Source organism: Geminisphaera colitermitum TAV2 (assembly GCF_000171235.2).
In the GTDB taxonomy this organism is placed as follows: domain Bacteria; phylum Verrucomicrobiota; class Verrucomicrobiia; order Opitutales; family Opitutaceae; genus Geminisphaera; species Geminisphaera colitermitum.
Window position 1 is genome coordinate 1 of sequence record NZ_ABEA03000218.1, and the last position, 57,173, is coordinate 57,173.

Consider the following 57,173-nt stretch of genomic DNA (forward strand, 5'->3'; position numbering starts at 1 on the left):
GACCTCGCCGCCATCGGCGGATTCCCGGAGCAAATCACCCTCGCCTACAACAAAGCCCAGTCCCTCCGCTACGGCGAAAACCCCCACCAGCAAGCCGCCCTCTACGGCACTTTTCATAACCACTTCCAGCAACTCCAGGGCAAGGAACTCTCCTACAACAACATTCTCGACATCACCTCCGCCACCTACCTCATCGGCGAATTCGAGAAACCCACCGTTGCCATCCTCAAGCACACCAACCCCTGCGGAGTGGCCAGCGCGGATACACTCCTCGACGCCTGGCACGCCGCCTTCGAGACCGACAAGCAAGCCCCCTTTGGCGGCATCATCGTGGTCAACCGCACGCTCGACACCGACGTCGCCGAACAGATCAAGGACATCTTCACCGAAGTCATCATCGCCCCCCGCTTCACCGACGCCGCGCTGGCCCTCTTTGCCAAAAAGAAAAACCTCCGCCTCATGATCGCCAAGGAAGGACTCGGCGCCGACTCGCTCCAAGACGTGCGCTCCGTGGTCGGCGGCGTGCTCGTGCAGGACCGCAACATCAAGCTCGGCAACCAGGCTGACTTCAAGGTGGTCACCCAACGCCAGCCCACCGCCGAGGAATGGGCGACGATGCTCTTTGGCTGGCGCGTGTGCAAACACGTCAAGTCCAACGCCATCGTTTACTGTCGCGGCGAACGCACGCTCGGCGTTGGCGCGGGCCAGATGGCGCGCGTGGACAGTTCCCGCATCGCCGTCTGGAAAGCCGGCGAAGCCAAGCTCGACCTCCACGGCTCCGTCGTGGTGAGCGAAGCGTTGTTCCCCTTTGCCGACGGCCTGATTGCCGCCGCCGATGCCGGCGCGACCGCCGCGATTCAACCGGGCGGTTCCGTGCGCGACGAAGAGGTCATCAAGGCCGCCGACGAACGCGGCATGGCGATGGTCTTCACCGGCATCCGCCATTTCAAACACTGACGCCCAAGGAGCGAACCCAAGGAGCGGCGGTCTCCAGGCCGCCGGACGACGCGTAGCGTCGCCCAAGTGTCCGGCGGCCTGGAGACCGCCGCTCCTTGGGTTTCCTCATTTCCACATGCCCGACGAACCCCATTTCTTTCGCCCGGTTGAAGACATCAAGGTGACACGAAACCGGCTCCCTCACTGGCAGCAAAACGGAAACGTCTTTTTCGTGACTTACCGTCTCTCGGATTCCCTCCCGGCACACCTGCTTCGCGGCTGGTCGCAAGAGCGGGAATCTTGGTTGCGACAAAACCCGCCGCCGCACTCCACCGAAAAAGAACTGGAGTATCACCAACACTTCTCGACCCGGATTGAACAATGGCTTGATGCAGGACACGGATGCTGTGCCCTTCGCCATCACGACATGAGGGAACAGGTGGTGCAGACCCTTTTATTTTTCGAAGGCAACCGCTGCCAGCAGACCGCGTTTATCGTCATGCCGAACCATGTTCACGCACTCTTCTCGCTGCTCGACGGCGTTGACCTCGGGAAATTGCTCATGTCCTGGAAAAGCTATGCCGGACGGGAAATCGGCAAACTACAGGGATCCAGAACATGGCCGGGATGGCAAAAGGACTACTTCGACCGCTTGATTCGCAACGAGCAGCACCTTGCGAATTGCGTAAGGTATATTCGTCGGAATCCTGCGAAGGCCTCATTAAGTGAAGGCGAATTTCATCTATGGGAGAGCCCTCAAGCCAAAGCCATCGTATAGTGAAAGGAGCGGCGGTCTCCAGGCCGCCGGACACTTTGGGCGACGCTACGCGTCGTCCGGCGGCCTGGAGACCGCCGCTCCTTGATCGCTCCTCCTCTTTCCAGCGTCCATGTCCGCCCATCCTGCAACCACCTCCGCCTTTACCGGCATCCTGATCGAAAAAAACGCCGCCGGGACCACCGCCCGCCTGACCACGCTCGACGAGGCAAATCTGCCTCCGGGCGAAGTCATGGTGCGCGTGACGTATTCGTCACTCAACTACAAGGATGCCCTGGCGATTCACAACCGCGCGCCCATCGTCCGCGCCTTCCCCATGGTGCCCGGCGTAGATCTGGCCGGCACGGTCGAGCACAGCACGTCGCCCGACTTCGCGCCCGGCGAACAGGTGTTTCTCAACGGACAGGGTGTGGGCGAAAACCATTGGGGCGGGCTCGCGCAAAAAGCCCGCGTTCCTGCCGCGTATCTTCTCAAAATCCCCGCGCCGCTCACGCCCGCCAGCGTCATGGCGGTGGGCACTGCGGGCTACACGGCGATGCTCTGCGTGGCCGCGCTCGAACGCGCCGGTGTCACACCCGCGGCGGGCGACGTGCTCGTCACAGGGGCCTCGGGCGGCGTCGGCGGCTTTGCTGTCGCGCTGCTGGCGGCGCGAGGCTTTCGCGTCATTGCCTCGACCGGACGTGTGGAGGAAAGCGATTACCTTAAACAACTCGGCGCAGCTGAGGTCATTGACCGCGCCACGCTGTCATCGCCCGGCAAACCGTTGCAAAAAGAACGCTGGGCCGCCGCGGTGGACACCGTGGGCAGCCACACGCTGGCCAATGTGTGCGCGGGCACGAAGTATCGCGGTGTGGTGACGGCTTGCGGCATGGCGCAAGGGCTGGATTTCCCGGCCTCGGTTGCGCCCTTTATTCTGCGTCATGTTTCGCTGCTCGGCATCGACGCCGTGCGCACGCCCCGCGCCGAGCAGGAGACGGTCTGGGCGCGGATTGCCCGCGAACTTGATCCCGCCAAACTCGCGTTGCTCACGAATGAAGTTCCGTTGAGCGACGCCATCCCCGCCGCCGCGCGCCTGCTCGAAGGCAAAGTCCGCGGCCGCGTGGTGGTGGCGATTCCGTAGCCATGCGGCCCGACGGGGCTTGCCACGGGACGGGTCCGCAGGGATAACGAGCCACGCCTTCGTGGGAAACGAACATCCCGAAGACGAGGAAACTCAAACAAAGGAAACCCGTCATGGGCGACAGATCTCCGAAATCCACGCAGAAACAGGCATCGCAAAAACAGTCGAAACTGGATGCCTCGAATCAAAAAAAACAGGCCGTTATCACGGCGCAGCAGGCGACCAAGGCCAAGGCCGCGGCGCTCAAAAAAAAGTAGGCTCCTTGTGGTCCTCCCCCCCCCCCCCGCCATCGAGAAGAGGCGGAGGGGGGGATTTTTTATGCCGTCTCGATGACTAGAATAGTTGCAGTTGAATTGTATCCGTTGTCTTGACGGTAGGGAGGCCTCTCCGAGGCCTCCGAAACCACGCTCCATCTACCTATGAATTTCGCATCCTCACACTACGCACGGCGGAGGCCTCGGACGGAGCGCAGCAGCGCGGAGATGGCATCGCCGACGGCGATGGCCCGAAGGGCTGCCCTCGGCAGAGGGCACAAAGGCCTCCCTACCGTCAATACAACGGCTACCGTTTTGAATAAAATGCTATTCGGGAAGGCGCACCTGCCAGTTGCCGGCTTTTTCATCGAGTTTGAGCAGGCCGCGTTTTTGCCCTTCGCGGAGCAGGTCGGTGAAGGCACTGAAACCGTAGGCGCGTTCGTTGAAGCCGGGATTCTGGCGCTTGATGGCCTGTTTTACCATCGAGGCCCAGATGCTTTCGTCGGCGCCGCGTTCGTCGATGAGGGCGTTGATCGTGGCCATGACGAGTTCGAGAGCCTTGGCGGGATCGGGACGCTTGGCGACGGGCTCGACGGTCTTGGGCGCGGCGGCGGACGCCGTGCCACGAGAGCGCACCCTGGGCGGATTGGTGCGCACGAGGTCGTCGTAGTAGATGAACTCGTCGCAGTTGGCTATGAAGAGGTCGGAGGTGGAGTTTTTCACGCCGACGCCAATGACGGTCTTGCCGTTTTCACGGAGCTTGCTGACGAGCGGGGAAAAATCGGAGTCGCCGCTGATGATGGCGAAAGCGTCCACGTGGTCGTTGGTGTAGCAGAGATCGAGGGCATCGACGACCATGCGGATGTCGGCGGAGTTTTTGCCGGACTGTCGGACGTGGGGAATCTCAATGAGTTCGAAGGCGGCTTCATGCAGGGGTCGCTTGAAGTCCTTGTAACGTTCAAAATCGCAGTAGGCTTTTTTGACGACGATGTTGCCCTTGATGAGGAGGCGTTCGAAGACCTTGCCGATGTCGAATTGGGGGAAGCGGGCGTCCTGCGCCCCACGGGCAATGTTTTCCAGATCAAGAAAAACTGCCAGAGTGTGAGGCGAGTCGGGTGTGTTCATGGGTGGCGCGCGTGACGGGCGAGCACGGTCATGATGGCTTTTTGCGTGTGCAGACGGTTTTCCGCCTGATCGAAAATGATGGAGCGGGGGTTGTCCAACACCTCCTGCGTCACTTCCTTGCCGACGTAGGCGGGCAGGCAGTGCATGAAAAGGGCGTCAGACTTGGCGGCGGCAAAGAGCTTGGCGGTCACGCTGTAAGGGCTCATCTGCGCGATGCGTTCTTTGGCTTCGTCCTCCTTGCCCATGCTCACCCACACGTCGGTGTAGACGACATCGGCGTTTTTTACGGCTTCGCAGGGGTCGTGCGTGAATTGGTAGCGTCCGGCGAGGCCGAGGCGCTTGCTCTCGGCGGCAAGCAGGGTGTTGAACTCGGCGGAGGGCTCGAAGCCCTTGGGTCCGGCGAGCGAGATGTCCATGCCGAAGAGGTTGGCGCCGAGTATCCACGAGTTGGCCATGTTGCACGCGGTGTCGCCAAGGAAGGCGATCTTGCGGCCCTTGAGCGAGGCGAAGAGGTCACCGTTGGCGGACGCCCAACGCTCGGCCATGGTGAAGGCGTCGGTGTAAATCTGGCAGGGATGCAGGAAGTCGGTCAGGGCGTTGATGACGGGAATCGTGCCGCTGGCGGCGAGACGCTCGACTTCGCTGTGCGCGTAGGTGCGCACGATCAGGCCGTGCACGAAGCGCGAGAGGACGCGGGCGGTGTCTTCCACGGATTCGCCGCGCCCGAGCTGGATGTCACCTTTGTTGAGAAAAAGCGGGTTGCCGCCGAGTTCGTGCACGCCGACTTCAAAGGAAACGCGGGTGCGCGTGGAGGATTTGGAGAAAATCAGGGCCCAGGTTTGATACTGGAGGACAGCCGGGGTGGCGGACGTGCCACGCTTCTGTTTGAGGTCGCGGGCCAAGGCAAACACTTCGGCCGCTTCTTGCGGCGTGAAGTCCGTCTCTTTGAGGAAGTGCTTCATAAAAGGAAGCGACCATGCGTAAGGGGCCGCGCGGGGCGCTACGAGAGCAAAATTCGCCTTTGGCAACCGGCCTTTGGGATTCACTCGCCGGGCAAACGGGGTTATTGTCCCGCGCATGAGCAAGACGGAGAAAACGAAAAAGATCATCATCACCGGCGTGACGCGCGGACTGGGCAAGGCATTGGCGGAAGAGTTCATCCGGCTCGGGCACATTGTTGTCGGCTGCGGGCGTTCGGCGGAGGGCGTGCTCGACCTGCGTTTCGCGCATGGCGCGCCGCATCGCTTCGACGTGCTTGACGTGTCGGAGCCCAACAAGGTGGACGTGTGGGCCGAAACGCTCCTCGCCACGCTCGGCGCGCCCGATCTGTTGCTCAACAATGCCGGCGTGTTCAACGCCATGGTTCCGCTCTGGGATGTGCAGGCCGCCGACTTCGCACGCGTGATGGACGTCAACATCAAGGGTCCCGCCAACCTGATCCGCGCCTTCGTCCCGGCGATGATCGAGCGCGGTTCCGGGGTGATTGTGAATTTCAGTTCGGGCTGGGGGCGCTCCGTTGATGCCCATGCCGCGCCCTACTGCGCGTCCAAGTGGGCCATCGAAGGCATGACCAAGGCGCTTGCCGAGGAGTTGCCGCCCGGTCTCGCCGCCGTGCCGCTCAACCCCGGCATTATCGACACCGGCCTGCTGCGGCATTGTTTCGGCGAAGAGGCAGCCTCCGCCTATCCCAAGCCCGAGGCGTGGGCGAAGAAGGCCGCGCCCTTCCTCCTCAAGCTCGGTCCCAAGGACAACGGACGCAGCCTCACGGTCGGGGAATAACGTAGCGCGGAGGGCGGGTTTTTATTGCCAATCCCCGCCAGACGCGGCGCAGCCGCGCCCATCCGATTCTGGAAGTGCGAGGCATGCGTTAACGCGCAGTCCTCATCCAACGGGGATTGCCCCCTCCCCCCCCCTCCCCCCCTGCGCCCGCCAGTTTCAGCTTTCAGCTTTTCTGCGTTTCGGCTTTTCTCGTCCCTCCATGTCCGCTCCCGCATCCGCGCCCGCATCCGGGCTCGTCAACAAAATCCCGTTCCTCGATCTCTCGTTGCAGCACCGTGCGCTGCGCGAGCAAGCCCTGGCCGCCCTCGCCGCCACCTACGACGCCACGCGTTTCTGCCTCGGCAAAGATGTGGAGGACTTTGAAAAAAACTTCGCCGCCACGCTCGGTTATCCGAGCGCCCTCGGCGTCAACAGCGGCACCTCGCCGCTCCACCTTGCCGCCGCCCTCGCGGGCTGGGGTCCGGGCGACGAAGTCATCGTGCCGCCGTTTACCTTCATCGCCTCGGCCTGGGGCCCCACCTACGTCGGCGCCACGCCGCGCTTCGTCGATATCGACCCGTTTACGTTTAACCTCGACCCGGCCGCGGTTGCCGCCGCCATCACGCCGCGCACCAAGGGCATCGTCATCGTGCATCTTTTCGGCCAGCCCGCGCCGATGGATGAACTCATGGCCATCGCCCGCCAGCACAACCTCTTCGTCGTCGAAGACTGCGCGCAGGCCGTGGGCGCGCGCTACAAGGGCACACCCGTCGGACTCATCGGCGACGCGGGCACGTTTAGTTTTTACCCGACCAAAAATCTCGGCGGCTGCGGTGAAGGCGGCGCGTTCGTCTCGCGGCACGAGGACATTTTTGAAAAAGCCCGGCTGCTGCGCGTTCACGGCATGGGGCGGCGCTATTATCACGATCATGTGGGTTTCAACTTCCGCATGGACGGCTTCCAGGGCGCGCTCCTCAACGTCAAGCTGCCACACCTCGCGGCATGGACGGCGCGGCGTCAGGAAATCGCGCGACGTTACCTCGCCGGCATCACGCTCGCCGGGGCGATCCTGCCGACCACGGTCGATTACGGCGCGTGCGTTTACCACCAGTTCACGATCCGCCATCCGCGACGCGATGCGTTGCGCGAGTATCTGACAAAGCACGATATCGGCACCGATTTGATTTATCCTGTGCCGCTGCACCGTCAGGCATGTTTTGCGTCGCTCGGTTACGCCGAGGGTTCGCTGCCCGTGGCCGAAAAAGCCTGCGCGACTTGCGTGAGCCTGCCGATCTTTCCCGAACTGACCGACGCCCAAGTCGCCCGTGTGATCGAGGTCGTCAATGGTTTTGGCGGGTAATGGGGAAATCAGATTAAAGATTAACGCTGGTTAATTTGTTTTCCATTCGAGGTCGGCGCCGAGGCTGCGGAGATTTTCCACAAAACGCGGGTGGGCGCGCTTGATGATCTCGGCGTTGCGAACCACGGAGCGTCCGGGGATCGACGCCGCCACCATGGTCAGCGCCACCGCCGCACGGATGATGTAAGGAGAATCCACTACGGCGGGACGCAGGGGCTTGTTGCCAAACACCACGATGCGGTGCGGATCGCTGACGAGCGCGTGCGCGCCGAATTTCGCCAGTTCGGGAATCCACGAAAATCCGTTCTCATACACCTTGTTCCAGAAATGAATGACGCCCTCGGCCCGCGTGCTCAGGGCGATCATCAGGGGCAGCAGGTCCACGGAAAAATACGGCCAGGGCGCGGCTTCGATCTTGGGCAGCAGGTTGGTGGTGTAGGGAGTTTCTATGATGAGGCGCTGGTTGCGGCGAACAATGGCAACAGATGCAGCGGCGGGGGGGGAGGGGGGGCAGTTTGTAGTTTCATGTTCGATACAAACGCCGAGTTTTTGGAAGGCGCGGGTGATGAGGTCGAAGTGCTGCGGAAGGGCGTGGGTGACGCGCACTTCGCCGCCGGTGATCGCACCGAGGGCGAGGAAGGTGACAATCTCGTGGTAATCAGAGCTGATGGTGAGCGTGGCGCCGTGGAGTTTTTGCACGCCGGTGATGCGGAGCCGCGATGTACCCAATCCTTCAATACGCGCACCCATGGCGACAAGCGCGGCGCAGAGGTCCTGCACGTGGGGTTCGCTGGCGGCGTTGATGAGCGTGGATTCGCCGTCGGCGAGGGCGGCGGCCATGGCAAAATTTTCCGTGACTGTGACCGACATGTAATCGCACCAGTGGCGCGCGCCTTGAAAGCCGTGCGGGAGGGCAATGACGAGCGCGTCGGAACCGGAATCGCCGCGGGGGGGGGGGGGGGGGGGGCTGTTCACCACGGCACCGAGAGCGGAAAGGATTTCGAGGTGCGGGTCGATCTCGCGCACGCCGAGCGAGCAGCCCTTGGTGTTGCTCTGGATGGTGATCTTGCGCAGGCGGTGGAGGAGCGCGGGGTAGAGGAGGACGGTGGAGCGCATGTCCTGCGGGAGTTCGTCGTTGGCGAGGGTGGAGCGGAAGCCGGAGTGGTCGATGCGCATCTCGCCGCGGGCGCGGTCCCAGTCGATGCGCGAGCCTTGCGATTCGAAAAAGGCGGCGAGCTTGTTGAGGTCGGTGATGTCGGGCACGTTTTTGATCGTCACCGGCTCGTCAGTGAGGAGCGTGGCGCAAAAGACGGGGAGGATGGAGTTTTTGTTGCCCGAGGGAGTGACGGTGCCGGAGAGCGGCCTGCCGCCGTTGACGATGAGATCGGCCATGGGTGGTTTGTCGGTTTGTCGTTTGTCGGTTGTCCTTAAAAGTTGGGAGGCTGAGGGACTGAGGGGCTGAAGGTCGAGCCCGCGTGATGCAAAAAAGCCTCCCGGATGCCGGGAGGCTTCGTGTGCATGTGTGTGGCGCGGGCGTCTCGCCCGCAGTAGCAACTATCTTGGAGAGTGATTTTTTATGAGCTTGAGAAGTATGAGGGAGAGGCAAAGCAGTGGCATCGGAGGAAGGGGAGTCCACCGAGAGAGAAGAGCCTTGAACCGTCAATCAGGACGGGAGGGCAGCGGCGTAGGCCGGACGCAGCAGAGAGTTAAGGAAGATGAGGAGTTTTCTGGCGATGGCGACATAGGCTACGGTGGGAGGTTTGCCGCGAGCGCGCAGTTGTTGGTAGTGGAGACGGGAAGGCTCATGCCAGCGAGCGGCGACCATGGCGCACTGGTAGAGGACGCGGCGAGCGGGAGCGCGGCCACCTTGGATGATGCGAAGACCCTTGAGTTTGCCGGAGTCCCAGGGAAGGGGGGCAAGGCCGGCGAGCTTGGCGATCTGTCTGCGGTTCAGGGAGCCGAGTTCGGGCAGGTAGGCGATAAGGGAAAGGGCGCTGAGGATGCCCACACCCGGAGCGAAGCACAGGGTGTGGATACGCTCGAGCCAAGGCGCCGCCTGTTCGCTGTAGAGCCAAGCCTGCAGATCAAGTTCGAGAGCGAGGCGGTGGGAGCGCAGGGCGCGCACAACGCGCTTGAGTTGAAGAGCGCTCCGAGCACTGAGCAGGTTGTTGCGCATGTCGAAGGCGCTGATCTGTTCGACGATGGCATGGCGAGCCATGAGCAGGTCGCCCAGACGCCGCAGGGCGTCCGAGGGCACGGGCGAGGGCGCGGGGTGACCTTCGATGCCCAAACGCAAGAGAACACGAGCATCGATCGGATCGGTTTTTTCGAGTGTGCCGAGCGACTTGGCGAAGGCGCGGACTTGTGCCGGGTTCAGGCAGGTCAGGGCAATGGCGTTGAGGGCGCAGCGTTGTTGCAACAAACGGTGATGACGTCCGGTGGCCTCGCAGAGCAAATGGACGCCGGCTGGCAGGCCGGCCAGCCAGGAGTCCATCGCTTGCGGGCAATTGGGGACGTTGACGACTTTGGCAGCAAGAGTGCTGCAGACCGCGAGCGAGTCTTTGGCGACATCGACACCGACGTAATCAGTTGCGGGCAGAGGATACATGCTCATCCTTGTTTTGTCGGACTCGCCGGAGCAATTGCTTCGGTGGTCCATTCAACGGTTCGAGCGATTAACCAAAAGGTCGCCTGCGGTTCATGCTACCAGCGCTCTGATCCGAACGGATCAAGCAGGGGCGTCGACGAACTCGCAGGCGGCCGAGCCGTGAGGGCCTGCAGGCCCTCACGGCTCATCCGCCCGAGGCCTCCCCCCGTCGAACCAACTTGCGGGGGCAGTCCTCGACTGAACTCCCTCATCTTACCACATCTCCAAACAACAAGGGGCGTCGCTTGCGACGCCCGCGCACGCCATTCGAGGCCACGTCCTGCATACGCGGGCTTCGCAAGCGAAGCCCCTACGCGGGGCGCGGGCGTCTCGCCCGCTTCTGTGTTTGGCGTAGGGGGGATATCAGGAGGAGGGCGAAGTGTCGCCACCGTCGTTGCGGTAGCCGCCACCGCCATCGTTGCGATAACCTCCGCCTCCGCCGTTGCGACCACGTCCGCCACGGCGACGACGGCGGCGGTCTGCATCGCCACGGTTGCCGCCAGCCTGGTCGCCTTCGGGGCGGGAGCCGCGGGGCTGGTAGCCGCCGGAGCGGTTTTCGTAGTTGCCGCGTCCCTGGCCGCCGCGTCCACCGCGTCCGCCGCGACGTCCGCGATTGCCCTCGCGGTCGCCATCGGACTTGCGCCCGGACTGCTGGGAGGCAGGCGTCTCCGCCGGGCCGCCAAAGAGGCTCTTGATCCAGTCAATGAATCCACCGGATTTCTGCTTGTCGTTTTCCTTGCCCGGCCTGCCTTGGCGGGCGGCGGGCTGGGAGGAAGCAACGGGGGCTGAGGCGTCCGACGCAGGAACGCCGGGAGTCTTGTCGGCGCGATCCGGGCGATCAGTGCGGTCACCACGGTCGTTGCGATAACCACGACGGCTGCCGTCGCGGCTGTCGCGACCTTCGCGGCGTTCGGGACGGAAAACGGGTCGATCCCCCTGACGGCGGTTGTCGCCATCACGCGTGGTGGCGTGGCTGCCGGTTTCCCAATTGACGGCGGGCTGGCGCTCGGCAGGCGGGAGGATGCGGAGTTCCGCCGGGGTCTGCGGCTCAGCGGCAGTCACTGCGACGGGAGTCGCGGGTGTCGCTGGAGTGACGGTGGCGGCTGGCTCGGAGGGCGCAGCAGCGACCGGAGCGGCAGATGCGACCGGGGCATCGGAGGCGGGTTGGCTGACGGGTTCCGGTTCGGCGACGGGTTCCGGCGCGAACGGGTTTTTGTAGCTTGTCTCAGCCACCACGAGTTGGACGGCGGTGGGACGATAGTCGGCGGAGGCCGACGCGGCGGGGCTGGGGGCGGGCTTGCTGTTGCGCTTGCCACGGGCAAGGCCAGCGCCACGGCTGGTGCCAAACGTTGCGGGCACTTCGGCGGGCGGCGCGGCGGGAACGGGCGCGCTGGGGGTCGCGGCGGGGGCCTCGGAGGGCGTGGCGCCGGACTGATTTTCTTCGGACATGTTACTCTATGTGTTGGTGTTTGTTACGCGCTCACCGCAAGAGCGCGGGAGCTGCGTGATTTGATGCCGGGCGGCGCACCGGGGTGGCGCGATGGCCGGGCAACAAGTGGAAGACATTCGCTGACACTGCCCGGCGGGGCAACTTCCAATTTTCGCCCCGTGCTGCGATGCCGGAGGGAACCTGCCTTCACAAATGCGCAAACCGCCTCAGCCTTCACGCTTTCGGGGGCGGACGACGGACGGGATGCTGTCGGTCCTGCCATCCCGCCATGTTCCGCATCGCCACCAGTCCCACCCTCGATCCGAGCCACGCCGTCGGCACCACCCGCCGCGATGATTCGGATTATTCTCCCGAAGAGGCCCGGGCCTGTGCGCCCCGTGTTCCCCTTGCGCCCAAGGCGCAACTCTCACGTCATACGCTTCATTTTCCCCAAAATTTCGTCTGGGGCACCGCCACTGCCGCCGTGCAAATCGAGGGTGGCGCAACCGCGGGCGGCAAGGGTGAGTCCGTGTGGGACCGCTTTGCCGCCACACCCGGCAAGACTCACAACGGCGACACCCCCGCCGTCGCCTGCGACCATTACCACCGTTATCGCGAGGATTTTTCGCTCATGCGCGAACTCGGCATTCGCCACTACCGTTTCTCGCTCGCCTGGCCGCGCATCATCCCTGATGGCGACGGAGCGGTCAACCAGGCTGGCATCGACTTCTACAACCGCCTCTTCGACGCCATGACGGAGAACGGCATCACTCCTTGGGTGACGATGTTTCATTGGGACCTGCCCCAGTCGCTCGAAGACCGCTTCGGCGGCTGGCGTTCCCGCCGCACCATCGACGCCTTCGCCCGTTACGCCGACACCGTCGTCAAGGTATTTGGCGACCGGGTACGGCACTGGTTTACTCTCAACGAAATCATCGCCTTCACGCGCAACGGCTACGGCATCGGGCGCAACGCCCCCGGTCTCCGCGAACCCGACGCCGTCGTCAACCAGACCTGGCACCACGCCCTTGTCTGCCACGGACACGGCGTGCGCGCCGTCCGCGAACACGGCGCGCCCGGCAGCACCGTCGGCCTCGTCAACAATCCCCGTATCCCAATTCCCCTTACACCCGGCAACCCCGCCGACCTCGCCGCCGCGAGACAGTCCTTCATCAACGAAAACGTCCGCATCTACGAACCCCTTTGTCGCGGCGCTTACACCGACGCCTACCTGCGTGTCGTTGGCGAGGCCAACCAGCCCCACGTCGCCCCCGGCGACTTCGACCTCATCACGCTCCCGACCGATTTTCACGGACTCAACATCTACGCCGGCTTCTACGTTCGCGCCGGCGTTTCCTCCTCCCCCCCTCCCCCCCCCCCTGCGCCCACCGCTCGCAACACCCGTGACAACCGTTCCGAAATCCGCCCCGAGATTCTTCCATTCCCGTCTTCGTTCCCGATGACGGACAGCGATTGGTATCAGATCACGCCGCAAGCCATCTACTGGTGCCCGCGCCTGCTCACGGAAATCTACGGCGCGCAACCCCTCTACATTGCGGAGAACGGCTGCGGTTACAGCGACGAACCCGTCACCCCCAACCCCGCCACCGGAGCCGGAGAAGTCATCGACCTCCACCGTCAGGAACTCCTGCGCAACTACCTGCGCGAGACGCACCGCGCCATTACCGACGGCGTCCCGATCCGTGGATATTTTCTCTGGTCGTTCATGGACAATTTCGAATGGGGAGCCGGCTACAGCGTGCGATTCGGCATTGTGCACACCGACTACGCCACCCAGCGCCGCACCCCCAAACTCAGCGCACGCTGGTATGCCGACCTCATCCGCACCAACCACCTCGAATAACCTCATTACTCATTTTTGCCTCAGGTGTATGCGCAAAACGCCTCAGCATTTTCTCAAAAACCGTCACTCTCCTGCCTTTTCACTGGCCGCTGTCCCGAGTGTAGTTTTGAGCACCACTTCGATTACCACGCAAAATTCCCCATTTCATTTTCCATGAGCCAACGTCCCCATCGCCGCCCCGACGCCTTTACCTTGATCGAACTGCTCACGGTCATCGCCATCATTGGCATCCTCGCTGCGATCATCATCCCGACGCTCGGCAAAGTTCGCGAATCCGCCTTCCGCGCACAAACCATCAGCAAGCTCCGGCAAATCATCATCGCCACGATGAGCTACGGGAACGAAAACAAGGGACGACCGCCTTATCCCTTGGGCGATAGCAACAACCCCACCTTTGGCAACACACCTCACGCCTACTCTGTGACAGCCTACAACGGCACCCTCAAACCCTACCTCGGAGATCGCTATACCGCCCTTTACTCATCCAAGGCGCTCGCCCAAATCCCGAACTACAACCCCGACGAAGAACGCCAAAAAGAGGCAAACAGCCAGACTCCCAGCCTCACCACTCACTTCACCTATTTTCAACGAGAAGGAGGCACCTCAAGAAATGGACGTCCGAAAGATGCCTACGTTGATCTTTTCAAAAACTTGAACAATCCATCCATGGATTACGCCATTTGGGGCACGCTCGCCTTCACCTCTGCCGCTAAAACCCTCGCTTACGCCGAGGCGGACAACAACAGGCAAATCCCCCTGTCGGGTATGTTCGCTGGCTATGCGGACTGCTCGGTCAAATGGTTCAAACGAAAGCAACTGTCCACCTACGACACCAGCGCTGAGGGCATGGGTTATCTGTGGCCTAAACCGAAAAACGAATAAGGCCGTCCCTCATCTTTTGGGAAAGCCAAGAACCCCAACACGCGCACGCCGCGCACGCACGCCCCCAAGGCTGCCAGTCCCCCACTTTGTCAGTAAACTTCAACTACACCATCAAGTATCTTACCATATCATGACCAAACGCATTGCCATCCTCGCCTCGGCCAGCCTCCTGCTCTCCGGCGCACTTTCCCTGAGCGCTGCCGAACTTGTCCGCTACGATTTTTCCGGCGGACTTGCCCCGACCACCTCCGCCTCATCCATCACCGCCTCGCCAATCGGTTTCGGCGCGTTCAACGAAAACAGAAACCCGAGTGACCGCGGACATTCCAAAGCATCGCAAGGCAACCTCTTCGCCCGTGTGAAATCCACTGGTGAAGGTCTTCCTCTGCTACTGGTCCCCACGGCGGAAGACGCGCTTGCTGCGGAAACCTTCTTCACAATCACACTCAAGGCCAACGGCACTGACGCCGTTCCGCTCGGCCAATTTTCCGCCAAAGTAGGTGCCCAAAAAATCGGCACACCCACGCTGGCTGACTACACGATTCACTGTTTCCTCCGCTCCAGTGCCGACAATTTTCAAGCCGACCTCGGAAAATTCTCTTATCTCAAGCAAAGCACTTCTGGCGGCACCACCTATGCCGAAAACCCGTGGACGGTTGACCTGACCAAACTCTCGGTCCCAGCGGGTTCTCCGATCACCTTTCGCCTCTACGTGTATGTCGAAACGGACACCCCCAACTTCGGCCAATCAATCCGCCTCGACGACATCTCGATCACCAGCAAATAGCGAGACCAACACTTCCTAAGTGGCGCGGGCGTCTCGCCCGCAATCTTTGTGTGTGAACGCCATTTGCCATCATGCCATACCCCCACGCGCAGACCGGGCTCCGTATCACCTGCGCATCCATCTCTCGTTACCCCTCCCCCCCCCTATTCCTTCCATTCCTGTTTTATTCCCTTCCTCGCACATGCACATGCAAGTCATCAAAACCCTGCTCTTATTCCCAGCTCTGGCCTCTCTACTGATCGCCTCTACCCCCGCGCCCATTGCATCTCCCTCCCCCCCCCCCCCCCAGCCCAAGATATCTCGGTCACAAAAAACAGACGACTGGCCCCAACTCAACCCGGCCCCCGAAGAATGGATTGTCACAGACAAATTTCAAAAATTTGCCACATGGTGGCCCGGACGCCCCGAAGACGAAGCCGCCCGCCAAGCCCTGCGTCAGGCCATGCATCGCGAGACAATCGGCCTGAGCAACGAATTCACCTCCGCCCTGCGCCTCGTGCCACAACTCGCCAATTCCATCCGTTGGGAAGCCCCCCTCCAAGGAGCGCAACAATCGCACCTGTACCGCTCGAACCCCGGCAAATGGACATCATGGGATCGCCCCTCCAACGCCCGCCTCATGGAATGCCTTACCCTGCTGGCCAATTTTTACACGATCGAGCAAGCTTGGAACCCCTACTACCACGACCCCGCGCTAGGCCGCAGATTGGACGCCGCACTCGAATACTGGCTCACCCTGCAAAGCTCCGAAGGCGCTTTCCCCGAATACGGAGGCTTCGGTTCCAACGAACTGCCCTCCACCTCCTTCAACCTCATGTCGATGGCCGAGATTTACGGCACATTAAAAGACGACGCGCTGTTTGCCGGACTGGCCCCGCGCTGGATCGACGCCATGCGACGCGCCGTCCTGTGGGGCGCGACTCCCGACTCGTCCCAACGCAAACAAGGCTCCAGCCATGCCAACCAATACCTCGGCATCATCGCTGGCGCATGGCATCTGCACGCGTTCACCGGTGAAGCCCGCTGGAAGTCTCTCTACGACGAACTCGCCGATTGGTGGATCGACCAAGCCCAGTCAAAAGCAGGCTGGTATCGCGAACACGGCGGACGCGAGGACTTCGCCTACTCGGGCGTCACCGACCTTTACCTTGACCGCCTCGCCCTTGAATCCAGCGACCCGCGCTGGCTCGAATCCCTCCGCCGCTCCTACCTCGCCTCGCAACTGATTGTTGTTTTCGAAATGGACCTGAAAACCACGGTCATGGATATCACCGGACACGCCCGCACCACACCATCCGGCTCGCTCAATTTGAAAAGCAGCAGCAGGAATCCGCAACTGCTGGAACGCCCTTATCAACGCTATGTCGGCTGGTTCAACCACGTCGCCTCACGCCTTCCCGAAGCGCGTGCATTCGCGCTCGCGTTCCCCTCGCCGGAAGAAGCGTCGGCCTTGGAACAAGCATGGTTCGATGCCTGGCCGTCCAGCCTCTCGTGGTCCCACTCATTCCCGCAAATCCGAGGCGCCAACGGAGGCGCGTTCGGCTGGGATGGCAACGGCACTTGCTGGCCCCTCCCCGCCGGAGCGCAAATTGAAGCCGCCGCCCAAACCCGCCCGTGGAAAGAAACCCGTTTCACCGATGTTTCCAACGACGCCAAGGATCGTCAGGAACTCACCTGCGTGCGCCGTCCGGGCTATTATGCGACCTTCCGGACAGGCTCTGCACAAGGAAAACAAACGCTGGGCCTGGGAATGCTTTGGGTGCCTGGTTTCGGCACTGTGTTTGCCTCGGCCAACGCGTCTCCACGACCCGCATACGGCTGGAAGCCAAACGGCACTGAACTTGCCAAAACAGTTCGCAGCCTGCGCTTGGATTGGAACAGCGAAGGGGGGGGGGGGAGGCGGAGCCCGACACAGCCTCGCATCTCACGCTGAAAGGTCGCTACGACTTGCCGCCGCTGCGATTCGGACTTGGTGAGGAAGTGCTCTCTCTGCATTTCAATGCCTCCCCGCTTTACCTGCCGCTGGTCAACCGCGACGGAGAAACTTGGACACTGGCAGACGCTTCCTCTTGGAACGGCAAAACGACAAACACCACCTCACTCCGTTTGCGACGTAGTGGATCACTGGTTACACACGATGTGCTGATCGACTTCGGCCAACCAGTCGCACTCGTCGCCAGTTCCCCGTCCTCGATGGGCGCTGATTTGAAAGTGAGAAGCGTGACCGTGACGCCTGCCAAAAAAGGCGAGCTGACCATCACCCTGCGTCGCGTCGCGCGTTAACAATCGAAGCCTTTCCCTTCCCCGTGACAGTCCCGCCTCAGTTTTCTCCGAGAAACAGTCACTGTTTGCGCTTCGTCGCCAAATGGTGACGCGCAAAATGGCACTCCATTCACCAACCACAATTCCCATCCCGCTCTGAACAAACCCGAAAACAAAAGTCCTATGAAAACCATCACCTCATTCCTCGCCGCGTGCGCCTTCTTCGCCTGCGCCTCACTCTCTGCCCAGATCACTCTGGTCAAATATGATTTCCACATCGCGTCCGACCTTTCGCCCTCCGCGTGGTCCAGCGACCTGCTGAGTGCCAAGCCGGGAAATCTTACCTCCCCCGTCGGTTCCGGTGCCCAATCCGGGGCGGTCAACTACTATTTCAGAAGAAGCAATGTCGGGGACACACAGGCGACCGCCGGAGTTGCCACCTTCACACTCAGCCCCTCGCAGGCGATTGATCTTGGAGAACTCACCTTCTCCATGGGGCACCAAAACATCTCCGCTACCGTTTTTGACGGCTACACAATCAACTACGCGGTGGGCGTAAAAATCGGCTCGGACGCAGAAACCCTCCTGCCGACGGTTGTGACGCACACGGCTCTTCCCAGCAACGCTGTGGGCTATGCCGGCGTCGTGCTGAACGATTCAGCCGCCTTCGACCTCAGTTCCTTCTCCGGTATTTCCTCAAGCATTACCTTAAAAATTTACGTGTATGTGACGGATGTCATTCCCGTCAGCGGTGCCGCCACTGCCGCGAACCATACATTACGCATCGACGACATTATGGTAACAGGCACCGCCGCAGTCCCTGAACCCGCCACAAGCGCCCTTCTTTTGGGCGCTGCCGTAATCCTTGCCATGCTCGTCCGCAATCGTCTCCGCCGCTGACACGAGAATGCGAACCGCGCATTGCCTGATTGTAATCGGCATTCTGGCCGCGCTCCCCCTGCTCCGCGCCGACCGACCGCAAATCCACGCTACGCCGAAGGACAAGCCCGCCATCCTTGCCAAAATCAAGGACGAGCCTTGGGCCGCCGAAGCGTGGACACGCCTGCTCGCCGACATTGATCCCATCGTCGAACGTGTGCAAAAGCAGCCCGACTGGCTCCTCTCGCGCATGTCCATGTATTGGAAACCCGGCGAACGCTACACCCAGTGTTACATCAAGGACCAGAACTGGGACCGCGGCGAAGGCAACGCCCCTGTCCCCACCGTGCGACTCCCCGGAATGCGCATCTGGAACGACTACAAAAACGTCCCCCTCGAACAACGCATCCCCTACAACGAAACCGGCGACATGCTCGCCTTCAGTCGCAAGACCCCGTCCGCGCCGACCACACTCGTGCCCTACAAACAATCCGGGCACCTCATCCGCGACAACAACCGCGAAATCCTCGACCTCGCGGCCAAATCCGCCTTCGCCCACTGGCTCACCGGCGAGCCAAAATACGCCGACCTCGCCACCGACGTTTATTGGACATGGTTGCTTGGCACCTACCACATGCAACCCCCGCTCGACCCTAAACAATCCACCGGTGGCCCCGGCGCTTACGCCCCCGGCGGCATGATGGGTTACTACGACTACGAACAAATCCACGACGACCTGCTCATGCACGGCGCCGTCATCTACGACTTCCTCCGCGATCACCTCGCCGCCCATCCCCCCCCCCCCCTCCCTCCCGGTAAGGATCTGGACGCCATCAGTGCCGAAGTTTTCAAGCGCTTCATCGAAATCGGTTTCGTCCGCGGCCAAAAAACCGGCAACTGGAACATCAACGGCTGGGCCATCATGATGCCCGGCATCCTCGCTCTCGGCCCCGACTCCGCTTACGCCGACGGCAAAGGACGCGCGTATTACCTAAAACACTACACCACCATTTCCACATCCTGGCACGACGCCCTCCCCGACATCCTCAAAACCTACGATCCCATCACCGGTCTCTGGCCCGAATCCCCCGGCTACGCCCTCGGCACCATCAACACCCTCCTTGACCTCTCGCATCCCCTTTCCCTCACGGGCGCCGACACCATCGGCGGCAACCCCATGATGCAAAAAGCCGCCCTCGCCATTTTCCCTTGGCTTGATGCCCGCGGCAACCTCGTCGTCTTCGGCGACACCCGTGGCGGCCCCGGCAGCTTCCTCGCTTTCGAACGCCTGCTCACCCATTATCGCAAAACCGGCGACACCGCCAACACCGCCCGCATCTCTGCCGCCATCCGCCAAGGCATCGACTCCGGCCAATACGACCGTGCCGCCGCCTCCGGCTGGAAAGGTCTTTGTGCCAACGTCCCCCTTTCTCCGCCGACGACTGAATCCGTTCCCTACGCCCGCGCTGCATGGTCCGCCACGCACCGCCATCTCATCCTCAAAAACGGCAACGACCCCGACACCGCGCTCATGCTCACCCTCTATGGTGGCGGCAAAGCCAACCACCACCTGCGTCCCAACGGACTCGCGCTCCAACTCTATGGCCGCGGCTATGCTCTCGCCCCCGACGCCTCCGCTTTCGAATCCTACTGGAACGACGACGTCCACTACCATCAAGGAGCCACTGGCTCCAACACGATCCTTCCCGGTTACACTCAAGGCCCGGTCACCATTAACGCCTTGGACCCCGCGCCTGCCCCTGACGCATTCACAGCCGACTACGGTGTTTCCCCCTCCATTTCCTTCGCCGACATCTCCGCCACCGAAAAACGCCGTGTCGCTGCCATCATCCGCACCTCGCCGACCACCGGCTACTACGTTGACATTTTCCGTTCCCGCCAGCCGGACAACGATTACCTGTATCACAATCTTGGTGACAAACTCGCTATCTTCGACGCTACCGGACATCCCTTGACCACCACCGCGCTCGACGCCATCCCCGCCGCTCCCGACAAAGCCTATTCCTATTTCAAAAACGTCCGTCGTTCCGCGCTTGTTGGAGGTGATTGGTCCGCTCGCTGGACGCTCGCCAACGCCAAACCCGCGCTTGAAATGACGTTCTGGATGCAGAGCGAAGGCGAGGACGATTCCGTCCGTGAACTTTATCAAGTTGATGCCCCCCCCACCACGCTCCTCCCCGCGCTCACACCCGGCGGAGCCAGCCTTGCACCAAACCCCACGCCCACGATCATCGTGCGTCAAAACGGGCGTGACGGCTGGGCAACACCCTTTGTTGCCGTCGCCGAACCGCATGACGCGGGCCAACGTTCCATCACTGCCATTCGCGGTCTGCCCGCGACGGAAACCCTTGCCGGTGTCATCGTCGAAAGCGTCGGACTGAACGCCCGTCGCGACCTCATTATCGTGACCACCGACGATGCCGAGCACATCCCCGCGCCCGATCTTTCCGTGCGAATGCGAGGAGCCTTTGCGGTCGTCACCACCGATGCGTCCGGCCTGCGCGAACTCTATTTGGGAGTCGGACGTTTGCTGGTTCACGGCGGATGGAAAATCGAGGCGGACACTCCAGTCAGCATCAGTTTGCGCGCGACTGACGCCGGTTTTGTCTGCTCCGCCACCGGACCAGTTTCTATCACCCGCCCTGATGGTCGCACCATGAGCATTCCCGCCGGCCAAGATCAAAAATAGAATAATAGAACCAAGAAACTCACGCGGAGTCGCGGAGAACGCGGAGAAAACAACAAAAATCCGCACCTCCAAGTTTCCGCGTGAAATGTTTCTGATCGGAAAATGAAATCGATGTCACCGACGTTGCCTACCACTCGTTTTGCTATTCGAGTAAGCACGTCCGATGAAAACGCCATCCCTCGCAACACTCCCCTCCCCCCCCCTCCCCCCCGCTCCCAATCTCGTTGCTCACTATCAAGACTGGGCGGCCCTCCGCCTCAACCTCCTCTGGATCTACGAAGGCCCCGTCCCGGACAACGGACAGGGCAAGCTTGCCGAGACCAAAACCGAGGCCGACCGCATCGCGATAATGACCTCCCCCATAATCGCGCTCGATTACTGCGCCGCCTGGCTCGTCACCCGCGGCGAGGCGCGCGTCATCTGTAATGGAAAAGCCGTTACGGCTCCCGCCGGCCACTGGCTTATCCCGTGGCCCGGCCTGCGTGAACAACGCTTCACTCCGGGCACCGAACTCCTGTCCGCCCGCTTCCAAGCCCACTGGCCCGACGGACGCGCCCTCTTCGACGAAGGCCTCAGCCTCGCCATGCCCTCGCGCGACGTTCCACAACTCGAAACCGCCGCCCGCCGCCTCCTCGCGTGCGTGCGCCCGCACCGCCCCGATGCCAACGCCCGCATGCTCGGTGCCGTGGATGTCCCCCTGCCAGACTTCATCGACATCAAAATTGCCACCCTTCAATTCATCCGCTGCTACACCGACGCCCTCGTCAGCCGCGGGCTCAAACCCACCCGCCTCGGCACCTGCGACGAACGCGTCCTCCAGGCTCTCTCGCAACTCGACCGCCTCCCCCTCCACTACAAATTCCGCGAAGCCGACTTCGCCCGCGAGATCGGCCTCGGTCCCAGCCAGTTTGCCCGGCTCTTCTCCGCTCAGATGGGCATGACGCCCAAGCAATACATTGAACGCCGCCGCCGTGATTCCTGCCGCCGCATGTTACTGCACAGTTCACTGCCCGTAAAACAACTCGCCGCCGAGTTCGGCTTCTCGCACCACACCGATTTTTCGGCGTGGTTCAAAAAATTCAACGGCCTCTCCCCGACCGAATTTCGCAACGCGTATCCACAAGGCCACCACGTATGAGCCTGCAAAAACAATCCAATCTCTCCAGTCTTGCTCCATTGCCTGTTTCAGGTTTTTAGCACTTCAGTTTTTACATGCGGCTCCTCCATTTTTTTCTCAGTCTATTAACCATTTCCCTCCTGCTGACACTGGCTCAATCCAATCCGCGTTACGCTCCCGCTCCGTCCGCGACCGCAACATCGAAGCCCCCCTCCCCCCCCCCCTCGTCCACGCGCCCCGTGGACGTATGGCTTATCCCCCTCGAAGGCTTTCCAACTTCCACGGCGGATGAACTGCGACAGACGTTTGCCCGCGAACTCAACCTGAACATCCGCATGACCCTGCCCGCCCGGTGCACGCCCGACATGTATTTCAGTTCCGACAAACTTCTGGCCGACCGCGTGCGCGATCAACTCCAGGCCCCAATGCGCACCCTCCCCGGTATCACACCACGCACGACTTATGTCGTGCTCGCCCCCGCCGACCTCAATCAAATCGGTTCTGAAAAAGGCTATGTTTACACTGCGCATTTCCCCGAGCAACGCCTTGCCATCATCTCGCTCTCCCGCCTGCGCGACGCATTTTACGGCACGCGCGATACCCCTGACGTCACCCGCGCCCGCCTCTACAAAATGACCAAGATGGCCATCGGCGCTCACTATTACCACCTCGGCCCTACGAACAACCTCGACAGCGTCATGTATTCCCCGGTCGAGACCCGCTACGACCTCGACCGCCTCGGCACCGGCTTTTAGCCCGGGCCGGCAGCCCTCGTCCGAGCACGTCTATTCCATTACCCGAGGAATCATTGGCGTATCCTCTTTTGGATACAACCGAGCCTGACGATACTTCAGCAGCTTCGCCCGCACGCGTGGCGTGCCGTCGGCGTAGTCGTCTTCAAAACGAAACTTACTTGGGCAAAATAAGGTTGGACGCTGTCCAACGAATCCATTCGCGGATCACCTCGCGTCCCGTATCCGTCAATCCATGACCGGCGTCGGGAATGGATTTATAAGTCGCCTTCGGACGGGCGGAGCGGAGCTTGCGGTTAAACCCCGTTTGCCACTCCAGCGCAGTGGACTTCTCTCCCCATACCACGAGCAATAGTCTGTCCGTTGCCCCACGATACGTCTCCAACGGCGAAGAGCCGCCCTCATGCAACACGAAGGCGTCGAATCCGTTCACAAAATCCGGCCACACGCGATCCAGTCCGCAACCGATCATGTGCGCGCCGTTGCTCGAACCCGCCACGATGCGCGGTCCGCGCACGGTGCCGGGCAACACTTCGCGAACCCGCGCCAGCATTTGGCGCGCGTAGTTCCAATGGCCGTCAATCTCCACACCCTTTGCCAGCGAGCGTGGCGACACGCCACCCGGATACGGCAACGCGACCACCACCCATTTGTCGAAGTCCACCAGACCACGCGCCCCCCCCACTCGATGCGAACCCTTGCCGCCACCAAACCAGACGAGCAACGGCAGCGGCTTTGCGGGATTGGCGGGATCATAGCTGGCGGGCACATGCACTTCGCACGCCGCCGGGAGATTATCGTGCATCGGCGGCAATCCGGGAAACTCCAACGTCAATGTCTTACCGGGCACAGGTGCCGGGAGCGGAACAGGGCGCGGATGCGATGGAGCTGCAGCCTCAAGCGCGATTGCAGATGTGTTGGTCACGGAGGGGGGGGGGAGGATGAAGCCACGGACGGGCGTCGCAAGCGACGCCCCTACAGCGGGCGAGACGCCCGCGCCACTTTCATTACCACTTCCGATCCGGTTCAACTGCCGCGCCAGAAAGGCCCTCGTAGCATCCTCCATTTCACGCGTTGGACGGTGTCCTGAATCTGGATACGAACGCCATTCGACCTCCACGCCCGCGCCGCGCAGGCGCGTTGCGAAAACAACAGCACTGTCATAACGGGAGGGAAAACCTCCGCTCGTAAAATTGTCGGCCTCCGACGCTCCCACAAAAAACCTCACGCTCCGCCAGTCTCGCATGGGCGGCAATCCAGGCATCGGATACACGGGCATGTGGTGGTTCCCATTGTTGACCGACACCGCCGCCACCAAGTCAGGACGCCAGGCGGCAAAGCTCACCGCAAACCCGCCGCCACTCGTCACGCCATGCAGGAGCAGGTTGCCGCGCTCAATCGGCACGCTGCGCCCGATCTCATCCAGCGCACTTAAAAACGCCTTGCCCGACCAGACCTGCGCATAATGCGCACTGGAAAAACGGCTCGCCATGCGCCACTGCACATCGCCTCTGTAAAACTCGGGTACCACCAGCACGAGTCCGTGCTCATCGGCAAAGCGCGTCCACTCGCTGCCGTGGCGCAGGAGTTCGAGCGCGTCGGTTCCAAGCGTGGGCACGAGCACCAGCACGCGGCGGGGGGTGCGCGTTTCGCCTTCCGGCGGCGTGCGGTAAAATACGTGCAGGCGCGGATTGTCACCGTTGGGCGTCGGCACCGTAACCACGCCGGTGCGTTCTGGAAGAACGGCTCGGGCAGGGTCAAAGCACATGTCGCGCAGCAAGCGCAGTAGCGGGCCGGCAAGGCTGTCACGCGAGTATTTCCAATCGTAACGGGTGCTTATCAGCCATGCATCGGTTTCCCGGCATATCTCCAGTCCGCGATGCGCCTCGGCAATCGCCTCGGGTATCCGGTTTTGAATACGCATTAACTGGGCGCGGCGAAAGTGAATGTTGGCCTTGATGCTCTCAATCGCTTTCCCATAGGGCATCCGGCGGTCGATGCGTTCGAGCCGTTGAAAAACGCTTTCCGCCGCCTCGTATTCTTCGCCCATGAAGAGGCCGAGCGCGTGCTCGTAGAGCCGGGTTGCGGTGGTGTTGTCGGGGTCTTTATCCGCAAAGCTGCGCAGCACGTCGGGCGTGTGTTCGCGGAGGATGCGGGCTCTTTCGGCGGCGGTGAAAAAACGATAGACATTCCACTTGCGCATGAAGTCCCACCAAGGTTTGGGATCAAAAATGCCATCCGCTCCGAGCGAGGCGCGCGCAAGCCGCGCTTGCTCGTGGTAAAGGGCGGCGGGGGAAAAGAGCACCCAGTCGTGTGCTCCCTTGGTCAGGTCATAGAGCAATGCGTCAGACTCGTCGCGGGTCATGGTTTGCCACGGGACGATGAGCGGTCTGGGCTTGGGCGTTGTCCCGGTGCGCGCGCAGGCGGCGGCAATGGCCGAGGCGAAACGGTCGCGCATGGCAATGAATTCGTCCGTGGTGATGACTTCGGAAAGGGCGCGTTCGTTGAGCCGTGCGCAGAACATGGTGATCTGCCAGTCGATGCTGTTGATCCAGTTGGCGTCTCGGACACGGGTAAGCCAATGGAGCAGGGAGTCTTCAATGTAGGCGGCAACGGTGCGCATGTCCACCACCCATGCGTTTTGATTAAATGGATACAATACGGGCAGCCCGTCCGCATTCCCGATCTCGCGCAGTTCCTTGAGGAGGAGAAGCGTCGCGCACCAGGAGCGGGGATGATGTTTGAGGATGACACGATCAATGCGTTTGGTTCCTCGAGGCTGTCCGCTGATGGCAATGAGGGCGCGTGCCTCCGCAATCTTCTCTTCGGGTGCCAGTCCAGTGTAATTAAGAGATGAATATCGGGCGTCTTCACGGATCAAATACATGGACCCGGAGTTTCCCCATGCGGGACGGGCACGGCGCGGGATGGGGTGATCCGCGTTCCATTCAGCCCAGGCTTCGATGCTGGCATTGCCATCGGCGATGAGCGCAAGACGGCGGAGGGATTCAGTCATGTTACGCAGCCATTTGTGATGCACAACGGTGTCGGGACTGACGGCGTCAAAATCGCGAAGGAGCGCCTCGCATTCGGCTGCCAGTTGTGCGTGGGGAATACGCGATTGCCGGTCAAGAAGAAGGTTGTATCGGGCAAGCAGGCTGGGCGCATCGGAAGGTTTTTTGGCAACGAAGTTTTCGAGAGCAGGCTCAAAATCAATCACGAGACCGGAGTATTGTTCGCCAACAGAGCGGGAGCCTGCGTGGGCAATCAGGCGGGCGAGTTCGAGCCAGCGGCGTTTCTCACTGTCAACGGGCAGGCGGGAAATGAGGTAGTCGCGCAAACCATAGTCGAAGAAGTCTCCAAGGTTTTCGATGCCGATTGATTCGCCTTTGTCGAATTTTCGTGCGCCAGCTTCAGGGTGTTCCGGATAGAAGAATGCGAGGTTGAGAATCGCAGCTTGAAGATTGGGAGAAGCAGTGCGCTGGCGGACGGCGAAAGTGGTGGCCGGAGGCGGGGATTGCGTGACAAAAGCAGCCGGGAACCCAGGTTTCGCCGTGGAGCCGGGGGGGGGGGTATTGATGACTGTGCCGTCGGGCCATGTGGCGAACAAGCGGGCAATGTCGGCGGGCTGCCAGGCGGCGGAAAGCGTTTGTTTTTTCCCCTCCAGAATTTTCCCGGAAACGGTGTCTCGCAGTGTCCAAATCACGGTGAGGGGACGACGCTGACCGGCGTTGCGGCTACTGTTGTCAGGGAGGGCGGATTCTTCGACGCGGCCACTGAGCACGGCCCGGCAAAAGAGACCAGGCGCTTGCTCCCAACCGTCGCCGATGCGATTGCCGTTGCCACTCATCCAATCGTATTCACGGCGCAGGCGTTGCAGGCGCTCCGGGAGACGGATGTCCAGGTCGGTGCGGGCGGACAGGGCGCTTGCCGCCACGGTGGAGAGTTTCACGGCGTCGGCGCGGGAGGCCTGCGTATCGGATGTTTGGTGACGGATTCCGGCAAACGCTACACCGCCTGCCGAATGCGTGTATGCTGAGGCGGCGGGGATGTTTTCCACGAGCGCGATTTCCATGTGGCGGCGCATCGCGGCGGCGAGCGGCGCCATGCCGAGCGCGTCGTAACAACGGGCCTCCCACTCGCGCGCCTCGACGAAGCGCCCGTTGAGTTGATAGGCGCGGGTAAACTCAACCGTGGCGTCAATAAAACGTCCGGCGTTGTAAAGCGCGAGGCCGTGATGAAACGGTTCCAATGCCTCGACCTCAACGGTTGGCAAATAGGGCTGGGCGGGAGCGGTGTTGCCGCTTGCCTTTGCATCGCGGAGGAGGGGGAAAAGCCATTCGAGAACGGCGTCAATGAGGTGTTCGTCAGAGCTGGCAAAGGTGTGCGTGGCGAGGTTCGCGCCGTCGCGCACGCGCACCAAACGGGCTTCCACGCGGGATGCGGAAACGGCGGGCGTGAGTTCCAACCAGCAATCCACTCCGAGAAACGCAGCGGCGGGCGGGTTGGCGCGGAAACCGCGTTCGGCATCGGTACGTTCGATGACGAGTTCCTGCGTGAGTGCACGATCGAGCACCGTCACGCCGTTGTCAGCCAGCGCGGCGCGCAGACGCGAGGCGATCATGAAGGTATGCGCCGTGTCGTATTCGGCGGCGGAAGGGGGAGGCTCGACGATGGCGAGGCGCAAGGTTGGAGGGGCGGTTTCGTCTCGCGTCGTTATCGTCGTGGTGAGGAGGACATCGGCGGCAGCCACGAGTGCGCTGACATCAGGGAGCGCCGCACCGGAGGCAGAGCGCGAGCCGAGCACGCGTCCGTCGGCGGCGGAGATGGTTTCGATCAGCCAGTGACCGGGCCGCACTTCACGGAAATGAAGGTAGATGCTCACTCCGCCAGGTGCGGTCATCATGCTGGAAGAGGAGGCGGCGGCGGAGTGAGCGGGCGGGACGTTCGTATTTTCTACATGAATACGCTCATTCCAGAGGCGGGCGAGTTCGGCGCGTTCCACGATCCGGCAATCGTTACGATGACCGAGCGCGGCGGTGAGCAGCGCCTGCCATTCGTCGGCGCCCGCCTGTGCCGTCACGCTGATGGCAACGGGTGTGCTGCCGGCGGAAATGATGTGCGCCACGCCTAAAAACAGGGAAAGGAAAAGAGTGTGGCGAGTGTGGCGAAGCATTGATGATTGGGAAAATGGGAGAGGGGGGGGGGGGGGAAGGGACTGGTAGTAAAAGTGGCGCGGGCGTCTCGCCCGCTGGTGTTATTCGGAAGCGGGCGGGACGCCCGCGCCACGGATCAACGCGCTTGCCCGGCCAAGGTGGGGAGGATGCGGTCGAGGAGTTTTAAGGCGGCGTTTTCCAGCGCCTTTTTCCCGGCAACGTGTTCGGCGATGTCGATGGCAACGTCCATCTGGCGGTCGGCGAGGAGGAGTTTTCCGGTGGCGTCCTTGACCGTGATTTCCACGCGGGAACGACAGGAAACAAGATTGCCGCGGCGCATGCCGAGTTCGCTGAAGGCTTCGCCAGTAATAATGATGGCGCGGGCACGTTCGGTTTCAGGCGCATCGGCAGTGAGGACGTTGATGCCGAGTTGTTGGAGTGTGCGCTGGATTTCGGTTTGCGCCGCCGGATCGATGACTGGTCGGGCAAGGTGTTGCTCGGCAATGCTCACGTAAACGGGCGGGAGTTTTGCCGGGTCGCCAGCGGCGGAACCGAGGAGTTTTTTGTAGCGGGCAAGGCGGGCGTCGGGGGTCTCGACTTGCGCGATGAGGGTGTCGGCGCGGGTGGTCGTGACTTTCACGATTTTTTCCGCGAGCGCAGTGACGGCGGTCTCGATGTCGGCAAAGTTTTTGGCGGTGGCCATCTCGCCATAAACACGGCCGGTCTCGGCACTCATGATTTTGGCGACGGTGTAAACCTTGCCGCTGGTCTCGAAGACACGTCCCGTGACGAGGACTTTGGCGCCGATAAGTGCACCGACTTTGGCAACGGTATCCGGAGATACAGTACCGGAGAGACCGAGTTCTTGTTCGCCGAGGATTTTGTCGGCTTCCTGGCGCTCGACTAAAAACACGTCGGGCGAAGCCGAGAGGTGCGCGGCGAGAAGTGTGGCGACTTCTGCACCTTTTTTCTCAAGCGAGCGGTCGGTGGTCTGGAAATCAAACACTGCCATCGGCAATGGTGTGGAGGGGGGTGGGGGGGGGAGGGAGTCAGTGGCAGCGAGGGCCGGGATGTTGGATGCCGCGCATAGGATGAATGCGAGGGCAATGGGGTGGAGGTGGCGGGTTGTTTTCATGATGTGTGATGCGGTTGATGTGAGAGGGCTGATGTTGGCAAAAAACTGGTCGTCGTTGTTATTTGGATACATCGACGGCAAGCACAGGGCGGACGGCCTCGGTGATGAGGTGAAGCATGGTTTCCTGCGCCTGTGGGTTGTTTGCGAGTTGGGGAAGGAGCGGAAGCGTGACCTTGGTGAAGACGCCTCCGGGAGTGGTGGTGGAATAAACGCCGGGGAAAAAATCAGGCACTGTGGCAGCGGCAAATAAGAGCCAGTGTCCTTCGCCAAAAGCGGGAAAAGTGTCCCGCGTGGACTTGGCGGGGAGGTGCCCCAAGTGGAGAACGCTGGCGGAGGGTGCGTCCACATCCAGTGAGTTGTGGCCGTCCTCAAATGGAATGTCGCAGGCAGCAAGGAACGCGCGCAGTGGAGCGAGGGTTTCGGTATCGCCAACAAGGAGAATGGCGGGGAGGGATGTCGGGTTGCTCGTCTGGTATTGGCGAATCGCGTCAGCCAGCGGACGCGCTTTTTCCCGGAGCGGGATATTGGGATAAACGCGGAATCGCAGGTCGCCGAGGCGGGTCGCGGTTTTCTGATCTTTGGACGGGTTGTGAAAGGAAAACAAAAGGGATGTGATGCTTTTCACGTCGGGCATCTGGACTCGCAGGATGTCGGTTCCGGGATCGAGAAGTTTGTCCAGTGTGGTGTCGTCTTTGAGGCGGGCCGCAATTTTTGGGGATAGTTGGAAAACTTTAACGACGATCTTTGTGCGGTCGATGTCGGCAGGGATGTGAAGATCGACGGCAACACTTTGCCCGCCAAGGGCAGCGAAACTGGGCGGCGTGGCAGGTTCGTCGTGAAGGCCAAGCGGGATGATGCGTCGTTCGTTTTCCTGCTCCGCGCCGGTTGCCGATCCGACGAATGCGGCAAGCAGCAGCAAAAGGAAAGCGGCGCGTGGAAAGGTTGCGTTGTTCATAGCATGGAAGCGGTGCTTGTGTTGAGCGGAGAGGCGTGAATCTCGTAGCCGGCGAGGTGCGCGGGATACGCGGGACTCCAGAGGAAATCTTTGCCGACAAGTATGATGTCGCCTTCGCCAGTGAGGAGAGCGTCAAAGGCGAGCGTGGCTCCGTCTTCGAGTTCGATGCGAATGGTGCGTCCGCTGTAACTGAGGATGCGGAGGCGTTGTCCGTTATCAGTGCGTTCGAGTTGCACGATGATGGGTTGGGTAATGGCAGCGGGGGGGGGGGGGGGGGAGCGGTGGGAATGAGGTCGATTTGAAATGTGCCATTGCGTTCGACCACGGCGTTGAGCTGGCCGGGGAAAAGACGGGCAATTTGCGCGAGCGTTTCGCCGTCGCCGGTGGCAGCGGTGGTGGTGACGATGGCGGGAGTGGCAGGCGCGGCGGTTTTTGGTTGTCGTGACAATCCGAATACGCCCAGCAGGAGAGGCAGCACGGCGGCGACCGCGGCGGAGGAGCCAAGCATCACGGGCATCCAGCGTTGAAACCAGGAGGGACGACGCGGGACGAAAGGCGTTGTCGTGCCGCGCGTGCGCGAGTGTGAGTGCGCGGATGCGTGTGAATGTGAATGCGAATGCGAATGCGCGCACTGGTGGAGCGCGGCGGCGAGAGCATGGTCGCGGACGTCGGGGGCAGGCGGGGGGGGGGGAGTGCGGCGAGATGTTTTTTCAGGTCAGAGTCGTTCATGGCGGAGGGCGTGTTTGAGTTTTCGTTTCGCGCAAAAAATCCGCCACGAGACGGTGGACTCTGCGCAACCGAGGACGCGGGCGGCTTCGGCGTGGTTCATGTTTTCATAATAAACGAGTGCGACGGCTTCGCGGAGAGCAGGAGCAAGCGCAGTCAGGGCATCGCGCACGGCGGAGTGGTGGCGGGTGGACGGATCGGAGTCGGCGAGGGAAGAGGTCGCGGTGTTTTCCGTGTCCGCAAGCACGGCGATGTCAGCGGAAAGGCGGGCTTGGCGGGCGTGTTGACGGCGGCGGTCGCGGGTTTTGTTGAGGGCGATGGAGTGGAGCCAGTTTTTGAAAGAGGCTTGGTGTCGGTAGCCGGGCAGGGAAATGGCGGCTTGGATGAAAGTGTCTTGCGCGATGTCGGCGGCTTCGGCGGGGCAAAACGTGAGGCGCCAGGCAAAGGCGTGGATGGCGGCGTAATAACGGTTGAACAAAACGGTAAAGGCGTCGCTCGATCCACGCGCGGCGCGGGTGGCGAGGTTCGCATCGGATGCCTGATCATCATTGGGCGGGGCCGCAGCCGGTGCGCCAGCGGTTGCACCAGAGGGAGCACTGGTTGCGGCAGTGGCGGAGGGAGTTTCGAGGGAGGCAACGTTCATTTCATGTCGATCTGCCCATTATGACGTATTTCACATCGAAATCCTTGGTTTTATTTTTCGAGCGCCACATGCCACATAAAAATCGGCACCGGTCACCGGGCTGCCTTGTAGTCGCCGATCTCCACGCCGAAAAGATTCGAGTGCACAGCCGGAGTCACGACCTCGCGGTAGCCGCCATCGCGCCAGACGATCAGCGGCAGCGGCACCCCAAAATCCAGATCGCGCAGCATGATGTATGACTTGTACCCGGTCACTCGATACCCGCGCACCGCCACCACGATGTCGCTTTGTTCCAGTCCCGAACTGCGCAGCAGCTTGCTGGTTCCGAGAAAACGCATCCCGGTCTCCGGCGGACCGCGCAGGTCGCCCAGCGAGACCTTGTGACGACCCTGCGGTAGTTCCTCGCGGAGACGCTTTGCGTAGGGTCTCGTCAACGGAGTCGCCCCCGCCTTCACCTCGATGCGATGCACCGCCGCGAGCAGCACCTCGGGTGCATCGTAACGTTCCGCCAGCCGCTCATAAAACATCAGGGCCTCTTTATAATTACCCCGCCGCTCCAACAGCCATCCTTGCGCAAACAAGCCCCGATGCGACCAAGTTTGCCCCGCTTGTTTTGCCAGAGCGGCGGCCTGCGCCGGACGGCCCGTATCCTCAAACCGGTTAACCATCCAGAGCGAATGGTTGGCCGCCTGCACCGATCCGGGATTGACCGCAAAAGCCTTCAAATAAGTTTCCTCCGCCTTTGCGGCGTCGCCCTGCTCCACCCAATAGTCGGCCAGCTTGTAGAGATTGTGCGGATCGATCTGCGCCGCTTTTTCCAGCCACACGAGCTGCGAGCCGGGCGTCCCCGCGCTCATTTTTGCCAGCCGCTCCGACGCGTTGGCATCGTAAGCGAGCACGGGCGCATAAAGTTCCTCCGCGGCCTCGGCCGGCACCTTGTCCTTGAATCTAAAATACAATACGCGTCGCACGATTCCGATATCGTAGGGCGCGCGTTCCAGCAGAGAATCCAGCACCGCCGCCTGATCCCGCCGATGATCGAGCGCGTAATAGGCATACGTCGGCTGCGGATCATAGGCCGTGCCGGGCAACGGAGAGTGTCGGCGCCAGGCGGCGATGTCGTCCGCCGGCATGAAATCGTGGAGCGGCATCTTGCGCACTTGATAACGCACCAGACTCCAGAAGGCCGGGGGCACCAGTTCGGGCGCGGCCTGCATTTTGGCGATCACGTCCCGCTGCGCCTTATCAAGCCCAGCCTGATCCACCGCGTTCTCGCGCTGGGCAAATGAATACAGACGCAAGCGGCCAAATTTTTGATCGGCCTGCCCGCGGTATTCACGGGCGTAGTCAGGCACGCTCCATTGGTTCATCAAAAACCGGTGATCGCCCCTGATCGTATGACACAGATGACGCTGCAACTGATCCGCCCACAAACCCCAGTCAATGATCCGCACCGAGACTCCGCCCCCGTCCCTGCCGCTGGGCGCCAGCAACTGGCCGGGCGTGACGTTGAGCGCGGCGATCCACGCATCATCGTCGATCGCCTTAGCCTTGCCGGGCGTGCCGCGTCCGCCAGCACCGCCGCCTGTCCCCGATTCCTCCGCCCCGCGGACAGAGAGGCCGTAAACGGTCTTGATTTCCCGCTCCTCAATCGTGAGGCCGAGTTCCAGCAGGATGTGCCCCGTGCCCACGCTGGTGCCCTGTCCGCGCACGATGCGAAACCAGTCGGGCATCGTTTTCCACCGTTCGGGAAATTCCTCCCACGCGGCCCATGCGCGTTTGCCATCCACACGCTGCGCGTAGGCGCGGTAACGCTCGCGGCGCTCCAGCAAAAACTCCGCGGTTCCGGCCGGTGGAGCGATGCGGTAGTCGCCCGTGATGCGAGTTTGCAAAGCGCGTTTCCAGCCCGCCCAAGCCAGCCCCTCCGTTACATCGATCCGGTCGAGCATGACGAGCGCGCGCCGCTGGTCATTAAACAATGTGACGAGCGCAGCCCGGGCGAAATAGTGCGCCTCGCTCGCCCGCGTCGCTTCATCGCCGAGCACCTCGGCCAGCGTGATCTGGGCGGCCATTCGGTTGAGCGCGGTGGTGATCGAGGTAAACTCCCCCGCCGCATCGCGCAACGCGAAGACCGCCAGCAGCAACGCGGCACGATCGTGCGTTGAAGGCATGCGCAAGTCGTCTTCCATTTGTGAGGAAATCAACCGGTTGATACGTTCGATGCCCGGGCCGTCCGCCTCCGCCAGCGCTTTGGCAAAAGCCGTGTCCGCACGCGCATCGACCGGCGGCGCCGGCACGCCCGCATCCGTATTCGGAAGCACGACATTCAGGTGCCGGGCCAGTTCACGCGCCATCGGCGCATAGACATCCGCATCCCATATCGCCCCTGTGATCGAAAGCGCGCCACTCCACGCTCCGGGGCCGTCGGCCAGCGCGGGCGTGACTGTCACATCATAGGTCAAATCCGCTCCGCCTGCCTCGTCCGTCCTGTCAGCCCGGCGCTCACGCGCGCTGACGGAAACCGGGACAAATGCAGGACGCCCGGACTCCCCTCCTCGCAACGCCGCCAGCGTTGATGCGATTTCTCCGACCACACTTTCGACAACAAACTGACTTTCATTTTGCCACCGCCAGTCCGCTCTCCGAATCGGGACATGTCTGGCATCCGTCTTGGGCAATACCGCCTCCGCTCGCGTCGATGGATTATCGGCATCCATCCGATTTCGAGCAAGGAGCGCCTCCTTCTCGCAACCGGTGGCAATCAGCAGCCACACCGCAAAACCACATGGCCAGAAACAACGAGAAAACGGGAAACGGGATTTTTTCATGGCGGGAAACCAAAAGATTGAGTGCTTATCCTGAATTAAGGATTTCCCATTCGTTTACCACGGAAAACTTGGAGCGCCCCCGCTGGAACCGAAGAAGCCAAACCCTAACCGCGAATGAACGCGAATAGACGCGAATGAAGGCAGAGATAGCGTTTCCCGCCACGGCGCAACGGGCGCAACGCTGAGAGGCAACAGCAGGCTGATGGCGTTGCGACCGTCGCGCCGTGGCGGGAAACCCTGCACTTCCACGCGTGATTTTTCAGGATGGTTTTACAGCTACGACTCGCGCACCACCAACCGCGGTTTGAGCAACACATGTTGCGCGAGTTTTCCAGAGGAGCGCGGGAGGATGGCTGACGTTGCGACAGAAGTGACAGGGGAGGCCGCGATCGCCCCCGGCGCGCCTTCGATCCGGTCGATCAACAGCGCCGCCGCCTGTTGCCCGATCTCCTCGGCGGGCTGGTCCACGCTCGTCAGATGCAATCCGGCGGCCTGAAAAAGCTCCCGATCCAAATTGTCGTATCCAACAAGCGATACATCCTCGGGCACCGACAAACCCGCGTCGCGCAGGGCCAGAAATGCACCATAAGCCATGTTGTCCTGCATGCACACGATGCCGTCAAAACGCGGTCGAACCGCGCCGCCGCCAGACGCCGCGACAGCACTCGTAAAACTATTGCCGTCAAGAACACCATCCGCCGTCAGACCACTGTTTTCCTGGAGCACTTGGGACGCATCCTCGGCCAGCCAGACGGCGACGGCCTCACGTGCCGATTCCTCGTGCCCGCGTGTTCCAAGCGCCGCCTCGCGCATCGCCTGCGCCGGCAATCCATAATCCTGCAGTGCCTGCACAAAACCCTTGCGACGCTCGCGGTCCGCCACCCCGCCCTCGTCGCCAAAAGAGAGCAATGCCAGCCGCCGATGCCCGCTCAAAATCAGATGCTCCGTGGCGGCATACATGCCCGCCACGTTGTCCGACATCACGCTCGGCGCCTCCACATCCGGCACATAGCGGTCGATCATGACGAGCGGGATCGACTGCGCTTCAAACCGGCGGATCAAATCACGAAATTCCGAACGCACTACATTCCCTGTATCCGGATAAACCGCCACCCCGCCCACACCTCCCTCCAGCATGCGGCGAAGCTGTTTCAACTGGTAGTCCATGTCGCCATGATCGTGGGCCAGCGCCACATGAAACCCCCGCTCCGCCGCCAGCGCCTCCGCACCGCGCACAACGCGCGAGATCAGCGAATTCTCCACCGTCGGCACCACCAGACCGATCAACCGGTGCGCCGCCAGCCCCGCCTTCCGTGGCGGAGCCACCACACGCGCCAGACGCGTGCCGCCGCCGCGCCGCGTTTGCAAAAAACCCTCGCGGTGCAACGACTCCATCGCCTTGCGCAGCGTCACCCGGCTCACCCCCAACTCGGCGCAAAATTCTCGTTCCGGCGGCAGCCGGTCTCCGACCGCCATCCCCGCCAGCCGGGCCTGCACCTCGCGCGCCACCCTTGCGTATGCAGGCAGGAGCGTTTCGGCGACAGCCGGGGGGGGGGGGGGGGGGGCGGCGGCGAAATCAGGAGCGATGGAAGACATTACTTTGTAGCCCATTTGTATTGGTGAGTAGTCCAAGAAGGTCAAGGATGGGCAAAAAGGCCCGTGATTCCCTGCTTCCTGACGTCTTTGTGGTTATTTTTTAATTTGGTATTTACAATAATACAAAGATTCCCACAGTCGCTTGCCATGTCCACTGCCGCTCCCCTGCTCGCCACCCCGTTGCCCGCCGTGAAAGCACACCCGGCCTCATCTGGTGCGCGTGCCGCGACCGCGGCCACCGCCACAAAAACCACGCTGCACCTCATCGGCAGCGCGCACCTCGACCCCGTGTGGCTCTGGGACTGGCGCGAGGGCATGAACGAAGGCATCGCCACCTGCCGCGCCATATCGGCGATGCTGCGCGAATTTCCCGAATTCCGTTTCATCCGGGGCGAAGCCGCCGTCTACGACACCATCGAACGCCACGCCCCCGACCTTTTTGACGAAATCCGCGAACACGTCGCCGCCGGACGCTGGGACATTGTCGGGGGTAACTGGATACAACCCGACACCAACCTCCCGTCCACCGAGGCCCTCCTGCGCCAGTTCGTTCGCGGCAAACACTACTTCCGCGAAAAATTCGGTGTCGAAGTCACCTCCGCTTGGGCGGCTGATTCCTTTGGTCACTCCGCCGGCCTGCCCGACATCCTTGCCGCCGCCGGCATGGACAGCTTCGCCTTCACGCGACCCCAGCAAAAAATTCTGCCATTGCGCCAACAAGCGTTCTGGTGGCGTGGACGCAGCGGCGCGCGCATCCTCGCCTACCGTCCGCATGATGGCTGGTATGCCAGCGAACGCGCCGATATCGGCAAACGCCTTGATGCCTGCCTCGCTCGCGCGGAGACCGAAGGACTGCAAACCGTCGCCATGTTTTACGGCCTCGGCAACCACGGCGGCGGCCCCAGCCGCGCGCACCTGCGCGAGATTCGCGCCTGGGCGGACGAGCATCCCGAAGTCCGCGTCAAACACTCCGGTTTGCATGACCTCTTTGCCGACCTCCGTGCCGAACTCGCCTGGCGTGGCGACGACTTCATCGACACGCATGAAGGCGAACTCAATTTCTGTCTCCGCGGCTGTTCCGCCTCCGTCGCCCGCTTCAAATACGCCTATCGCCGCGCCGAGTCCGCCCTGTTGCGAGCCGAGCGGACGGCGGCCATATGTGGCGCGGGCGTCTCACCCGCAATTTTTCCGGAAGCGGGCGAGACGCCCGCGCCACGCCAGACCGCCCTCGCCTCCGCTTGGGACACGCTGTTGTTCAACGCCTTTCACGACATCCTCCCCGGCACCGCCATCGAACGCGCCTACGACGACCAACTCGCCCAAATCGGCTCCGTGCTCACCACTGCGCAACGCGCCGAAACCGCCGCCCTCACCGCGCTCGCCTCGCGCATTGACACCCGTGCCGGGGCATGGCCTGTGCCCGACGACCACCCCCTCCCACAACCCGTCCTTGTCTGGAACCCGCACCCGTGGTCCTTGCGCAAGCACATCGAAGTCGAAGTCGCGCTCGATTACCGTCCCGTCTGGGCGTATTCAAAAAACAACGACAAAAGCAAGGCCCCCGTTGCCATCACCGATGCCGCCACCGGCAAACCGCTGCCCCTCCAACTCATCCACGAGGAAAACGACAGCATGGTAGATCTCCTCTGGCGACGCCGCGCCGTAGTGCCGGTTGAAATACCGCCGATGGGCTGGACGCTCCTGCAAATGGGACTCGACCCGCTCGGAAGTGGCGCGGGCGTCCCTCCCGCTCCGGTCCGGGATGTACCGAAAAGCGGGCGAGACGCCCGCGCCACTCCTCCTCCTACTCTCGTCACCAGCGCACAGGTTGGTTCACCGGCCATTCACTTCACCCGCCGCGCCCCCGACGGCACCAGCGCGCCCTGGCTCCCCGCCGGCCTGCAAGTCCGCCTCTACGCCGACACCTGGGGCGCATGGGGCGGCATGAACGAAGAACCCGACTCCTGGCTCCTCACCAACGAACTCGAACGTCTCACCATTTCCGATACAGTCATACTCGAAACCGGTCCCCTGCGTCACGCCACTTGGGTCCGCTTCACCGGCCAAAACCACCGCAGCACTCTCGAACTCACGCTCTACACCACTGCGAGTAGCGAGCATCGAGTAGCGAGTGGTGAGCATTCCCCCCTCCCCCCCCCTCCCCCGCACATCGAACTCCGCGCGCGTGCCCTCCTTGCCGACCGCGGCGTGCGTATGAAACTCGTCATCCCTGCAACGGGCGCGAACGGCGAAGCCGAGTTCGCCGTCCCCGGCGGCACCATCCGCCGCGCCCCCTGCGGCGAAGTTCCCGGCGGACGCTGGGTGCGCGCCGGAGCCGAAGGCATGCCCTCCGCCGTGGGATTTGCGAGCAACGCCCTTTACGGCTTCGACACCACGCAGGACGAATTCCGCGCCACCATTGCCCGCACCTCGCGTTACGGCAGCGACGTCAATCGCGCCCCGACCGACCGCCCCTGGCAACCCTGCGCCGACCTTGGCGAACACCTTTTCCGGGCGATCCTCACCCCCGACCACGCCGCCCTCCCACGCCTCGCTGACGAACTCGAAGAACCGCCCGTCATCCTCACCGTTCCCTCCCATTCGCCAGCCACCAGCTCGAAGCTCCAAGCTAACAGCTCTCAGCTTCCAGTTCATGGTTCCCTGCTTTCTATCGATCATCCCGCCCTCCGCCTCCTCGCGCTCACGCCAATCAGCGGCGGCGCACTCGAACTCCGTCTGCAAAACACCTCTGACATTCCGCTCCCCGCCGCCTCGCTCCGTTTCATCAACCAGCCACTTGCCCTCGGTTCACTCGCCTCCGGTGAGATCGGGACATGGAACCTCCACCACACCAACGCCACGGATAAATGGTTATCAACCCTCCTCGTTCCCGGCTTCGCCCAACCTGCGATGCCGGACTCAATCAGAACTCACTCCCCGCGCACATGATGCCTCCGTCCGTCCAGCCCTCACCGACCATGTCCGGTCAACACCCCGAAAACATAATTTTTCTACCCGTATTCCGTAACAACGAAATCAGGAAAGAAACCCGAAAATAGTATCAAAAATAAACCATATCTCTCGCTACCATGAAGACCATACTGACATCCATGCTGCTCGGCTGCTTTGCTGCCTGCCTCACCCAAGGGGCCACCCTAATTACCAACGGAGGTTTTGAAACCAATTCAATCACGGGTTGGACCATCCGCAGTTTCTCCCAGTTGGATCCCTCCGCCTCGGCTACGACAAACATCGGATGGGGGAATTATGCCCTTAAATTGACTCGGGATACTAATACTTGGGGCAACCCTCCAGGCGTTTCACAGACGTTCACGGCTTCCGGGACAGACATCCTCCATATTTCCTTCGATTACCAACTGGCTCCCGATAACAAACTCATTTTCCGCATCGTCGCGGAGTCAGGCGGGAGTCAATATGTCTACAATGGTTCGGAATGGAGTTCCGCCACCATTTCCCAGAATACCAAAACCTTTCAAAGAGACTGGGGAACCGATGCCTCAAACACATCACAAACTAACAATCTGGCCGCCAGAACTTCGCTTTTGACATCATCCACAAGCATCGTCGCGAGCCACAGCCTTGATCTGGCTCTTTATTCGACTGGGTCCACCACCTATCGTATCGAATTTTTCAATCCCAAAGCTGGCACTACTGTTTATGTCGATAATGTCAGCGTGACCACCACGCCCATTCCCGAATCCTCAACGTGGTCTCTGCTTGCCGGTCTGACCTGTGTTTTGCTTGTTCTCTGGAAAACCTGCCGTTCGCGTCACTGAAAACTGGATACGCACTCATTTTCGTTTGGCGGCTGCCATTCAGGCAGTCGCCCCGCAAACTCCTTCTCCCCTCCCGAAATCATCACCAGAACAAATCCTCCAAATGCCAATGTTCTTCCAAAAACCACATCACTGCCGGTGCATCAGGTATCTGCCATCCATTATACTCGGTTCGCTGGGCGCATTGATGATGTTTGCCGCAAATGCTTCCGCCGCTCCGCTGAAACTTTCCGAGTGGAAATTTTTTCCGTTTTCCCAAGTTGATCCCAAACAGAATGACGATGACGTCCTGCTTCGACGAGACGCCAATCTCCAAGCCAATCCACCGGGTATCTGGAAAATTTGGCATGGCGACAATCCCGATGCGTCAAGCGATCTGGTGCTTTCCGTTTCGCTCGACGCAAAATCTGTATTGGTCGTTAGGATACTTAGTGCATCGGAGCCAGTTCGTTATTTCGATGGCAAGGAGTGGAAAAAGGTCGGCATAGCGACGCATACCAGATTCTTTGAAAGTGATCGCAACCGGGACGCATCCAACTCCGGGGTTTTCCTGAATCTTGCCGCCCATACAACCCGCATCGCAGGAGAGGTCCAGAACCGAGAGCTTCGGATTTCGATTCCGCCTCTTCCCGGCGTCAGCGATTACAAAATTGAACTCTTTAACGCCGGGGCGGGCGGCACGCTCAGGCTTCATGATTTGCGAGTGACTCAAGCTCCGAAGGAGAGCAATCCGGGCGACTTCGCATTGCTGAGGGAATCAGTCGGAACCCCGGCGTTTCCAGCCAAAGGCAAAGCGGCGCGTAAGGTAATCGTCCATGTCGTTCCGTGGTATCAGCCAAACAACTCCAAAAAAATAGCTGATGCCATCGACCCGCAACTAAGCCATCTGATTCTGGCCGCTGACGAACCTGACGAGGTCAGGCGAATCGAAGCCCACCTCCTTGCCATGCGAAAGGCGGGCATCGACATCGTTGCACTTGATGCGCAAGTCCGCACGGGATGGAAGCGCGGAGACAATCCCAAAATGGTCCTATGGCACAACCGGCAGGTGGACGCATTTCTGGAGGCGATGAAGAACGTCGCGCCGGACATGCGTTTTTGTCTTCAACTGGATAGAGGCGGCGGAGCACCCGGGTCTGTTGAAGTCTGGTCACCCGCCTTGAAGGCGCTGGAGGAAAACTACACCCGGCATCCTAATTATTACCATATCGGAGGCCGCCCTGTGCTGCTTTCGTTTTTCCTCAATGAGAAAATGCCCGATGCGCTGTTGCGGGAGATTCGCAAGCAGTCGAACACCAATTTTTATTTCGTTGGCAGCATCGTGGAAAATCCTGGGAAACTCCTCGGTCCCTTAACTCGTGCGGTGATCAACTCGCGACGTATGGATGAGGCCATCGACATCTTCGACGGGATCGACATCTGTCCCCTCGGAGCGCATCGGGATTGGCTGGAAGCGAGTGGCCATACACTTGTTCCTCGACTCCGTTCAACGGGCAAGCCGCTCTTTTGGGGAGTCGGCACTGGTTATTACCGGCGGGGCGTCGCCTTCATTGAACCTGCCTACAATTACCTGCATTCGCTCTGGATGTTTGCCCTGCGCGAGAACGCAGATCATGTGATCGTGTGGACATGGAATGATTTCGCAGAGGACCACGACATTTTCCCCTCGACGCTCAAAGGCAACGCAGTGCTGGACCTGATGGCACTTTATATCGAATGGTATAAACGCGGCCAGTTTCCCAAACTGACAAAGGACAGAATCTTCGTTTCATGGCCACTCAAGGATGGAGGGCGACGCGCTCCCGGAGGCGGCGAACACCCGACTTGGCCCAATCTGAATTACTTTGCATGGATGACTGCCCCTGCTGAGTTCCACATCCCCGGAATCGGCCGGGTCCAACTTGAGGCTGGCCTGAATGTCGGCCAACTCGGCAAATGTGTTGTCGGATATCCAACCGCCTACAAGTTGGTGCGTGGACGAACTGATGTGTTTTCCGGAAACATCGACCGGCCCATGCTGACCTCGGCCCGCGGAGAACCCGAAAACATGAAATACCGATGGATGGAATTATCCGCCAACACCTCCGGTTGAGCACTTCCCGCACTCGAATTTTTTGATCTCTTTCAAACGCTAAATCCCCTTTTATGAAAACATCCCCTTACCCAGAATCTCCATCAAACACGCTGCGGGAGGAAACCGCAGGCGGCTTCACGCTCATTGAACTGCTGGTTGTCATTGCCATTATCGGCATATTGGCGGGGTTGGTGCTGGCTGCTGTCGGAAGCGCGAGGACGTCGGCGCGTCAGGCGCAGTGCGTTAGCAATCTCCGACAAATCGGATTAGGCATACATCTTTATGCCAACGACCATCGCGGTTATGCACCTGAATCGCGTGCGAGTTCCATAAGCCCAAATACAGATGCTTGGTGTGACTGGCTCTATCAGTTGCGGGGCGGTGGATACATCTCTAACTATGAGATGTATGGATGCGTCTCCGACTCCCAAACAAGAATGAAAAACGTGGGTAATCAACAGGTCCGGGTGAGTTATGGCATCAATGAGACCTTGGCCAATCCTGCCATGACTGCCGAATACAGAAAACTATTGGATGTAGCCCGTCCATCAGTGATGCCATTGGCGGCCGACAGCACCGTTCCGATCATTAATGGGAGTCAGGCAGCTTGGCGCGCCCGCGTCACTAATGCCAACGGCACCGGATTTACTCCGGGAACGGTTGCTGATGCGAATCTCAAGCGCCATCGACGCGGCTCTGTTGTTTGTTTCGTGGATGGGCACACAAAGGATATCGATCAAGTCACCACCATGAGCGGATACCTGAAAGGGAAATTCAACTACACGTCGGAATCATTCTGGTGATGTTTTTTTCCCGATCATCGAGACATTCCATCATGAGGAAAGAACTGGACCTGATTTCACCACTGAACGCCACACTTGCAAAAACCGCCTCGACACTTGGCCTGCCGGAGTTGAGCGCGTGACCCTTGATTTCCTTCTCGGCCTCTCCCACCAGCCGCCTTTGGCTCGACGACATCAATGTCACCGTCCAACTCTGGAAAAAACCATAGCCAGAGGGCTACAGCTTAAATGAAACTGCTCTAAAGGAAGAACTCGGGTTCGATCACTTCGAGGGCCGTTCCTGGCGGGGGGCTGCACCATCATCTCACGCTGTGCTTCCTCGCGTTCTGTTTCCTGACCAAACTGGGGTCGTCAAAAAAAACGACCCTCGCGGCCTGAAGTCCGCCGCTGGCTCATGGAGGCGCTGGCCCTTTCCACCTGTCCGCACTGTCAGACCCGCTTCACACGCTCCGGGATCATCCTCGATACATCGTAGCATTTACTCAACGGAGTAGTGCTAAGGAGGGCGGGTCTCCCGACCCGCCGACGGCGCGAGAAGCGCCGCAATTCCGGATGGGCGCGGCGGTGCCGCGTCTGGCGGGTCGGGAGACCCGCCCTCCTGGGTTGGTTGCGCAACGTCCAGTTACCTGGCACCGGTCAGGCGGGGATTTGGCCGTCCTCGTCCCAAAGGTCGCGCCAGTCCTGGTTTTCTTTCCACAAAAACACCTGGCCTTTGATGAGGCGGCAGTGGCGGTCGGTCGCGGCGATGTCAGCCATTTCCTGCTCGCTGAGCGGCGCGGTGGTCACGCTCGCGGCGGCGGCGAGGTTGGCGTGGATGTTGCGGCGCTTGGTCGAAAAGGGGATCGGAGTCTGGCCGCGTTGCACGGCCCACTTGAGACATACGGCGGCGGGGTGCATGCCGTGCGCGGCGGCGATGCGCTGGATCACGGGGTCTTCGAGCGGCGAGGTGTCCTCGGCAGTGCGGTCGCGCTCAGGACGTCCGGGCGAGCCGAGCGGACAGTATCCGACCGGCACGATGTTTCGGACGCGCACGTAGTCGAAGAGCGCGGGTTGCTGGAAGTGCGGATGCAGTTCCATTTCGTTGACGGCGGGCCGCACGCGGGCGTCGCGCAGGAGGAGTTGCAGCTTGGCGATCGTCATGTTGGACGTGCCGATGTGACGGACGAGGCCGCGGTCGTGGAGCGTTTCGAGCTGCCGCCACGTTTTCATGAACTCCGCATGGATGTAGGGGCGGGCATCGGGGCTGCGCGAGCTGACGTCGCAACCGGGCGGGTGGAAATTGGGGAAGGGCCAGTGAATGAGATAGAGGTCGAGGTAATCGAGTCCGAGATCGCGGAGGGATTTTTCAAAGGCGGGGATGACGTCGGCCTCGGCGTGTTTATCGTTCCAGAGTTTGGAGGTGATCCAGAGGTCTTCGCGGCGGATGCCTGTATTAGATGTTAGGATACGGCGGAAGGTTGCGCCGATTTCGCGTTCGTTGCTGTAAACGGCGGCGCAATCGAAGTGGCGGTAACCGAGTTCGGCGGCGGCGTAAACGGAGGCGGCAACTTCGCCGGGCGCAGCGTGGTCGGAGCCAAAGGTGCCCATGCCGATGGCGGGCATGCGCGCTCCGCTGGCAAGGGTGCGTTGCGGGATTTTTGCGGGGTCAATGGGAGCCAGGGTGGCGGTTTCGGTGGTCATGGGCGGAATTTAGGAGTTAGGATTTAGGAGCTGATGTTACGCAGGAGTCGCAGGGAGCGGCGGCATCCTGCCGCCGGACGTGGAGCAAGGCGTCTCGCCTGCCGAAGCGGGCGAGACGCCCGCGCCACGTCAAACCAGCGACGCTTCGCGTCGTCCGGCGGCAAGATGCCGCCGCTCCTTGGGTCCGTTGGGATTTGAGATTTTAATCTTTGGGATTTCCCGCCGTCAGGCGGGCGTGACTCCTTTTTTGAGGAGGATGTTGCCGTATTTGGCGGTCTCGCCGGTCATGAGGACGGCGAAGGCGGAGCGGGTGCGCTCGTAAAAGGCAAAGCGGTCGATGCGCGTGATCGTGGCGTGGGCGGGCGCGTGTTTGCGCAGCGGCGCGAGGTAGGCGGCTTCGACGGCGGGATCGAGTTGATCGCCGGGAACAGCGGCCATCATCACGACAGGGTCGCTGACGTAGGCGTCGATTTCGAAGAGCGGGAGGATGGCGTCGAGCAGGGGCGCGATGCGCAGGCCGTCGGCGCGGAGGACGCGTCCGTTAGCAATGAAGCTCTCGCCGGGGAAATGCGCGTCGGCGAGGACGATTTCGTCGCCGTGGCCCATGCGGGCAAGAACGGCAAGGAGTTCGGGACTGATGAGGGGAGAGATTCCTTTGAGCATGATGGTGTGTGCGTTGTTTTAAAAAATCGGAATGGAATTAACCACAAAGACACGGAGGCACAAAGAGCGAACCACGGAGACGGAATGAATGGCCACGAAGAGGCTCAAAAGGCACAAAAAAACTGATCCCCTTCATCTGCTTTTTTTGCGCCTTTTGCGCTTTTTTGCGGCCATTCATTTCCTCTCTCCGGTTTGAATTTTTGTGCTTCGGTGTCTCTGTGGTTAAATTCTGTTTTCAGTTTTGCTTCAGTTCTTCGTCGAAGCAGACGGCGACTTTGCCGCAGCGGCCGCTGGCCATGAGAGCGTAGGCGTCGGAGACTTTTTCGAGCGAAAAGCGGTGCGTGATGAGGTCGGCAGGATGGAGGTTCCAGCGGACGAGGCGTTCGACGAGTTCTTCCATGCGCCAGATGGAGGTGACCCAGGAACCGTAGAGCGTTTTCTGGTCGTGGATCATGTCGGGCGAGGGATTGAGCGACATGCCGCCGCCTTCGCCGATCATGACCATGCGGCCCCATTTGCGAGTAGCGCGCAGAGCGGTGGCGCGAGCGGTGGCGTTGGCCGAACATTCGATGGCGCGCTCCACGCCGTGGCCGCCGGTGAGGGCGCGCACTTGGGATTCGTTGTCGGCGGAGGATTTCAGGACTTCGTCGCAGAGGCCGAGGTCGCGGGCGATTTTGAGGCGTTCGTCAATCACGTCGATGCCGATGATTTTGCGCGCGCCGAGTTTGCGGGAGAGGGCGGCGGCGGCGAGTCCGACGGGGCCAAGGCCGGTGACGAGAACGGTGTCGTTGCCGCTGACGCCGATTTTTTCAATGCCTTCGTAAACAGTGCCAAATCCACAGGCGACTTGCGCGCCGTCGGCGTAGGAGAGTTCGTCGGGGAGGTGCACGAGGTCTTTTTCCTCGGCGAGCAGGTATTCGGCCATGCCGCCGTCGCGCTGCCAGCCGTAGGCGCGGCGGTATTTTTCGCTGGTGCAGGAGATCATGTAGCCGCGGCGGCAGTCGTTGCACACGCCGCATCCAGAAATGTGATACACGATGACGCGGTCGCCTTCACCGAAGCGACGGCAGCCGGGTCCGGCTTTGACGATCTGGCCGCAGGGTTCGTGTCCGGCGATCATGCCGGGTTGGTAACCTTCGGGGCCTTTGCCGAGGTGTTCGTGGTAAATGCAGCGGATGTCGGAGCCGCAGATGGTGGAGCACTTCATGCGCAGGAGCACTTCGCCGTGGCCGGGCTGGGGGATGCGGCGCACGTGCAGTCGCGTGGTGCTGTTGCCGGGCAGGGACGCGGCCTGCATCTGGTCAGGAATGGTGGGTGTGGTGGTGAACATGATCGGTAAAAGCGTGGCGGGAGCGGCAAGAGCGTAGCAGGGCGGCGCGTGCGAGTGAATTGCCTTAAATGACCTTTTGATGGACATCCTTGACGTGGCGGGATACGCATCCGTCTTTCCTCATATGCCTCCCCCCCCCCCCCCCCTCCTCCTTCCTTTATCTCGCGGCAGATTGGGCGGCATCGGTATTTTTTTGCCGATCTTGTCACGAATATCAGTTCCAATCCGGTTCCGGGCGGGAAAGGCGGCGGGGCCGCCGGGTTGGTCGTAGCTTGCGGGGGGTGGGAACAATGCGCGCCCGACTACCGGATCGAACGGAAGACGTTTCATTTCCACGCCGTGGAGCTAGTCTGCCAAGGACGCGGGTGGCTTGAGGTTGCGGGGGAAACCACGCCGCTGCTGGCCGGGTCCATTTTCAGCTACGGCCCCGGCCTCCCGCATGTCATCCGCAGCGATCCGCTGGAGCCGTTGGAAAAGTATTTTGTCGATTTTAGCGGGAGGGGGGCCGGCGCGTTGGTCGCGGATTTGCAAGGGGCGGCAGCGGGCGGGGGGGGGGGGGGAGTGATGCAGGTGTCGCGGGTGGACTTGATGGCGGAGTGGTTTGAACAACTGCTGGAGGCCGGAAGCAAGTCGGGGCGGCAGTCCGCCCGCATTTGCACATTATTGACGGAGTTGATCGTGCGCCATGCGGTAGAAAATGCGTTTGTCGCGGCGAGCGCGGTCTCCACTTCGCAGGCTACTTACGAGCGTTGCCGGACGGCGTTGCGGCGGGATTTTTTGTCATTGTGCAGCGCGGAGGAACTGGCCCGGTCCTGTCATCTTGATCCGGCTTACATGGCGCGGCTTTTTCAAAAATACGGCGACGAGAGCGCCTACCAGATGTTGGTGCGTCTGAAGATGAATCACGCCGCGGGTCGCCTGACGACGGGCACGCAGCCGCTCAAGGAGATCGGGGCGGAGGTGGGGTTTCCCGATCCGTATCATTTCTCGCGCGTGTTCAAGCGCACTTTCGGGCTGGCCCCGAAGTCGTTTCGAGAACGCTACCATCGCGGCGCTTACGGCGGGGGGGGGGGCGGGAGGTTGAGGGCTAGATCGGTATAAATTGAGATATAGCCGTTGTCTTAATGGTAGGGAGGCCTCGGAGAGGCCTCCCTACCAGGTATCAAATGACTACAGTTTAAATGAAACTGCTCTACGTTTTGGCGGACAGGTAGCGTTCGGCGAGGGTGCAGGTGGCCTCGGTGAAACCGGGGGCGGCGGTCTGCGCCTGCGCGGTGTCGGAATGGGTGCCGATCCAAGCCACGAGTTGCAGGCGGCGCATCATGATGAAGGTGTCGATCTCGTCGAGTTCCACGGGGGAGAGTTTCCGGACCTTGGCGTATCCACGAAGCCAGGACTCGATCATGGCCGGGAGTTCGGGATGAGTCTCGATGAAGCTCAGCGCGGCGGCGAGGTCGTAGATGAACCATGAATACCCGCAGTCGTCAAAGTCGATGGCGGCGACGGTGCCGTTGTTGACCAGTAGATTGGCCGCGCGGAGGTCGGCATGGATGAGGCCGAATCGGGTTTTCCCCATGCCGACGTGGTCGGAGTGTTTGCGAAGGACGGGGATCACGCGCTGGAGGTGACGGCGGATGGCGGGCGTCATGTCGAGGCCGTTCTGCCAGCGGCCCCAAGGGGCGTGCGGGCCGAGGATCGTTTCAAAATCCCAGCGAAAACGGCGCATGGGACGTGAGGGTTTCCAGGATACAACGTGGGCGTGGAGGCGGGCCGTGACTTCGCCCAGCAGTTCGAAGGTGGCGAGGCGGTTGGTGTCGTCGGGTTCGGTGCCTTCGACAAAGGTCATGAGCACGCAGTTGCGGGGTTCGGGGACGCCGGGGTGCCAGATGTGCTGGATGTATTCGCCGTCGAGCGCGGGCAGGGGCTCGGCGGTGACGATCGGTGTGTCGCGTTTGATGGCGCTCACCCATTCGAGTTCGGAGGCGATGTTGACGCGGGGGTGGTAGCCGGGGCGGTTGATGCGGAGGACGCGGCGGGGGCCGCCGGGGGGGCGGATGAGCCAGGTGGCGTTTTCCGAGTAGTTGAGGAGGGTGATCTTGGATGTGGGCGGCAGGCCGTAGAGCGGGAGGGCCTGCCGGGCGAGGTCTTCGATGCGGGCGAGTTGTTCGGCGGTGCTCAACGCGGCGAAGGCGGCGGCGGGATCGTTGGGGAGACGCGAGCGGGGGGGCGTGGTGGTTTCGCCGGTGGCAGTGGGAGTGATGGTGAGCATGAGCGTGGCGGTGGCGGTTGGTCAGACGACGGCGGCGGCAGCGGCGACGGGAAGTGTTTTCACGGCGTCGGTGAGGCCGGCTTCGAGGCGGGCGAGGATGTCGTCACAGAGTTCGCGGGTGCAGAGGAGGCCGGGTTTGAATTGGAGGACGCGGGGGTCGAGTTGGGAGAAGATGGCCCAGATGCCGTGCTGGTAGAGGTGAGGCATGACGAGTTTCGCGCCTTCGGGGTAATCGAATTCGAGGCCGAAGATGACGCCGCGCTGGCGGATGCCGCTGAAGAAGGGGGCGAATTTCAGGCGGATGCGGTCGAGTCCGGCGCGGAGGTGGCTGGCGACAAATTTAACGTTGGCGATGGTCTCGGGGCGGAGGGTGATTTCGAGGGTTTTGAGCGCGACGATGCAGCCGAGTTCGGAACCGCCGAAGGTGGAGATGTGGCCCCAGCCGTCCTCGGTCAGCCAGTGGCCGGCGCGTTCGGTGGTGATGACGGCTCCGATGGGATAGAGGCCGCCGCTGAGTCCTTTGCTGGTGACGATGATGTCGGGCGTGACGCCGTAGGTGCTGACGCCCCAGAGTTCGCCGCAGCGCATGAGGCCGGTCTGGACTTCGTCGGCGACGTAGAGGGCTCCGTATTTTTCGCAGAGTTTTTTGACGCCGGGGAGGTAGCCGGGTTCGGGGAGGGGGAAACCGTAGGTGGCAGGGATGGTCTCCATGATAACGCAGGCGGCGTCGCCGGGACGGAGGGCGGCTTCCATCGCGTCGAGGTCGTTGAAGGGGATTTTAACGAATTCGCGCGGGTCGCCTTCGCTAAGGAATTGTTTGGCGTAGCGTTCGTTGGCAGTGCCAAGCGCGAGGCCGGTGTGGCCGTGGTAGGCGCGGATGATGGAGACGATTTTTTTGCGCCGGGTGGCGTAGCGGGCGCATTTGAGCGCGATGTCGATGGCTTCGCCGCCGCCGCTGGAGAGGATGGCGTAGTGCATGCCGGGGGGGGCGGTTTCGACGAGTTTCCTGGCGAGCGCGGCGCGCGTGATGGAGGGGAAGTGGTGGTTGCCGATGTCGAAGTGGTCGAGCGCTTCCTTGAGCGTGGCGATGACTTCGGGGTTGCGGTGGCCGAGGTTGAAGGTGCCGCCGTTGAGGTGCAGGTCGATGAGGCGGTGGCCGGTCATGTCATAAATGTAATAGCCTTCGCGGCGGCCCATGATGAAATCGACGCCGCTGACCTGCCAGTTGCGGACTTTGTGGGGATTCCAATAGGAAATGGAGTCGCGTTGAACGGCTGCTTTGTCGGCGTGGACGAGTTTTTCGATGAGCGGTGTCATAAGGATTTTTCGATTTTTGATTTGGTGCGGAGCAGAGATTATGGGGCGAGGGCGGCGAGGGTTTCGCCGGTGGTGAGTACCTGGCAGTAGAGGTTGTTGATGATGGTGAGTTCGTGGCGGTGAAGGTCGTCGGTCGCGGCGGCGCAGGCGTCGTCAACGACCACGACGTTGAAGCTTTCGTCGGCGAGGCTGCGCACGGTGCCGGACACGCACTGATCGGTGAATATGCCGGCGACGACGACGTGGCGGATGCCGAGATTGGAGAGCAGGAGTCGGAGGCGGGTGCCGGTGAGCGCGCTGTCGGTGGTCTTGCCGATGACGGGTTCGCCGGGAAGTGGAGCGACTTCGGGCAGTATTTCCGCACCGGCGCTGCCGGGGGGAAAGTGCAGGTTGTTGAAGCCGGGTCGTGCGTGGCTGAGGGAGCGGTCGCGTCCGTCGGTGGTGAGGCTGGTGATGCGAACGTAGAGGATGTTGCGGGCGGCGGCGGGATCGGCGCGGAAACGGGCGAGAAGTCGTTGTGTATTGGGGAGAACGATACGAGCCATGCGTTCCCGGTAGGGGGACCAGCGCAGGTATTCGGCCCGGGCGGCGGCGTCTGCGCCGGCGGGCGGCGGGGCGGGATCATAGAAGCCGCGTTGCAGATCGATCAGGAGCAGAGCGGTGGCGGCGGACGGGAGGACGATGTCGGGCAGGCCGTCGGCGGGAAGCGTCTCGTAGTAGAACGAGCGATACGCGGTGCGCCAGTTGCCTGCGGGTGCGGTGTTCATTTTTTTCAGGCGGTGAGGGCGGCGGGGGATTCGGGGAGGATCTGGCCGCCATCGACGACAAGGGCGTGGCCGGTGATGAAGCCGGCCTCGGCGCTGGCAAGGAAGGCGGCGGCGTGGCCGATGTCGTCCACCGAGCCGAGTTTGCCGAGGGGTATGCAGGCGGCGGTGGCGGCGATGTAGTCGGGGCCGAGGCCGGCAAGCCCTTCGGTGAGGATGTTGCCGGGGAGGACGGCGTTGATGGTGATGCGGTCGCGGGCGAGTTCGATGGCGGCGGTGCGGAGGAAGCCGAGTTGCGCGGCTTTGGTCGCGCCGTAGTGCGACCAGCCGGGGAAGCCGGTGATGGGTCCGGTGATGGAGGAGGTGACGACGATGCGGGGGGCGGGGCTTTTTTTGAGGTGGGGGGCGGCGAGTTGCACGCAGGTGAAGAGGCTGCGGACGTTGGTGGCGAAGAGGTCGTCCCAGGCGGCGTCGGTCATGTCGGCGAGCTTGAGGGCGGGGAATGCGCCGGCGTTGGCGCAGAGGATGTCGAGGCCGCCGTGGAGCCGGATGGCTTCGTTAATCATTGCGTCCACTTCGCCGCGCCGGGTGACGTCGGCGCGGAAGAAGGTCGCGGTGCCACCAGCAGGCGCGGCGTCCTGGAGTTCGGCGGCGGTGGCGCGTCCTTCGGTTTCGTTGCGGGCGACGAGAAGGACGCGCGCGCCGTGCCGGACAAAGACACGCGCGATGCCTTTGCCGATGCCTTTGCTGGCACCGGTGACGATGACGGATTTGTCTTGGAGTGATGAATACATGGGAGGATGCGGAGGAGTGGGCGGGGGGGGGGGGGGGGAGGGGTTAGTGGGCGGCGGCGCGGCGGGTTTTTCGTGTAGTCCAGCGGAGGATACCGAAGAGGGCCACGACGAGGAGGATGGCGCCGAGGACGGAGAGAGCGCCGACGGCGGGGACGATGGGCTGGTAGCCGCTGGTCATGCGGGCGTAGAGCCATTCGGGCAGGGCGCTGTCGGGGCCGGTGGTGTAGAGCGAGAGGGCGAAGTTGCCCCAGGAGAGGAGGATCGCAAAGCACGCGGCGGAGACCATGCCGGGGGCGAGCAGGGGAAGCGTGATCAGGCGCAGGATCTGGCCGCGGGTGGCGCCCATGTCGCGGGCGGCTTCTTCAAGCGAGTCGTCGAGTCCGTAGGCCTGGATCGACATGATAAGCGTGGTGATGGGCGCGATCCAGACGGTGTGCGAGATGACGGCGGTCCACCACGAGGGGGTGATGTCGAGGAAGTTGAACCACATGAGGAGCGCGAGTCCGAGGACGGACTGGGGGAAGAAGAGAGGGAGGAGCACGAGGCGCTGGAAGGTCTTGCGTCCGCGCCATACGTAGCGGGCGTAGGCGAGCGCGGCGAAGAAGCCGATGGCGAGCGAGCAGAGGGTGGTGAGGCCGGCGATTTTGAGGCTGATGACGACAAACTCGGAGACCTGCGGCGAGTGGAGGGCGGCGTCATACCATTTGAGCGTGAGGTCTTCCGCCGGATACGGGAACGCGAAGTAGCGTTTCGACGAGAGCGAGGCGACGATGATGCAGAAGAGCGGAAAATAAAACAGGAGGAGGATGAGGCCCGCGTAGAGGCTGAAACCTGCTTTTTGTGTGCGTGAGACGACCATGTTAAAAATTAGGAATTAGGAATTAGAAATTAGGAATCAGGGTGCGCAGGGATGAGCGTGGCCGGGTCAGTCTTCGCGTTTCTTTTTGCCGAGGAGTTTTTCGAGGTCGAAGCGGCCGAGGGCGAAGAACACGAGGACAGTCGTAAGGGCGATGAGGAGGGTCGAGAGGGCGGAGCCGAGGGGCCAGTTCTGGCCGTAGGTGAACTCGGTCTCGATGTCGGCGGCGATGGTGACGACTTTCTGACCGCCGAGGATTTTGGCTTCGGTAATCGCGCCGATGGAGAGCACGAAGACGAGGAGCGAGCCGATGAGGATGCCGGGCATGGAGAGGGGAAGGTCGATCTTGCGAAACACCTGCCAGCGGCTGGCGCCGAGGTCGAAGGCGGCTTCGCGCACCTGGTCGGGCACCATCTTCACGCCGAGGGCGAGCGGGAAGAGCATGAAGGGCAGGTAAACGTAAACCATGCCGAGCACGATCACGGGGACGTTGTAGAGGAGGGAATCGACGGGGAGGCCAAAGCGGGCGAGGGTGCCGCCGACCACGCCGTTTTTCATGAATCCGATGACCCAGCCGAAGAGTCTCACGTTTTCGGATACAAAGAGCGAGGAGGCGATGGCGTAGGTGATGAAGGTGGCGCCGCCGCGAAAGACTTTGGCGAGGGCAAAGGCGAGCGGGTAGCAGAGGACGAGGAGGAGGGCGACGGTGAGGGCGGCGAGGCCGAGCGACCAGAGGATGGATTTGTAATAGGTCTGGCTGAAAATCGTCTGGTAGTTTTCGAGCGTGGGGAGTTGCAGGAGGCTGAAGGTTTTGGCGGGCATGAGGCCGAACCAGACGACGCAGAGGAGGGGCACGATGAAGCCGAGGAGCATCAGCAGCGAGAAGGGCGCGGCGGAGAGCGCACCGAAGACGCCGGGGGTGGTGCGGAGGCGGGCGAACAGGCAGGGGATGAGCGGAAAGAGGGGGGGGGAGGTCCTCGTCGCCGGGCGGGATGTCTGCCCCGCTGCCAGTTCAGGGCGGGCTGGCGGGACGGTGGCGGAGAGGGTGGTGGCGTTTTCGGAAATCATGATTCGAGGAGCTGGCTGTCGTGGAGTTCCCAGCCGAGCTGGATGTCGGCGCCGTCGGGGCGGTCTTCGCGGAGGCGTTCGACGGTGAGGGTGCAGCCGGGCGCGGCTTCGACGTGATACTGGATGCGTGATCCGAGGGAAAATTCGTTGATGATGCGGGCCGGGATGGCGTTGCCCGCCGTCTCGCCGGGTTTGAGGAAGCGGAGGGACTCGGGGCGGATGAGGAGTTTGCGGGACTGGCCGGAGGCGAGGCCGCCGGGGAGCGTGATGGAGAGCTGGCGGCGTCCGGCGTCCCAGTTGCCGGCAGCGGACCCGTCGCGGCCGGTGACGGTGAGGAGGTTCACCTCGCCCATGAATTCGGCGACGAAGGCGTTGCGGGGGGCGGCGTAGATTTCGTCGGGTGTACCGATTTGTTCGATACGGCCGGAGCGGAGGATGGCGACGCGGTCGCTCATGACCATGGCTTCCTCCAGGGAGTGGGTGACGTAGCAGAAGGTTTTTCCGGTGCGGCGCTGGAGGTCCTTGAGTTCCTTCTGGAGCATCTTGCGGAGGCGGGCGTCGATGGCGGAGAGGGGTTCGTCGAAGAAGAGGATTTCGGGGTCGTAGGCGAGGGCGCGGGCGAGGGCGACGCGCTGGCGTTCGCCGCCGGAGCATTGGGTGACGTTTTTATCGTAGTAGTGGTTGGGGTCGAGGTGGAGCTGGCGAAGGAGTTCCCAGGCGCGGGTGCGGCGTTCGTCGCCGGGGACGCCGGCGATGGTGAGGGGGAACTCGACGTTGCGCCCGACGCTCATGTGGGGGAAGAGCGCGAGGGATTGGAAGACCATGCAGGTGGGACGGCGGTTGGGGGGGAGGTCGTTGATGAAGCGTCCGCGGAGGAGGAGGTCGCCTTCGGTGGGTTTTTCCATGCCGACGAGCATGCGCAGGAGCGTGGTCTTGCCGCTGCCGCTGGGGCCGACGAGCGTGAAAAATTCGCCGTCACGGATGCGGAAGCTCACGTCGTTGACGGCGGTGAATTTGCCGAAGCGCTTGGTGATGCCGGCGGCCTCAAGGATGGCGTCGGTGGTGGTGGGCGCGGTGGCGTCGGTGATGGTGTCGGAGTGGTGAGTGACGGGTGCGACCATGTGTGTCGTGTGGTTGGATGTGGTTGGAATGGGCCGGGTGTGATGCGCAGGCAGGGGAAAGCATTTCCGTTGCCATGATGGCCGGAGTGGGGTTGCGGGAGGCCGTTTGTCGTGGCGGCCTCCCTGCCTGAAACATCGGGATGTGGAGCAGCAGGCTCCGTCCGTTAGCTGCGGGTGCGCTTGGCTTCGTTGTAGATCGAGGTGAGCAGGTCGTTGTCGGGGACGACTTGGTAATCGACGCTGCGGTGCATCTCTTCTTCGAGGCTGTCCCACTGGATGGCATCGAGTTCTTGTTTGCTGAACTTGGCGAAGACGGCGGGCTGGGCCATTTGCGAGACGGGATTGAAGGTGCCTTCGGCAAAGGCGACGGCTTTGCAGATTTCGGGTTTTTGCACGAATTCGAGGAAGTCGGCGGCGCGCGGGCTGAGGTCGGGGTTGTTGACGAGCGAGGTGAGCTCGAACCACTGCATGGCGCCTTTGCCATCGACGGGGCCGCGGAGGGGCGAGATGCCGCGGACTTCGGTAAAGCCTTCGTGGCGGGCGGTGGAGGCGGTGTAGTTGCCTCCGGAGAAGTAGCAGTCAATGTCGCCGTTGACGAGGGCCTGGTTGAGTTGCACGAGGTCGCCGGAGATCATCTTGGCGTTGGTAAAGAGTTGCTGCGCGGTCTTTTTGAAGAGTTCGACTTCGGCGGGCGTGTGCACTTTGAAGGGGCTGAAGCCGGCGGTGAAGCAGAGGTGCATGACGTTCCAGTTGTCGTAGGCGAGGATGCCGTAGCGGTTTTTCAACTTGGGATCGAGGAACATGGGGAAGCCTTGGTCCTCGGCGGTGGCGCGGGAGATTTTTTTGGTGTTAACGACAAAGGAGAACGGGCCGAAGCGCTGGATCATGCCGAGCAGTTGCTTGCCGTCGGGCGAGCGGGCGAAGGGATTGATGCCGGTCTTCTTGTCGTAGAACCAGGGGAGCATTTTTTCCAGGTGCGGCACGAAGCGTTCCTGGTTGAGCGGCACGATGAGTTTTTCGGGCCACATCTGCTCGCGGGCCCAGCATTGGTTGAGGTTGATGAGGTCCCAGACCTTGAGTTCACCGGCGCGGAGTTTGTTTATCATGCTCGGGTCGTCGGTGCCGGACTCGGCCTTGAGCTTGATGCCTTTGTGGGCGCGGCGGAAGGGGCCGAGGACTTCCTCGGTGTTGTAGCCTTCCCAGCAAAGGATGTTGAGTTCGTTGTCGCGCTTGGTGGAGGAGGCGGCCTGGGAATAGGCGCGCGAGACGAGGGAAGAGGAGAATACCAAGCCCGCGGTGAGGCCGCCGGCGAGTTTCATGAAGTCGCGGCGGTTGAGTTGGCGTGTCGTGTCAGTGATGTTGCTCATGGTGGATGTTTTTTTACGTCGTTTCCGGCGTCACCATGAGAGAGCAGGCACGATACCAGCTAGGAGATGGGTTCAACTATCCTATCCATAGATGCCATCTATCTTGAATGATTCGGTCGAATTCCGGCACTTGCTCTACTTCCGGGCGGTGGCGGAGGCAGGGAGTTTCACGCGCGCAGCGGCGATCATCGGGCTGCGGCAGCCGACGTTGTCGCAGCAGATCAAACAGCTCGAGGATGAGTTGGGCGCGCCGCTGTTTCACCGGGCGCGGCGGATGTGCCGGTTGACGCCTGCCGGGGAGATGTTGCTGCCGTACGCACGGCGGGTGCTGGGCGAGATGGAAAATCTGCGGCATTCGCTGGACGATTTGAGCGGGTTGCGGCGCGGGTCGCTGACGGTGGCGGCTCTGCCGGTGTTGTCGCACCGGGTGATGCCGCTGGCCGTGGCGCGGTTTCACGCGGAGCATCCGGACATCCGGGTGCGAATGCTGGAGATGTCGGTGGACGACATGGAGGCGGCGTTGGTGCAGGGCACGGTGGAAATGGGAATCGGTTACATGCCACCGGCCGGGAAGAGTCTGCGGGCGCAGTTGTTGTTTCAGGAGGAGTTGGTGGCGGTGGTGCGCGAGGATGATCCTCTGGCGCAGGGAGGCGGCGGGGGCGGCGGCAAGGCCGCGCGCGGGGGACGAGAGCGGGGGGACACGAGCAGATGGGTGAGCATGGAGGCGTTGATGAGGAGGCCGTTGATCGCGCTGCCGCCAGGGCATGGGACGAGGACGATGATGCTGAATGCGTTCGCCTCGGTGCGCCGGGTGGCGCGGTTTGCGATGGAGGCGGGGTCGGTCGAGGTGCTGTTGCAGGTGGTGAGGGAGTGCGGGGGGCCGGGAATCGTGCCGTCGTCGGCGTTGTGGGGGCGGACAGGCAATGAGCTGGCCGGATGCGCAGTGCTGCGCGTGGAGCGTCCCGGACTGCGGCGTCAGGTGGGGTTTCTCAACTTGAGCGGGGTGCATACACGCCCGGCGGCGGAGGCGTTCATACCGATCGTGCAGGCGGTAGTGGAAAAGGAGTTACAAGGCTGACACGGCGCGTTTCCAGAAGATTTCAGCAGACGCAGAGGCGCGTGAGGTTTCTGACCTTACGGCCAAATAAAGGGATCAGGCGCTCCAGACTCCGAGGGCGGTCAATTGTCGGGTCGCCGCCTCCGCCCAGCCGCGATTGGCAGCCGGGGAGGCCGGCGAGGGATGCAGCACCCGGCCCACCTCGCCCTTGAACCCCGGCAACCGGGCGGCGGCTTGCGTCAGCTTGTCTTCCGCATAGCCCCCCACGCCGATCAGCCACTCGGGCCGGAGCGCGGCGATGAGTTTTGCCAAATGCGCCAGACACACTTCGTCAACGGGGGCAATTTCCGATGACGACAGTTTGTCGGGCGTGAGGTTCGCGCCCGTCGCGCTCATCCAGACCAGCGGACAATAATTCGCCACGAAGTGATCATGGAAAAACGCCTCCGCCGTGCCAAATTTTTGAGCGAACAATCCCCAGAGCCGTCGTCCGCTCACCTCCGATTTCGGACACGCG

47 protein-coding genes and 1 pseudogene (1 of these 48 running past the window's edge) are annotated in these 57,173 nt (G+C 61.8%); 22 read left to right on the forward strand and 26 right to left on the reverse strand.

The annotated features are described in order from the left end of the window. The 4 genes from purH to OBACDRAFT_RS29075 form a co-directional block, all read left to right on the forward strand. Window positions 1–957, forward strand: a 957-nt coding sequence (gene purH / locus OBACDRAFT_RS24340) for a bifunctional phosphoribosylaminoimidazolecarboxamide formyltransferase/IMP cyclohydrolase (RefSeq protein ID WP_043589779.1), incomplete at its 5' end; no start/stop codon positions are given. Between the two features lie 115 nt (window positions 958–1,072). Continuing rightward, on the forward strand, window positions 1,073–1,714 hold the full coding sequence (locus tag OBACDRAFT_RS24345) for a transposase (RefSeq protein WP_043589781.1): 642 nt from the start codon (window positions 1,073–1,075) through the stop codon (window positions 1,712–1,714). A gap of 109 nt (window positions 1,715–1,823) precedes the next feature. Continuing rightward, the gene (acuI, locus tag OBACDRAFT_RS24350) at window positions 1,824–2,831 is read left to right on the forward strand and encodes an acrylyl-CoA reductase (NADPH) (RefSeq protein WP_043589782.1); all 1,008 of its coding nucleotides are present in this window, start codon (window positions 1,824–1,826) and stop codon (window positions 2,829–2,831) included. Between the two features lie 113 nt (window positions 2,832–2,944). Continuing rightward, window positions 2,945–3,088, forward strand: coding sequence for a hypothetical protein (locus OBACDRAFT_RS29075; protein WP_198529978.1), 144 nt, complete (start codon window positions 2,945–2,947; stop codon window positions 3,086–3,088). 324 nt (window positions 3,089–3,412) lie between these two features. Here OBACDRAFT_RS29075 and OBACDRAFT_RS24355 read toward each other — a convergent pair whose 3' ends face one another. Together OBACDRAFT_RS24355 and argF are read right to left on the reverse strand one after the other, a co-directional pair. Continuing rightward, window positions 3,413–4,210, reverse strand: coding sequence for an NYN domain-containing protein (locus OBACDRAFT_RS24355; RefSeq protein WP_043589784.1), 798 nt, complete (start codon window positions 4,208–4,210; stop codon window positions 3,413–3,415). After that, window positions 4,207–5,172 carry an ornithine carbamoyltransferase gene (gene argF, locus OBACDRAFT_RS24360; RefSeq protein ID WP_043589786.1) on the reverse strand — a complete coding sequence of 322 codons (966 nt, stop codon included), beginning with the start codon at window positions 5,170–5,172 and terminating at the stop codon, window positions 4,207–4,209. Before argF ends, OBACDRAFT_RS24355 begins: the two co-directional genes overlap by 4 nt. A gap of 115 nt (window positions 5,173–5,287) precedes the next feature. Here argF and OBACDRAFT_RS24365 point away from each other — a divergent pair, with 115 nt between their 5' ends. After that, window positions 5,288–5,989 (forward strand): SDR family oxidoreductase, encoded by a 702-nt coding sequence (locus tag OBACDRAFT_RS24365; RefSeq protein ID WP_043589787.1) that lies wholly within the window; start codon window positions 5,288–5,290, stop codon window positions 5,987–5,989. A gap of 199 nt (window positions 5,990–6,188) precedes the next feature. Then, complete coding sequence (locus OBACDRAFT_RS24370) at window positions 6,189–7,328, forward strand: DegT/DnrJ/EryC1/StrS family aminotransferase (RefSeq protein ID WP_052362554.1); 1,140 nt, start codon at window positions 6,189–6,191, stop codon at window positions 7,326–7,328. 30 nt (window positions 7,329–7,358) lie between these two features. Here the strand turns inward: OBACDRAFT_RS24370 and OBACDRAFT_RS24375 are convergent, their stop codons facing one another. From OBACDRAFT_RS24375 to OBACDRAFT_RS24385, 3 genes are all read right to left on the reverse strand, one after another. Continuing rightward, complete coding sequence (locus OBACDRAFT_RS24375) at window positions 7,359–8,720, reverse strand: UDP-N-acetylglucosamine 1-carboxyvinyltransferase (protein WP_043589789.1); 1,362 nt, start codon at window positions 8,718–8,720, stop codon at window positions 7,359–7,361. Between the two features lie 271 nt (window positions 8,721–8,991). Next, complete coding sequence (locus OBACDRAFT_RS24380) at window positions 8,992–9,942, reverse strand: IS110 family RNA-guided transposase (protein ID WP_157836912.1); 951 nt, start codon at window positions 9,940–9,942, stop codon at window positions 8,992–8,994. Between the two features lie 396 nt (window positions 9,943–10,338). Next, on the reverse strand, window positions 10,339–11,424 hold the full coding sequence (locus OBACDRAFT_RS24385; protein ID WP_043589790.1) for a hypothetical protein: 1,086 nt from the start codon (window positions 11,422–11,424) through the stop codon (window positions 10,339–10,341). Between the two features lie 269 nt (window positions 11,425–11,693). On the opposite strand from OBACDRAFT_RS24385, the gene OBACDRAFT_RS24390 reads away from it, so the two are divergent. From OBACDRAFT_RS24390 to OBACDRAFT_RS24430, 9 genes are all read left to right on the forward strand, one after another. Next, window positions 11,694–13,268, forward strand: a complete 1,575-nt coding sequence (locus OBACDRAFT_RS24390; RefSeq protein ID WP_081722332.1) for a GH1 family beta-glucosidase — start codon at window positions 11,694–11,696, stop codon at window positions 13,266–13,268. A 153-nt stretch (window positions 13,269–13,421) separates the two neighbouring features. After that, on the forward strand, window positions 13,422–14,150 hold the full coding sequence (locus OBACDRAFT_RS24395; protein WP_043589831.1) for a type II secretion system protein: 729 nt from the start codon (window positions 13,422–13,424) through the stop codon (window positions 14,148–14,150). A 130-nt stretch (window positions 14,151–14,280) separates the two neighbouring features. Further along, window positions 14,281–14,937, forward strand: coding sequence for a hypothetical protein (locus tag OBACDRAFT_RS24400; RefSeq protein ID WP_043589792.1), 657 nt, complete (start codon window positions 14,281–14,283; stop codon window positions 14,935–14,937). A gap of 181 nt (window positions 14,938–15,118) precedes the next feature. Then, window positions 15,119–16,870 (forward strand): hypothetical protein, encoded by a 1,752-nt coding sequence (locus OBACDRAFT_RS24405; protein ID WP_043589794.1) that lies wholly within the window; start codon window positions 15,119–15,121, stop codon window positions 16,868–16,870. A gap of 14 nt (window positions 16,871–16,884) precedes the next feature. Next, a complete protein-coding gene (locus OBACDRAFT_RS24410; RefSeq protein ID WP_043589795.1) occupies window positions 16,885–17,220 on the forward strand; it encodes a hypothetical protein in 336 nt (111 codons plus the stop codon). Between the two features lie 162 nt (window positions 17,221–17,382). Beyond that, window positions 17,383–18,099, forward strand: a complete 717-nt coding sequence (locus OBACDRAFT_RS24415; RefSeq protein ID WP_043589797.1) for a PEP-CTERM sorting domain-containing protein — start codon at window positions 17,383–17,385, stop codon at window positions 18,097–18,099. Window positions 18,100–18,106: 7 nt separating this feature from the next. Next, window positions 18,107–20,788, forward strand: a complete 2,682-nt coding sequence (locus tag OBACDRAFT_RS24420; protein ID WP_043589798.1) for an endo-acting ulvan lysase-like protein — start codon at window positions 18,107–18,109, stop codon at window positions 20,786–20,788. A gap of 163 nt (window positions 20,789–20,951) precedes the next feature. Then, a complete protein-coding gene (locus OBACDRAFT_RS30390; RefSeq protein ID WP_232767759.1) occupies window positions 20,952–21,926 on the forward strand; it encodes a helix-turn-helix domain-containing protein in 975 nt (324 codons plus the stop codon). 74 nt (window positions 21,927–22,000) lie between these two features. Further along, window positions 22,001–22,660 carry a zinc metalloprotease gene (locus OBACDRAFT_RS24430; protein WP_043589800.1) on the forward strand — a complete coding sequence of 220 codons (660 nt, stop codon included), beginning with the start codon at window positions 22,001–22,003 and terminating at the stop codon, window positions 22,658–22,660. A 154-nt stretch (window positions 22,661–22,814) separates the two neighbouring features. Here OBACDRAFT_RS24430 and OBACDRAFT_RS30395 read toward each other — a convergent pair whose 3' ends face one another. From OBACDRAFT_RS30395 to OBACDRAFT_RS24470, 8 genes are all read right to left on the reverse strand, one after another. Next, window positions 22,815–27,833, reverse strand: coding sequence for a dienelactone hydrolase family protein (locus OBACDRAFT_RS30395; protein WP_232767762.1), 5,019 nt, complete (start codon window positions 27,831–27,833; stop codon window positions 22,815–22,817). A 116-nt stretch (window positions 27,834–27,949) separates the two neighbouring features. After that, entirely contained in the window at window positions 27,950–28,948 is a 999-nt protein-coding gene (locus OBACDRAFT_RS24445) for a CsgG/HfaB family protein (RefSeq protein WP_043589839.1), read from the reverse strand. Between the two features lie 58 nt (window positions 28,949–29,006). Continuing rightward, on the reverse strand, window positions 29,007–29,903 hold the full coding sequence (locus OBACDRAFT_RS24450) for a hypothetical protein (protein ID WP_052362557.1): 897 nt from the start codon (window positions 29,901–29,903) through the stop codon (window positions 29,007–29,009). Next, window positions 29,900–30,139, reverse strand: a complete 240-nt coding sequence (locus OBACDRAFT_RS26020; RefSeq protein WP_052362559.1) for a hypothetical protein — start codon at window positions 30,137–30,139, stop codon at window positions 29,900–29,902. The genes OBACDRAFT_RS24450 and OBACDRAFT_RS26020 overlap by 4 nt, the downstream gene beginning before the upstream one ends. 271 nt (window positions 30,140–30,410) lie before the next feature. Next, complete coding sequence (locus OBACDRAFT_RS26025) at window positions 30,411–30,632, reverse strand: hypothetical protein (protein WP_052362561.1); 222 nt, start codon at window positions 30,630–30,632, stop codon at window positions 30,411–30,413. Beyond that, the gene (locus tag OBACDRAFT_RS24460) at window positions 30,619–31,272 is read right to left on the reverse strand and encodes an RNA polymerase sigma factor (RefSeq protein WP_081722333.1); all 654 of its coding nucleotides are present in this window, start codon (window positions 31,270–31,272) and stop codon (window positions 30,619–30,621) included. The genes OBACDRAFT_RS26025 and OBACDRAFT_RS24460 overlap by 14 nt, the downstream gene beginning before the upstream one ends. Before the next feature lie 92 nt (window positions 31,273–31,364). Next, window positions 31,365–34,100, reverse strand: coding sequence for a tetratricopeptide repeat protein (locus OBACDRAFT_RS24465; RefSeq protein WP_157837278.1), 2,736 nt, complete (start codon window positions 34,098–34,100; stop codon window positions 31,365–31,367). A 276-nt stretch (window positions 34,101–34,376) separates the two neighbouring features. Beyond that, entirely contained in the window at window positions 34,377–35,711 is a 1,335-nt protein-coding gene (locus tag OBACDRAFT_RS24470; RefSeq protein ID WP_232767764.1) for a GntR family transcriptional regulator, read from the reverse strand. 132 nt (window positions 35,712–35,843) lie between these two features. Here OBACDRAFT_RS24470 and OBACDRAFT_RS24475 point away from each other — a divergent pair, with 132 nt between their 5' ends. The 5 genes and pseudogenes from OBACDRAFT_RS24475 to OBACDRAFT_RS31330 all read left to right on the forward strand — a co-directional run. Next, a complete protein-coding gene (locus tag OBACDRAFT_RS24475) occupies window positions 35,844–38,645 on the forward strand; it encodes a glycoside hydrolase family 38 N-terminal domain-containing protein (protein ID WP_081722334.1) in 2,802 nt (933 codons plus the stop codon). Window positions 38,646–38,785: 140 nt separating this feature from the next. After that, window positions 38,786–39,493 (forward strand): hypothetical protein, encoded by a 708-nt coding sequence (locus OBACDRAFT_RS24480; protein ID WP_157837279.1) that lies wholly within the window; start codon window positions 38,786–38,788, stop codon window positions 39,491–39,493. A 109-nt stretch (window positions 39,494–39,602) separates the two neighbouring features. Next, entirely contained in the window at window positions 39,603–41,585 is a 1,983-nt protein-coding gene (locus OBACDRAFT_RS24485; RefSeq protein ID WP_157837280.1) for a glycoside hydrolase family 71 protein, read from the forward strand. A 53-nt stretch (window positions 41,586–41,638) separates the two neighbouring features. Further along, entirely contained in the window at window positions 41,639–42,370 is a 732-nt protein-coding gene (locus OBACDRAFT_RS26030; protein ID WP_052362563.1) for a type II secretion system protein, read from the forward strand. A gap of 239 nt (window positions 42,371–42,609) precedes the next feature. Continuing rightward, window positions 42,610–42,748, forward strand: a pseudogene (locus tag OBACDRAFT_RS31330) (IS701 family transposase); the annotation flags it as partial. Window positions 42,749–43,006: 258 nt separating this feature from the next. On the opposite strand, the gene OBACDRAFT_RS24495 reads toward OBACDRAFT_RS31330, so the two are convergent. The 4 genes from OBACDRAFT_RS24495 to OBACDRAFT_RS30400 all read right to left on the reverse strand — a co-directional run bounded on the left by OBACDRAFT_RS24495 (window position 43,007) and on the right by OBACDRAFT_RS30400 (window position 46,373). Next, window positions 43,007–44,050 (reverse strand): aldo/keto reductase, encoded by a 1,044-nt coding sequence (locus OBACDRAFT_RS24495; RefSeq protein WP_088179342.1) that lies wholly within the window; start codon window positions 44,048–44,050, stop codon window positions 43,007–43,009. A 225-nt stretch (window positions 44,051–44,275) separates the two neighbouring features. Further along, on the reverse strand, window positions 44,276–44,713 hold the full coding sequence (gene fucU / locus OBACDRAFT_RS24500) for an L-fucose mutarotase (protein WP_043589809.1): 438 nt from the start codon (window positions 44,711–44,713) through the stop codon (window positions 44,276–44,278). 235 nt (window positions 44,714–44,948) lie between these two features. Further along, window positions 44,949–46,043, reverse strand: a complete 1,095-nt coding sequence (locus OBACDRAFT_RS24505) for a zinc-dependent alcohol dehydrogenase family protein (RefSeq protein ID WP_043589811.1) — start codon at window positions 46,041–46,043, stop codon at window positions 44,949–44,951. Between the two features lie 120 nt (window positions 46,044–46,163). Then, the gene (locus tag OBACDRAFT_RS30400) at window positions 46,164–46,373 is read right to left on the reverse strand and encodes a hypothetical protein (RefSeq protein WP_232767766.1); all 210 of its coding nucleotides are present in this window, start codon (window positions 46,371–46,373) and stop codon (window positions 46,164–46,166) included. Window positions 46,374–46,382: 9 nt separating this feature from the next. Between OBACDRAFT_RS30400 and OBACDRAFT_RS24510 the strand changes: the two genes are divergently transcribed. Then, a complete protein-coding gene (locus OBACDRAFT_RS24510; protein ID WP_232767769.1) occupies window positions 46,383–47,144 on the forward strand; it encodes an AraC family transcriptional regulator in 762 nt (253 codons plus the stop codon). A gap of 91 nt (window positions 47,145–47,235) precedes the next feature. Here the strand turns inward: OBACDRAFT_RS24510 and OBACDRAFT_RS24515 are convergent, their stop codons facing one another. The 8 genes from OBACDRAFT_RS24515 to OBACDRAFT_RS24550 all read right to left on the reverse strand — a co-directional run bounded on the left by OBACDRAFT_RS24515 (window position 47,236) and on the right by OBACDRAFT_RS24550 (window position 55,599). Further along, window positions 47,236–48,312: a phosphotransferase enzyme family protein gene (locus OBACDRAFT_RS24515; RefSeq protein WP_043589812.1), complete on the reverse strand. Its 1,077-nt coding sequence runs from the start codon at window positions 48,310–48,312 to the stop codon at window positions 47,236–47,238. A gap of 21 nt (window positions 48,313–48,333) precedes the next feature. Further along, window positions 48,334–49,629: a class-III pyridoxal-phosphate-dependent aminotransferase gene (locus OBACDRAFT_RS24520; protein ID WP_043589814.1), complete on the reverse strand. Its 1,296-nt coding sequence runs from the start codon at window positions 49,627–49,629 to the stop codon at window positions 48,334–48,336. Window positions 49,630–49,667: 38 nt separating this feature from the next. Further along, window positions 49,668–50,396 (reverse strand): cysteine hydrolase family protein, encoded by a 729-nt coding sequence (locus OBACDRAFT_RS24525; RefSeq protein ID WP_043589815.1) that lies wholly within the window; start codon window positions 50,394–50,396, stop codon window positions 49,668–49,670. 5 nt (window positions 50,397–50,401) lie between these two features. Further along, window positions 50,402–51,187 (reverse strand): 3-oxoacyl-ACP reductase FabG, encoded by a 786-nt coding sequence (gene fabG / locus OBACDRAFT_RS24530; protein WP_043589816.1) that lies wholly within the window; start codon window positions 51,185–51,187, stop codon window positions 50,402–50,404. Window positions 51,188–51,230: 43 nt separating this feature from the next. After that, window positions 51,231–52,046, reverse strand: coding sequence for an ABC transporter permease (locus OBACDRAFT_RS24535; protein WP_043589817.1), 816 nt, complete (start codon window positions 52,044–52,046; stop codon window positions 51,231–51,233). A 66-nt stretch (window positions 52,047–52,112) separates the two neighbouring features. Further along, on the reverse strand, window positions 52,113–53,111 hold the full coding sequence (locus tag OBACDRAFT_RS24540; protein ID WP_232767771.1) for an ABC transporter permease: 999 nt from the start codon (window positions 53,109–53,111) through the stop codon (window positions 52,113–52,115). Further along, complete coding sequence (locus tag OBACDRAFT_RS24545) at window positions 53,108–54,232, reverse strand: ABC transporter ATP-binding protein (RefSeq protein WP_232767773.1); 1,125 nt, start codon at window positions 54,230–54,232, stop codon at window positions 53,108–53,110. The genes OBACDRAFT_RS24540 and OBACDRAFT_RS24545 overlap by 4 nt, the downstream gene beginning before the upstream one ends. A 164-nt stretch (window positions 54,233–54,396) precedes the next feature. After that, window positions 54,397–55,599, reverse strand: a complete 1,203-nt coding sequence (locus OBACDRAFT_RS24550; RefSeq protein WP_088179343.1) for an ABC transporter substrate-binding protein — start codon at window positions 55,597–55,599, stop codon at window positions 54,397–54,399. A 103-nt stretch (window positions 55,600–55,702) separates the two neighbouring features. On the opposite strand from OBACDRAFT_RS24550, the gene OBACDRAFT_RS24555 reads away from it, so the two are divergent. After that, entirely contained in the window at window positions 55,703–56,677 is a 975-nt protein-coding gene (locus OBACDRAFT_RS24555; protein ID WP_269799098.1) for a LysR family transcriptional regulator, read from the forward strand. A 75-nt stretch (window positions 56,678–56,752) separates the two neighbouring features. Here OBACDRAFT_RS24555 and OBACDRAFT_RS24560 read toward each other — a convergent pair whose 3' ends face one another. After that, a protein-coding gene (locus tag OBACDRAFT_RS24560; RefSeq protein ID WP_043589820.1) for a uracil-DNA glycosylase family protein crosses the window boundary here: on the reverse strand, window positions 56,753–57,173 show its 3' portion. Its footprint extends 314 nt past the window's final position; the window shows 421 of its 735 coding nt (coding positions 315–735); its start codon lies off the right edge, out of view; it ends in the stop codon at window positions 56,753–56,755.

What these genes read in the sequence shown, in the direction of transcription:
- OBACDRAFT_RS24525 (WP_043589815.1), bottom strand. Translation starts at nt 50,396, where the DNA reads ATGAACACCGCACCCGCAGGCAACTGGCGCACCGCGTATCGCTCGTTC.
- OBACDRAFT_RS24385 (WP_043589790.1), bottom strand. Translation starts at nt 11,424, where the DNA reads ATGTCCGAAGAAAATCAGTCCGGCGCCACGCCCTCCGAGGCCCCCGCC.
- OBACDRAFT_RS30390 (WP_232767759.1), top strand. Translation starts at nt 20,952, where the DNA reads ATGAAAACGCCATCCCTCGCAACACTCCCCTCCCCCCCCCTCCCCCCC.
- OBACDRAFT_RS24405 (WP_043589794.1), top strand. Translation starts at nt 15,119, where the DNA reads ATGCACATGCAAGTCATCAAAACCCTGCTCTTATTCCCAGCTCTGGCC.
- OBACDRAFT_RS24545 (WP_232767773.1), bottom strand. Translation starts at nt 54,232, where the DNA reads ATGGTCGCACCCGTCACTCACCACTCCGACACCATCACCGACGCCACC.
- OBACDRAFT_RS24415 (WP_043589797.1), top strand. Translation starts at nt 17,383, where the DNA reads ATGAAAACCATCACCTCATTCCTCGCCGCGTGCGCCTTCTTCGCCTGC.
- OBACDRAFT_RS24465 (WP_157837278.1), bottom strand. Translation starts at nt 34,100, where the DNA reads ATGAAAAAATCCCGTTTCCCGTTTTCTCGTTGTTTCTGGCCATGTGGT.
- OBACDRAFT_RS24420 (WP_043589798.1), top strand. Translation starts at nt 18,107, where the DNA reads ATGCGAACCGCGCATTGCCTGATTGTAATCGGCATTCTGGCCGCGCTC.
- OBACDRAFT_RS29075 (WP_198529978.1), top strand. Translation starts at nt 2,945, where the DNA reads ATGGGCGACAGATCTCCGAAATCCACGCAGAAACAGGCATCGCAAAAA.
- fabG (WP_043589816.1), bottom strand. Translation starts at nt 51,187, where the DNA reads ATGTATTCATCACTCCAAGACAAATCCGTCATCGTCACCGGTGCCAGC.
- OBACDRAFT_RS24460 (WP_081722333.1), bottom strand. Translation starts at nt 31,272, where the DNA reads ATGAACGTTGCCTCCCTCGAAACTCCCTCCGCCACTGCCGCAACCAGT.
- OBACDRAFT_RS24505 (WP_043589811.1), bottom strand. Translation starts at nt 46,043, where the DNA reads ATGTTCACCACCACACCCACCATTCCTGACCAGATGCAGGCCGCGTCC.
- OBACDRAFT_RS24450 (WP_052362557.1), bottom strand. Translation starts at nt 29,903, where the DNA reads ATGAACAACGCAACCTTTCCACGCGCCGCTTTCCTTTTGCTGCTGCTT.
- OBACDRAFT_RS24470 (WP_232767764.1), bottom strand. Translation starts at nt 35,711, where the DNA reads ATGGGCTACAAAGTAATGTCTTCCATCGCTCCTGATTTCGCCGCCGCC.
- OBACDRAFT_RS30400 (WP_232767766.1), bottom strand. Translation starts at nt 46,373, where the DNA reads ATGAAACGTCTTCCGTTCGATCCGGTAGTCGGGCGCGCATTGTTCCCA.
- OBACDRAFT_RS24380 (WP_157836912.1), bottom strand. Translation starts at nt 9,942, where the DNA reads ATGAGCATGTATCCTCTGCCCGCAACTGATTACGTCGGTGTCGATGTC.
- argF (WP_043589786.1), bottom strand. Translation starts at nt 5,172, where the DNA reads ATGAAGCACTTCCTCAAAGAGACGGACTTCACGCCGCAAGAAGCGGCC.
- OBACDRAFT_RS24520 (WP_043589814.1), bottom strand. Translation starts at nt 49,629, where the DNA reads ATGACACCGCTCATCGAAAAACTCGTCCACGCCGACAAAGCAGCCGTT.
- OBACDRAFT_RS24400 (WP_043589792.1), top strand. Translation starts at nt 14,281, where the DNA reads ATGACCAAACGCATTGCCATCCTCGCCTCGGCCAGCCTCCTGCTCTCC.
- OBACDRAFT_RS24445 (WP_043589839.1), bottom strand. Translation starts at nt 28,948, where the DNA reads ATGAAAACAACCCGCCACCTCCACCCCATTGCCCTCGCATTCATCCTA.
- OBACDRAFT_RS24375 (WP_043589789.1), bottom strand. Translation starts at nt 8,720, where the DNA reads ATGGCCGATCTCATCGTCAACGGCGGCAGGCCGCTCTCCGGCACCGTC.
- OBACDRAFT_RS24535 (WP_043589817.1), bottom strand. Translation starts at nt 52,046, where the DNA reads ATGGTCGTCTCACGCACACAAAAAGCAGGTTTCAGCCTCTACGCGGGC.
- OBACDRAFT_RS24395 (WP_043589831.1), top strand. Translation starts at nt 13,422, where the DNA reads ATGAGCCAACGTCCCCATCGCCGCCCCGACGCCTTTACCTTGATCGAA.
- OBACDRAFT_RS24390 (WP_081722332.1), top strand. Translation starts at nt 11,694, where the DNA reads ATGTTCCGCATCGCCACCAGTCCCACCCTCGATCCGAGCCACGCCGTC.
- acuI (WP_043589782.1), top strand. Translation starts at nt 1,824, where the DNA reads ATGTCCGCCCATCCTGCAACCACCTCCGCCTTTACCGGCATCCTGATC.
- fucU (WP_043589809.1), bottom strand. Translation starts at nt 44,713, where the DNA reads ATGCTCAAAGGAATCTCTCCCCTCATCAGTCCCGAACTCCTTGCCGTT.
- OBACDRAFT_RS24515 (WP_043589812.1), bottom strand. Translation starts at nt 48,312, where the DNA reads ATGCTCACCATCACTCCCACTGCCACCGGCGAAACCACCACGCCCCCC.
- OBACDRAFT_RS24495 (WP_088179342.1), bottom strand. Translation starts at nt 44,050, where the DNA reads ATGACCACCGAAACCGCCACCCTGGCTCCCATTGACCCCGCAAAAATC.
- OBACDRAFT_RS24345 (WP_043589781.1), top strand. Translation starts at nt 1,073, where the DNA reads ATGCCCGACGAACCCCATTTCTTTCGCCCGGTTGAAGACATCAAGGTG.
- OBACDRAFT_RS24540 (WP_232767771.1), bottom strand. Translation starts at nt 53,111, where the DNA reads ATGATTTCCGAAAACGCCACCACCCTCTCCGCCACCGTCCCGCCAGCC.
- OBACDRAFT_RS24485 (WP_157837280.1), top strand. Translation starts at nt 39,603, where the DNA reads ATGTTCTTCCAAAAACCACATCACTGCCGGTGCATCAGGTATCTGCCA.
- OBACDRAFT_RS30395 (WP_232767762.1), bottom strand. Translation starts at nt 27,833, where the DNA reads ATGCTTCGCCACACTCGCCACACTCTTTTCCTTTCCCTGTTTTTAGGC.
- OBACDRAFT_RS24430 (WP_043589800.1), top strand. Translation starts at nt 22,001, where the DNA reads ATGCGGCTCCTCCATTTTTTTCTCAGTCTATTAACCATTTCCCTCCTG.
- OBACDRAFT_RS24480 (WP_157837279.1), top strand. Translation starts at nt 38,786, where the DNA reads ATGAAGACCATACTGACATCCATGCTGCTCGGCTGCTTTGCTGCCTGC.
- OBACDRAFT_RS24365 (WP_043589787.1), top strand. Translation starts at nt 5,288, where the DNA reads ATGAGCAAGACGGAGAAAACGAAAAAGATCATCATCACCGGCGTGACG.
- OBACDRAFT_RS26025 (WP_052362561.1), bottom strand. Translation starts at nt 30,632, where the DNA reads ATGAACGACTCTGACCTGAAAAAACATCTCGCCGCACTCCCCCCCCCC.
- OBACDRAFT_RS24550 (WP_088179343.1), bottom strand. Translation starts at nt 55,599, where the DNA reads ATGAGCAACATCACTGACACGACACGCCAACTCAACCGCCGCGACTTC.
- OBACDRAFT_RS24355 (WP_043589784.1), bottom strand. Translation starts at nt 4,210, where the DNA reads ATGAACACACCCGACTCGCCTCACACTCTGGCAGTTTTTCTTGATCTG.
- OBACDRAFT_RS24370 (WP_052362554.1), top strand. Translation starts at nt 6,189, where the DNA reads ATGTCCGCTCCCGCATCCGCGCCCGCATCCGGGCTCGTCAACAAAATC.
- OBACDRAFT_RS24475 (WP_081722334.1), top strand. Translation starts at nt 35,844, where the DNA reads ATGTCCACTGCCGCTCCCCTGCTCGCCACCCCGTTGCCCGCCGTGAAA.
- OBACDRAFT_RS26030 (WP_052362563.1), top strand. Translation starts at nt 41,639, where the DNA reads ATGAAAACATCCCCTTACCCAGAATCTCCATCAAACACGCTGCGGGAG.